The organism is Vibrio sp. PID23_8 (assembly GCF_003584965.1).
Lineage (GTDB): Bacteria > Pseudomonadota > Gammaproteobacteria > Enterobacterales > Vibrionaceae > Vibrio.
The window spans coordinates 1-55,171 of the sequence record NZ_LIXE01000015.1 but is presented as its reverse complement, the minus strand read 5'-3'; the positions used below and the strand labels follow the sequence as shown (position 1 = coordinate 55,171).

Sequence of the window (55,171 nt, the reverse complement as noted above, 5' to 3'; positions counted from 1 at the left end):
TGGAGTTATATCGATGAGGTGTACTTGAACCCTGAAAAGTGTGCCGCGTAATTATTCACGTTACTAAATTGTAAAAAAGACGACAACTTGCTTGAAAAACAGCGGAAATGGGTGATCGGATAATCCCGAAATGACTGATCGGAATGCTCCGAAATATGCAATGTGATTGAGCATATTCCACAAGTTCATTTTTATTAGGGTTAAACTGAATCGTTGTCATATCTGCTATTTCTTCATCTTCAAACTTATTTTCCGCAGAATCATATCCGTTATTCACCATTTCTGAATACCGCTCTAGAGTTTGTTTCACATAAAACGCCATTTCGATTAAGTCACTATCAGTGATCGGGGGATTTTCTGTTATTTCTTTAACGTTGATTTTGAATGTCATACGACCTCTAGCCTTGGGTTACATTGGTGATGTAATTAAAGGCTAGTTACATTAGCAATGTAATGCAAATTGGTTGGTATTTTTAATATGAAAAAATTTTTATATCATTGTTTCTTATTAATTTAAGTTAGTAACATAACACCACATAACCAAGTGTGATCATATCGTCACAGATAGAAGTTGCTTGAACGACGTCAAACCAATGTTCATTCACGTCACCAACATAAGAGCGCTGGAAAGGGGCTTTGTTGCGTAAATCGATGGAACTAAATCCAAAGCATACGATCTGATCAGCTACATTAATTCAAGTATGTAGTCTCATGGCAAAACCTCGTTACAAAACAAACAACTGGAAGCAATACAATCAAACTCTAATCAATCGTGGCTCTCTGACGTTCTGGATTGATGAAGAAGCGATAAGCGAGTGGAAGCAAAACAAGCGAGGGAGACCTCGTGTTTTCGGTGATTTAGCCATCACAACTGCTTTAATGGTAAAGCGTATTTTTTCAATGCCACTTCGTGCTTCTCAAGGGTTTATTGATTCTGTGTTTCGACTTGCTCAAGTTCCACTACGCAGCCCACACTATAGTTGTATCAGTCGTCGAGCAAAAGATATTGATGTGAGTTTTAAAACGAAAACAAAAGTTCCGATTCAACACCTTGCTATCGATGCAACGGGTCTCAAGGTTTATTGTGAGGGCGAGTGGAAAGTCAAAAAACATGGCACAGATGGCAAGCGCCGAGTGTGGCGTAAGCTGCATATTGCTGTGGATACGAGCACCCATGAAATTATTGCCGCCGAATTGAGTTTATCAACGGTCACTGATGCAGAAGTTCTGCCTAACTTACTCAAGCAAACAGGCCGAAGAATCATCGAGATATCAGGCGATGGTGCTTATGACACAAGGGATTGTCACGCGGCAATCCGTATTAAACGAGCCGTAGCTCTGATCCCTCCAAGAGAGGGGACTGCATTCTGGGAACGGGGCCATCCAAGAAACTTAGCGGCTGGCTGCCAAAAGCTATATGGTTCAAATACTCATTGGAAAGAGCGATATGGCTACCACAAGCGCTCGCTATCAGAAACGGCAATGTATCGTGTGAAGCAGTTACTTGACGGACGGTTAAGTCTAAGAAATTACAATGCACAAGTTGGTGAAACTTACGCGATGATCAAAGCGTTGAATAAGCTTACTGGGCTTGGTATGCCTAAAACTAGCCGTATTGGCTGACAATCAACCGAAATGGGCTGTTCTAGTTCGAAAATAAATTACGCAACAAAGCCGCATTAACAGTGAAACTATCGTTCGCTTTTTCTGTAATTTAAGAGAGAGTTATCCGTTAATCCATAAGCTTAATATCATCTTAGATGGTGCGAGATATCACCGCAGTGACTTAGTCAGAGATACGGCGTTTGTCCTTAATATTGAACTGCATTATCTTCCACATTACAGCCCAAACCTCAACCCAATAGAGCGGCTATGGAAAGTAATGAATGAGAAGTGCGAGGAACAACGTTTACTTCAAAAGGAAACGAGACTTCAAGGCGGCAATAGACCAATTTTTTGCTGTGACTCTTCCAGAGATCGCAGGCTCTTTGACATCTCGAATTAATGATAGTTTTCAGGTTCTCAAGCCTGCATCTTCAAATTGATTTGGTATATACCTGTGAATACAACATGCAAGGATGTTGTTATATTCTAAAGACTTTAAAACACAGAGCCTCATCTAACACTCAATAAACCATTAACATTCATACACTTAGCAGGATTATTGTAGCACTCCCAATAACTAGCATTTTCCTTAGTTACACGCGTGTAACTAAGGAAAATTAATTTCTTGAAGCACCATATTTGTCACTCTGCTCTTTTCTTGAATCAACATCTTCCAATTTCTGGCCTCCTTGCTTTACATCGAGCATTAACGCCTAAGCGTTTAAAAACGCGCTCCACAGCGCAAAAGGAGAAAACATGAAAAGACAAAAAGTATCGCCAATTTCATGATTCGAAGTTCCTAACTTTGTTGAAGCACCGCAGAGTGACCTGACAACGTTTCCAAATCGAGAGAAAAAAAGGGCGATTTAAAGATTTACTCACGTTCATCACCACTTCGTCTAATTTCATTATAGAAATTAGACGAAGTATCCGATCTCGCGTTAAGCCAGTTGTGGCAAGGGCTCAAAGAACTTGCTCTTAAAAAGTATCAAGAAGTTCGAGCGCTATGTGGTGATTGAGAGTGACAGTAGACTACTAAAGTACGGTGCTGCTGTTCCAATGCCAACTCAATGCTATAACGTTTAAAAGACATTAAGACAACACAGTTCATCAAAAAGTTTCACTACATGGTAAAAGCGATGGGCAATCCTGTTGCATCTACGTTCTCTTCTAAAATGTATTCCGATTTCCGCAGTAAAAGGATGTCTGGGGAGTTGGTGTTTGTTGATGAAGACCGTTGGAATCGTGGTAAACCAAGTATCTCGACACTCAACTCCGAATTAGCACGCTTTAAGGCAGTGCTTAACAAGCTCAAAGAACTCGGTGAGTGGAAACTGCCTAATACTTTGGAAGATGTGAAACCCTTTAAAGAATCCGAGCGGGAAATGGTTTTTCTTACCAAAGAACAAATCCAGGATTTACTAGCACTTGTTGGGCGACATGAACGAGCAGACATGCTCAAGATCGTGAAGCTATGTTTGTCCACCGGCGCACGTTGGAATGAGGCGGCACAATTAAAGGGGACGCAGCTATCCCAATACAAGGTGACATTCACCAATACAAAAGCAAAAAAAGAATCGTACTGTGCCAATCGCTAAGGAGCTCTACGAAGAGATCATTAAGCCAACCTCAGGTGCTTTGTTTGAAGAGTGCTACACGCCGTTTTGCTACATTCTAAAGACCAAGTTAGGCATTTCCCTACCCTCTGGACAGGCATCTCATGTTTTGCGCCACACCTTTGCCAGTCACTTTATGATGAATGGTGGAAACATTTTGGTTCTACGCGATGTATTAGGGCATGCCGATATCTCGATGACAATGCGTTACGCACACTTTGCACCCGACCCCTTGTCAGAAGCCATTACTCGCAACCCACTCAACAATTTATAGCCTGCCGCCACTTACCAAAATTTAGGCAAAAAAAGAGCCGCTAGTAGCGGCTCTCCATTATTCGATTTTGTTGAAAAAACCATAACGTGATATTTATGATCTCTTTTCTTTCAACATCTTATCCAAAAAACAACCATATGTTGATATCAACAAAAACAACCATAATTTGATATTTTTGTGAAAGTGCAGCTTTACTTTAACAGCAACTGAAAGAAAACTACTTTCAGTACAAGTAAAGCCTACACCACCTTTGGTTACTCTTTGCTTTCAACTTTTTGTAACATCGCCATTGCAGCTTGTTGTGACGCCCCTTTAAATGAAGTCCCTTCACCAAAAGTCAGCTGCCCATTAAAGGAGCATTTTACTTCAAAAATTTGATTATGCTCTTCTCCTTCAGCTTGGGTAGTTTCATAGATAGGTAATGGTACTTTTAAATCTTGAGCTACTTCTTGAAGCTGAGTTTTACTGTCTTTTCCTGATTTATTTATGTACTTATCCTTATTTAAGGATTCGCTGATCTGCTTAAAAGGTCTATACCTCATTACTTTATCAATATCAGGAGCACAAAAATTCTCTTCAAAAAGGCATAGGTAAGATAAACCATACAAAGCTCTAATAACACTATTTATATACAAGACCTGCTCTTTAGAAGGAATCCGACGAGAGAAAGGTTCTCTCCAAATCATAGTGTTAAGCCAATCAAGCTCATTGTAGAAGTCATCACTTACTAACTCCCTAGAAACTCCAGCATGACGTTGCGCTATAGACCAATCATCATTCTCTAAACATTTTCTAATCAATTCCCTTGATATTATCGCCTGCTGTAAGTTTATCCCCAATTGAGCCAACGTTTTGTTGCCACCATCTGATGTTGCATATTCTTTCCAAAGTCTTGCAGGAACAAATGCTACACCGCTCTTGATTTCCGGTGGAATTCCAAAAAGTTGGGCAACCTCCTTTTGAACCCTGAAATTATTACACTTCGTCCACTTATGTATATCTTTAGGGCGAATATATATTCGCTGCACACTAGAACTATGTGAGGTTGATTTGGCTTTGTTCAGGTTTTGAAAAAGCTTAATGGCAGCGTCTTCAGAAGCCTTCTTTTTTGAATTTCCACTGCCAACAGCCTTTTTATTTTCAATACTGCACTGGACAGAGAAAACTTGATTGTGTTGAGGGCCTGTGATCTCGACGACATCATATTGAGGTGCCTGAAGTTTTTTGGATTGCGCATATTCTTGTAAAACCATTTTCATAGGTTTTTCGTTTGATGAATCTAAACGGATATCTAAAGTCTGCGCCAATTTATAGAGCCAGCCGATCTGATTCATAACCCAAGATGTACCAAGGAGCTGCATAACTACTTGATGTTCTATCTTTTCAGATTCCGCATCTGTTATGCCACTTCCTTTTCGTATTTTATCAATTAGCCCTAACTCCAATAGCTTTTCTCGTACACCCGTTATCAAGGCTTTCTTTACTACACCCACATGTCCTGAACTTGCAAGACCTACAGTATTTTGAATTAAGTGAACGGCAATTAGCTCCAAACTCTGCTTGCCAGCATTAGAGAGTAAATCTAACTGCATCTTGGAAGCGTCTGGATGTGAGTAGTGATAAAATGCAATATCCCACAGTTTGGATGGTTTATTTGATCCTATTAACTTTTGCAGACTGCTTTCACCTATATCTCCATGCTCAGATAAAGTCATTTGACCGTTTTTGTCGGCAAACTCACTTGGTTTATAAGTATCTACAGCCTTGGCTCCTAAAGTGTGAGCTTTGCTAGTTCTCGATTGCTCATTTACGCCAAAACTCGAAGATTGATTCAACTCGACATCAACCTTATCATTAAATAAGTCGTTGACTTCGCGATTAAAGTTCTGCTGAAGGATCGGCATGAAGTGTTTGTTCCGAACTTTTTTCTCTTCCTCGACATCCCTCTTCTCAAAAAAGTCATAGTACTTAGGCTGCTGCGTAGTCCAATCCAAAAGTTTTTTGGAGACTTCAGAAATTAGCTTAGGTTCAAAACTCACATAACCTACTGGAAATGAAATATCACGTTGATCATCTAGTTGGGCGTGAAACAGACTTGCAACCATTAAACCTGGAATGATCATAAATTCAGCATTTTCACCACCGAATCTAGCTGGTAGATCCATTAGTAGAGCGTCCGACAGCTTCCAAAAGTTATTCCTTAAAGTCATCGACTCTTGATAGCTCTGGCAAGTCATACCTAAAATTACTTTTGAGGTTTTTTTCCTCTTATCGAAAAAGCCATAAACTTCATCTACTAACTTACTTAAATCCGTAGTCTTCCCCCAGGTTTTTGATTCAGCATTGGTAAGCCAGATCAATCCAGAGTTATCCGGTTTTTCCGCAAATATTCCCTTAAGCCGATTCGTCAAAATGTCTCGATTTCTTTCAGTATAAAAATTGCCAAGTAACATAAATGTATTGTCACTTAGCTTGGTTAGTCCATTTTCATAATGATTAGCCACAGCTTTGAGATTCAGTGTTCTAGCGTCGTCATCCCAATACTGAACTAAAAGTGGATCATTCGATGCTTCTAGATACTCGCTAAAACTTTCCTGTAAATCCTTAGCCATATCAACTTGAATAGTAGAGTCCATGAGCGAAAACATTGATTTATCTTCATCCCATTCATCGACTGTTTTAGAAACATATTCCATTTTTAATATGTTTGGTGACTCTGTATCTACAAAATACTCAATCTCAAGCGGTAGTGTTGAGTCAAACCTATCTGACACTTGATTGATTTTATACAAATCTTTTATTTCTGAAAAAACATCTTCTTTTAAGACAAGCTCTCTAAATAACGTAAAATTTGTATCGAAAGCATTTTGAGCTTTACTCAATAAGTTCCGGTAGCAATCGTCTGGCAAATTGAGAGATACACTAAAATCTTGAGAACCAGAGCGCCTCACGTCGGTAGATAGCATACGAAAGCTGTACAATTCGAACTCGACTGGAGACGCTTCATCAGTTACCTCAAAGAAGGTAGGTCTTAAGTTCCCATCCTCTTCTGTGAACTTACTCATCGCGTAGTAAGTCAACTTTACCTTTCCAGATTCCCACTCAATCAAATTCTCTTCTTGTAAGTCGTCTACAATGGCTAGCATCTCCTTGCTCGTAAAACCAAAGTAATCCTGTATCGTTTCCAGACTAGTCGAAGTCAATGAATAGATTAGTCTAATGACAAACTCTTTAACGACTGGCAACTCGCGCTTTTTACTAACAGTATAATCAATAAAAAAAGACTTCATCGGTAAGCCAAAGCAAACCTTACTTAATTGGATCTTCATTTTTTTGCCTCCAGAAACTGTGCGTTTACAACCGAGTACTCTTTTCCGCTATGCTCCGATATATAGTTGAATACCCGACCAAAAGCTGAGCCTTCGTTGTGATTGTTCCACATATCCGAATTACCAATTACAAACAAAGCCTCTTTAGCTCTAGAAAGAGCTACGTTTGCTCGATTCTCTGAAGATACATAACCTTGAATGCCACTTGCATTACTCCTCACTAGAGAAACAATAACGATATCGTTCTCTTTACCTTGGTAACTATCGATCGTATCTACCTTTATGATTCCTTTTTCTAGTAGTGTTCGAGCCCATGCAACGCCATTAATCTCTCGAATTAGATGCCTTACTTGTTCACCATACATACAAATGATACCAATCTTAGGCTCATCATCTTCCACAAGGAGGGATTCCGCATTGTCATGAGATACTAACTTGCTCAGAAGCCCCAATATAATTTCAGACTCATACCTATTGACATAGCTTTTCTGGTTTGCATTTTTTGCTGTCGGTTTAGACTCAAAAGATTTCCTTCTAGCTTTACTTGTGTCGATCCAAGTCACTGGCGTGCATATCTCTTCAAATAGCTCTAGATAAGCTTTTTTGGTTGCTCCCCTGCCGGTTTCTAAACCACCTTCTTCTGAGTAGAAACATTCCGATATAAGGTTTCCTACTGCTGGTATCATACGATATTGGATTTTAAGAAAACGTCCGACCGTCTTTCCATAGCTAGAAACAAATGCTCTTTCAAAGTCACTACGCTTAAACTCATTAGTACTAACTGTTGGTAAAATTCTCTTTGCTGCTTTTATATGTTCATCATCAAACAAAGGAGGTAGTTGCTTATGATCCCCAACCAGAAGAACTTTACGGCCTACCTGCATTGCAATTGCAAGTTCACTTGCTGGTGAACGAGCGGCTTCATCAATAACAACTAAATCATAAATATTCTCTTGAATCCCATAGTGGTTCCGTCCTATCCCAACACAAGTTCCACATACTAAAGTCCGTGTCTTTGACAAGAAATTTTGAAACTGCGACTGACTAGAAGCCATAACGCTCAGCCACTCATTTGAAATAGAGACAATATTTTTGAACTTTGACAGCAAATCACCAGAGAAAATTTCATAGCGTCTCGCAAGCGCTGAATAAATGAACTCTCTATAATAGGCAAGTTCGATATCACCTAAGTCCAGATCCATACCTGTTTTCCGGGAAAAAAATTCCGGTAATTTTTTGTTTAATACTTTTATCTGATTCTCTAAAGCACCTGCGATGTCACTATCCGTATCCTTCATGCGTGAAAGTATACGGTCTAATTGCTTGCCAAATGACCTCTCAAATTCAGTAGCTACTTTTGTAAACTCTTCATCAATCCCTAACTCTCGTGCGACCTTAGTAATACGCTCTTCGTATTCAGCTTTAAATCGATCTCTATAGTGCTCCTGGAGTGCCTTCTCTCCGACATCATCAAGCTGTTCGGAAAGTACATGCTGATCACCAAGACGAACAATATCTATTTCGGTGTCATTTCGCCCGAATAATGATCTAACTTTCTCAGTGGCATTATTGACAGCTTCGTGAGATTGACTGACCAATAATACTCTTCTGGCACCATTAGAAATACAGTAATGGATGAAAGAACCAATAAATGCCGTTTTACCGGTGCCCGGTGGACCTTGGAGCAAACTTACCGGTCCATATTTATACAAGCCTTTGAAAGCTTCTCGCTGCTGTTCATTTAGCCTAAAAATAACCTTTCCATTGCTGTCTAGTTCAGTGTAAGAATCTAACTCAGCGTCAGTTGGCTCTGATTGTACTGTCGGTTCAACAGCAACTCCTGGAGAGAAGTAATCTGCAATATTACGGATAACACTTCTGTTATTTACCAGGTTCTCCGTCGCTAACTTTCTTTTATTTAATGATGATGCAGTCAGTGCACCTTCAAGAACCAAAGTATCACCCTGCTCAGCTTTGGCTTTACCCCAAAGGCTTATTGCCATCGAATTTGGACCAATATCAACGAGAGTTCCTATTCTTCGTAACTCTCCATATCGCTCTGCATACACAAAAACACGTTCTGTATTTAAGTTAAAGTCTAAAGATACACCTTCGCTAGTATATTGAAATGTATACTTATCTCCTTGAATTCGAGGGTCTGTAGATATCTCAACTCTTGGGTTACTTTCGTGCTCGGTTTCAACAAGAGCTTTCCAAACATCTCTTGCATCCGTTACTTTAGAGCCTTTTATGTTAGCTGACGCTGTTGTTTCTTGATTTGAGTTGTTTCGCTCTGGTCTTTCACCATCTTTACAAAGCTCTAGGTATACCGGGCTTTGAAGTATTTCATCAAAAAAACCTTCTGAGCTTTCAGCCTCAGAGTCACAAAATTGAATATCCCCACTCAATTCTAAGATTGATCTTTTCTTGTTACTGATGAAATCATTATGTCTAATCTCATCAAGTTTTGCTGAAACGATAACTTTCTTCTCGGGATGAATGAGCATACTCAAACGATGTTTCACGCCCGTAATTCGAACAGAAACTAAATCTCCGTTATTTCCCTTGTTTATTTCTAAATATAGATAGTACTTACCATCATCAGACAGAAACCGGCTTTGCCTAGTCCGAAGGTTTTTATGATAAATCTTAAAAGTATTCACTAGTTTGAGTGGTGGAGGGCTAATAATACCTTCTAGGTCATCATGCAGTTTTATAATTTCCTGCGTCGATATCTCAGGAAGTTCAAGAAGTTGATTTACGTATTGACTCAAATGAGTCAACTGCTTAAAATCCGACAGTTCACTAACTATCTTCACAATGGCATAGCAATCTATGCTTTCCCTAGAAATATTTTCATGGTTATCAGGTGAATACGTCGGCGTATATCGACTTTCATCTAGCTCGATGATATCGATAAATACCAATTTACCATCACCAACGATAATGTTATTGGGGTGAATATCACCATGATGGATGTTTGCCGAATGTAACTCAATTATTGACGATAAGAGTTGCTTGATTTTTGGCGTTGGATCGTCAAATGATTGAGATTCAACACACTGCTCCCAAGTACTACCTTTTATCCACTCAAACTGGAAAAAGGCACAGGTCATTTGTGGATTCAAACCATAGTCAATAATTTTAGGAAGACACTTTATATCTGCATTCTTTCTGATATCCAGTCTATTAAAGAATGACAGTAGTTGACTATTAACTCCGCCGTCAATTGACACATCGGTGACGCCAAACCAAGCTTTCAGGCCAAATGAGTCATCAATAGCTTTGAAGAAATTAAAAGTTCCCTCTGTCTTTACTGGGCTGATACTGCCAAAGTCGACATAGATGTTTTTTGAAGAGTGATAGCGTGCTAACAGGCCTAGTTTATCTTCTCCATCTGACTCTCCTACATTCAACAGTATGTTAAGTTCAGTGAGAGCCTCTCGCAGATCCTTAAAACGAGCAGAAGCTTCAAGCTCTAAACCTCTCTCAAACCATTTTTCAAGCCGTTGGCATATTGGGTTGTCTTCGATTGGCTCCCAGAGATAAATTCCATCTTCTTTTACTGGGGGCTTACCAAATGCAATATAGTGACATGCAGCTGCAGCTAGATATACATCACGAGTAAAATGTGTACCATGTGAATCATCGTACAACTCTTCCGGTGTTGAAATTTGATTGTGTTGCAGAATTTCACGAATATTTGATACTGTTTTATTCTTCGGGTCTGGATAAGTTGCCGTTAGGAAATTAGACAATACAACCTTACTCGGTAAAGATACCCAGATGCTGTGATTACCGAGGTCGCGGTGTGCCACATCAATATCATGAAGGCTAGCTAAACGACTGACGAGAGCTTGGATTAGGTTGAGTCTATTTTCTTCAGTAAGCTTTGTACTGTTCTTTCTTACAAACGTATCTAGGCGTTCTTTTTTATTTGGCCATTCATACAATTCAACAAAGTCAGAAGATAACTCACTAGGTATATATTCTAATCGAAGGTATGTATCCTTAAGATCTTCATCTTGACTCGCGATATAACCAAGTACATCACTTTCTCTGTGAGCTATTAAAGATCTTTGTTCTGGAGTTCTAGCATGTTCAACGATGCAAGGGGAGGTGAAGTCCCATCTTCGCATAAGCGCTTTATAATTATGATTATCGGAACGTTGGCTATGGTATTCAGAATATAATCCATCCCTATGCTGGAATAAAGGATGGCCTTGCAATACATAATTATTAGCAGAGTAATTTTTTGCTTTGAAATCAGCACTATTACAAGAAAATATTTTGTCCCATTGCTTTATGTTTTTATTAGGAGCGTCCTCTTTACGCTTTATCATCCATGAGACATCATTTTTGAAATACTTCTTATAAACTTTGTCTTCGCCTATTTTAGAGAATTCTTCTAACGTGAATACATAGTCTTGTTCATCAGGGTGCAGATCCTCTTTACCAGCGGTTCCACATAATACCACACAATGATCAACCCAAGGTACAAACCTGTTACTTAAGCGCTCTTTTAATTTAGTCGATAATACCTGAGCCGACCTTCTTGCTTGGCGTACACCATTACTTCGATGTTCCTCTCGCCCATCTGGAAACTGTACTACCCACTTACCATTTTTAGAAAAAATTTTTCCTGACCACTTTTTAAATTCAACATTTATTATCCGGTCATGGGTTACGAGAATTAAATCACCTTCAAATTCTCCACTTTGTCTTCCCCTCATTTCTAGAGATGAGTAACCTTTCCAACTGTTAGGGAGGGCTTTCTCGAGCCTTTCGTTTGCTTCTCTTTCGTAGCCATTAATCCCTAAAGGGTCTAAGCATGTTATTTCCATTCTCTGTCCTCTGAAAAATATTACACTAGCTAACCGAGAACAAATTAGTCATTGACGTACATAAATTCTGGTTCATTGTTGCTGATTTCTTATAAACTAAGCCCAGCTAATTTTGAAAAACGATACCTACAAAACTACATCCCAACCATGCGCTGCATGCTTTGCGTCCAAGACGCTTTAAAAGCGGGGTCTTGTGCAAATAGCTTGTATAGTTCTAATTCGTCTTTACGACGTTGAAGCATGATCTCTTTCAGCATCTTCTCAAACGCTAGCTCTCGCGTATGAGGGTCTGCATTGTTTTGGTATTTAGCTTTGAAGTCTGGGTGATTCCGGATACTCTCAGCAATGTTCACAAACTTAACTCGTTGCTCTTCTGGTGTTGCGCTCCAGCCTTGGAACCAGCGTTCGTTAAAAACTTGGATGATCTCATCTAACGGGTCTTTTTCATTTTCAGGTCCATGAGCTCCGCGCGGGTTTGGGTTTTGAGGATCTAACTCAGTTTCAGAGTCATCTAGCTCGATGGAATGGTTAAGCTTAACCCTTTGTAATCCATAAGAGCTCAAATCGACTGAATCTAGTAACGAGTCTAATGCTTCTTTATCTGGGTCTTCGACCGAAAGCTTCGGAATCAAAAACTTCAAGAACCAGAACAGTTTTTCCCACTGAACGACCTCATAAGGCATGATAGATGCCATCTGGCCGTAGATTTTCACAAACTGTTTAGCCTTCACTTTGAAATCGACTTTAAATTCGTTCTCTAGTTCTAACTCGTGGTTAAAACGCGCAGCTGCGATGTCAATAATTGGGCTTAGGTCTTGAGCATCTCTTCCTTCAAAGAAGCGCTTGTTGAACTCCTCAACTTCAAACCACTCATAAACACCCGTGTCGTCCATATCATCTTTTAGCTCGTGTAGAACATTGACATCTGTCGCTTCAGAAAGCGTTGTTGATGTATAGAAAGGGTCGAATGCGGTTTTGATATCATCCACTGAGTTGAAGAAATCCAACACAAACAGATCTTCCGTTTTCTTACCGTATTTTGGTGCCGAGCGGTTCAAGCGTGACAGCGCTTGCACACACAAAACGCTAGCCAACTTTTTATCCACGTACATGGCACAAAGCTTCGGTTGATCAAAGCCCGTCAAATACTTATTCGCCACGACCAACAAACGGAAAGCATCTTGATCTACATGCTTAGGAATTGGGGAATCCGACTCCTTACGCTTGTAATTCACATCAAAGTAATCTTTGGTATCACCTTCTGGGAACCCATTAAGATCTGCTTCAGTGTATTCAATACCATCAACTTCTTTGGTGCCAGAGAAGGCAATCGCGACTTTAAATGGGTTACCCATCTTATCGAGTTGCCTTGTTAACGCTCGATAGTAGCGGATAGCTGACTCAATATTTTGGGTCACCACCATGCCTTTGCCTTTACCTTTGAGCTTCTTACCGTTAATCACATGTTTGATAAAATGCTCAAGCATGATCTCGGCTTTGGTATCTATCGTCTCTTGGCTTGCCTCTACATACGCTCGCAAACGCTTCTGCGCTTTTTTACTATCGAACTCAGGGTTATCTTGGATTGATTTTTCAATCTCGTAATAACTCTTATAAGTCGTATAGTTGGCAATAACATCGAGAATGAACCCTTCTTCGATCGCTTGTTTCATCGAATACAAATGGAAAGGAGCGTAAGTTCCGTCCGCTTGTCGCTGACCAAACTTTTCTAGAGTGGTATTTTTTGGCGTTGCAGTGAACGCAAAATAAGAGGCATTTCCACGCATCTTACGAGAGCGCATTGCCTGTAGGATTTTGTCCTGAGCATCTTCCAGCTCTTCCACTTCCTTCTTACCCATTGCACGGTTCATATTGTCATGAGCGGAGCCTGACTGAGAGCTGTGAGCCTCATCAATAATGACGGCAAAGCGCTTGTCACTTAAATCTGCAATACCATCAATAATGAACGGAAACTTCTGAATGGTGGTAATGATAATTTTCTTGCCATTCTCCAATGCAGACTTTAGCTCAGATGATTTGAACGCTGGCGCAACAATGTTCTTCACTTCGGAGAACTCTTTAATATTGTCGCGTAGCTGCTTATCGAGCAATCGGCGGTCAGTAACAACGATGACCGAATCAAATAGAGGCACTTCTTTCCCTCTACTTCCTGGTAGATCATCGCTGATAGGATAAGTTTCAATGAGCTGATATGCAGCCCATGTAATTGAGTTAGACTTACCTGAACCCGCTGAGTGCTGTATCAGATAGGTTTGCCCAACACCATTAACTGAGCAGTGATCAACCAAGCGACGTACGACATCCATTTGGTGGTATCGAGGGAAGAACAAAGTTCGTTTGTCCAACTGCTTTTTGCTGCTGCCATCAAGGCGAACAAAGTGCTGAATAATATTAGCGATGCTTTCTTTGCGAAACACCTCTTGCCACAAGTAAGCCGTCTTGTGGCCATATGGGTTAGTCGGGTTTCCTTTGCCTAGATTGAAGCCTTTATTGAACGGTAGGAAGAATGTCTTTTTACCTGCCAGTTTGGTCGTCATATAGACTTCATCGGTATCAACCGCCATATGAACCAAACAACGTGCGAAGTTCAACAGAGGTTGATTCGCGTCTCTATCATCTCGGTACTGTTTCTGACCATGATAAGCCGCATTTTGTCCCGTCCAATGGTTTTTAAGCTCAAGAGTAATCAGCGGAATACCATTGATGAAAAGCACCATGTCAATTTCTTCCAATGGATTTGCATTGGAATAACAAACTTGGCGAGTCACACTGAACAGGTTGGCAGAAAAATTTTTCTTTACCTTCTCAGAGCTACTGGCGAGAGGTGCTGGATACATTAACGTTAGGAACGCATCATCAACGTCTAGCCCCTTTTTCAACAAACGCAAAACACCATGACGCTTGATCATACGATCAAAACGCTCAAGGATTTTTCTCTGCCAGTCGTGGGGACTGGTGCGCTTGAGTTTTTCTAACTCACTCGCTTGAGTATCTTCAAGGAACTGCCAAAACAAACGGGTATCTAAAGCGTACTGTTTGTCAAAGTCACTTGGAGAGCCAATAAGATAAAGATCATTATTGTAACTAAGAGGCGCTTCACCCAGCGCTAGCTCTTCTTTACAAATACCTGCTAAACCTTTTTCTATTGCGGCCTCTAATGCTTGTTCATTTGTTTTACTAACCATAAATACCACGTTGTTTAGTTTAATGACTCGAAGTTTTTATTGATGTTTATAGTGCAGAGCAAAGACTGCCATCATGTCTTCTAGATGGTCATCTATCTGCTGTTTGCCCCATAGTCCCTGCCCTTTTACACCAAATATTTCTCTTAATTTGAGTGCATCGAAATGGGACTTCCTATCAAAATCGATACGCTTTTTGTCAACGTCTTGATTGCTATAAGAAGAGTTTTCACCGGGACTAAGTAATACTAAATTACCAAATGAGTTTAACGTTTCATATGCTAACTCACTCTTATACTCATCATTTTGAGGATGAACATGTTCTACTGAGTTTTTGGATGTGATTCGGTACTTTTTGAACTTATTCACTTCTTCAGAAGACAATGAAGATTCTGAAGCCTTCATTTGCTTCCAAATCAAATATTCAAGCTTCTGAAACCAGTAGTGCTCGAAACTCGTCCCTAACGACTTTGCAAAATACGTAGATTGTGATTGCCAACTCTGGCAGTTAGGCTCTAAGCCCTCAGCGAGTGCAAAGCTGGCCTCTTTCTGAGTATCAATTGATAGCGACATTTTGTTGTCGATGTTTTCAAGCAGCTCTAACGCCTCAGAGTCTTGCTTGATACTCAAACGGATCAAGCCTGAAATAAATGGTGTTAACCAGTACTGGGCGCTGCGCTCACCGGTAAAGTTGCGAACACTTTGCAGAAGCACACTATCCGTCAGCTCTTTCTGCGTTCGGTTGATGTAGTAAGTGTCATTCGACTTACTGCGAGATTGATACGTTAAACCAAGCTGCGCATCTGTGGCATCATCACGTTCAACCCATTTCACAACCCAACGGTCAAACTGGTAGCGAACCTGCCATAGCGTTTCGATAAACTGCTTTACCGATTGCTCATCGCCATTGATAAGTGGGGTAAATATTTCCAGCAATCGGTCGCTATGGAGGCGCGGCTCAATATCGTTGTGATCATTGAGTGCTAGGTAGATACGGTAAGCATGAATCAATAACAGCGGGAACTTGATGATTGGGCGACAGTAAACGGTTTCTACGTCCAGATCGTACGTTTCAAACTTCTCTTGCTTGGTGTTATCAGGAATTGAACTTACTTTAACCTGTGACGCTAGCTCAGCAATCGACAAGCCAGACAATGCCTCTGACGTTTCATCTTTTGCTGCGAAGCGTTCAGCATCAAAAGACGCCAAATGTTCGGGTTCAATATGGTACCAATCAGCATTAGGGAATACTTTGCGTACATTGCGTTCAAAATAGTTTTCCAGATGCTCACACGCCACCCACATTGCATCATACTGTGCTTTATCGGTAAGGATATTTTTGAACAGCTTCGCCTTTAAAATGTCCGCTTGCTCTAATTGAATGCCAGCGGTGTTCATGGTGGCGAACAATCGGTTTAAGTCCATTTGTGTTGGAACAACGTTGTTCACCCATTGAACTTGGCGGTAGAGGTATTCCCCCATGACTTCGGCACTCACCTCATTATCTGATTTGAGCTTCTCTACCTCTTTGGTCAATACATCTAACGCCACGCCCATCTGTTTCAAATAAGCATTGTCGGCGATCGTTTCCTTAGACGGCACTTCATAGTTCTTAAGCCCTGCAAGGCCACCCAAAAGCTGCTGAACTGGCTCACGAATTGAAAACTGGAGGCGTGGCTTATCTTCGCCGTTCTTCGATGTATAAACAGCAAGCCCAGCAAGATCGGATTTAATGCCTGCGTATTTAAAGGCAATGGTCATGAGCATCAGCGTCGTCGTTCGCTGCTGACCATCGATAAGCTCATAGATCCGCTCTCCATCTTGTTCAATGCGAGAGGACAGGATGGTGCCGATAAAATAGTTTGGCTCTTTTAATCGACACGCTTCTTTAATATCTCTGAACAGCAGCAAGACATCATCATCTGACCAGACATAAGGACGCTGATAGCTAGGAATAGAAAACTGGTAGTTATCGGTGTAGATTTTCTCAAGCGTCAGAAGCTCAGTTTGCACTGATAAGTGATCACCCATGTTTTGCTCCTAACGCGAAGATGTGTTGGCTAAATGCAGGGCCAAATTGATTAGCATAATCTTGCTTTTCTATATCAAGGCCAAAGTATTGAGACACTTTTTCGACGAAACGTTTTTTAACGCTGTTTTTATCGAAGCCACTCTTGTCCACCGACAACTTAAAACCGTCTAGCTGTGCGAAACACTGCTCTGGGGTATAGCTCATCGCAATCCAGTCCAACACTGGAGTTTCTTTCACAAAAGCAGGAACCGATTTCTCTTTTACTGCTTTCTGGTTCTCTACTCGTCGAGAGTAAACCACGCGGAATAGCTTTTTCGCTGCGATCTCTAGGCTTTGCTGCCCATGTTGGCTGATATAAAGCAGCAAACAAGCGTCATAAAGCTGTTTAAGATAACCGCAGCCATCAAGTTTACACACTAGCTTTTGATAGAACTCGTAAAAACCTGAAAGCTCACCTTGCGCTGTGTTATTCAATAAATAGGTTTGGCGCAGTTGCTCAAAATATTGCAAATAGTGAATGGTATTAGCGCCACTATTTAACGGCTGGCGCAACTCATAGCCAACTTGAGGCTGTGCCAAGCTCTCTCCACCGTTGGGCATATAAGTACGAGCAATTCTACCAAAGGCAATATCGTCGCCTTTGCCTGTGTGCTCTGCCAATTCGGCAACGATGCTATTACGCACTTGCTGAGTTTGGTTGTGCAGCGGGTAGTCTCGGAAGTTCAGATATTGCCAATGGCGACCACGCAGTAAGATATCGACCACAGGGTTTAAATCCCCTAGTGCTTCCCAACGAGTGGCAAAGGTGTTTACCGCAGGTTTGTCTTTTTCATCCACTGCACGCAGATGGTGCGCTTTGATAATATCTGGCCCTGCTAATCGCACCCCACCCGTGTTTTGGGTTTCAAAAAAGCGGTAAGCTTCATCTTCGCTGTCTGTCACTACCAAGGTGATGTTGATTTGCGCAAAATCGATATCAGCCAAAGACGCTTCATGCTTATACAGCCAACCAAGATTGTGTTTGATTTGCTGCTGACTCTCTGGCGACTCGTAAACGAGCTTAAGATCGGCATGTTTATTGGCCAAGTAAGACATCAAAGCCATAGTGGTCAGGCGTTGCTGACCATCAATGACATTCAGCTTGCCACCTTGTTGATGCAAAATCACACTGCCCAAATAGAATGGGCAATGCTCCGCTTCAGGCTTACCTGACAGCTCTTCCTGATGAAGCTTGAAGTCATTCAATAGACGGGTGATTTGCTCTTCATTCCAGCGATATGGGCGCTGATATTCAGGGATGGCAAGCATCCCATGAACGTCTTTTTCAACCTTACCGTCTGAAGCTAAAATCGGCACGCCAGAATACAGCTTTTCTAGTGTGCAACTGGCAACTACAACCGCCATTTATACCTGCTCCGTCACTTTGATTTTACCTGTTACGGCGCTGTTGATAAGGGTGGTTTTGTATTCTTTTAGCTTACTTACTTGCTCAGCCTGAACAGTTATAGTTTCATCAACTTTCGAACATTCTCTGCTTATGTAATCAACAATCTGTGTTTGTTCCTCATAAGGAGGAAAGCCCATAGCCATATCAAACAACATATGCCCATAAAAACGTAATCGAGAAGAATGTAGTCCTGTAGAGACCTTGTTGTAGTACTCAACATACTTAGTTGATTTAAGTAGCATCTCTAGATATTTAGGTACAAAAGTTCCCTCGCGCTGTTCACGGAATACCCCATATGATGGACTCACAATACCTGTTCTGTCAGATACACCTAACGCTCCCATCCATGCCCACATTATATTGATAACTAGATCACCAGAGTGGCAAAGCTTTGAACCTGTATAGTCTTCCGCCATAAACATGGTGACATTCTTCTCTGAGCGTGGGGTCACACCCGTCATGTGAGAGACTGACAATAGTTCTTCAAGCCCAGTTTCAGAACGCTCATTGATTTCATCTAAAAGGTATTTAGCTCTTTTGACGCTCCAATGCTCTGGAATTGTTCCTATCCAGTCCACACCAGAATCTTTCATCGGCACATTAGGATTCAAACCTTGTGTCACTGCTTGCTGAATGATGATTTGCTTACGCTCTTTTAGCAGCTCGATTTGCTTTTGTTTGATGGAAATCGCTTCATCGATTTGTGATGTTTTTTCATCAAGAAAATTGGCAATAGCGATTTGCTCATCAAGCCCCGGAAAAAAAACTAATGCCCTTTTTAGCTGTGGCCAGTATAGATTTCGCTGAATAGTTCCCACACCTTTTGAGTTAACAAGATAATTGGCCACCATAGATCCATCTCGGAACAAATAATTTCCGAAACGAGGATAAATTTTTGATGATAACTGTAATACCAAATATGCAGGGCTAACGATCCCTCTATGAGCAGAAACACCAACAGAGCCGCGCCATGCCTGTTGATTATTTAAGACAAAGTTACCCGGTTCAACTAACTGATACTTACTAAGGTCTAAACTTGTTACATTCGTGCGCTTCGCTTCAACCTCATCAAATCGAATTACACCTTTATCCAAGTAAACAGAGAGTAATGGCTCATCCACATGGTTCGTTATCGACTTCAGCTTTGATACCGAACAAAGAGGAACGCCCTCCCAATGAGAAGGTATAGAACCTAACCAGCTTATACCAGAATCCTTATATTCATTATGTTTGAGCATTGGTGTTAGTGAGTTCATTTAGTGTCCCCTTTAACTACATCCCCCCCCAAAATGTCAGCAATCAAACCTTCCGCTTTTTGCTCAAGCGCAATAATGTCTTTAGCGACTTTATCCATTGAGCGCAATGGCTTATGGCGGTAGAAATATTTGTTAAAGCTGATCTCATAACCAATCTTAACTGACTCTAGGTTCACCCAAGCTTCATCAACATGCGGCTTTACTTCATCAAGGAAATATTGGTAGATGCTTTGCTCAAGTGGCACGGATTCACTATCACGCAGATCTGAGCTTGACTCATAAGTGACGAACTCGTTGTTGTTACCCGTTGGGTAGTAACCGAAATCAGGCAAGTCTTGCAGTTCGCATTCGTAGTTTTCTAGCAAATCGTCTAACTTGTCTTGCTTAAGCTTGACGACTTTCTTGATGACTTTTTCTGCATTTTCGTCATACCAGCTGATAGCATCCAAAATGGCTTTCTTTTCAGGTGCGGAAAACTTAAGACCGAGTGATTTAAGCTCTGCATCTACCAATTTTTTGAACTGGTTAAAGTCGTTGTAAACTTCGTCACCAATCTTGCCGTGCAACAGGCTTGCTGCACTAACCAGTGTGCGCTGTTTAATCCAGTTTTTCGTATCCAGCAACTTGGTTTTTGCTGCTTTGTTTAGGCTGATATTGTTTTCTTCACACCACTTGGTGATCTCTTTGTCAATGCCTTTAACAAAACCTGCTTCATAGACATTTTCGCCATGTTCGGCGTACAAGTACTCCATCACTTCACGCAGTGATTTTTCAAAACGTAGTGGCTCAATCAGGTCAGCACGGAATTGGGCACTGCGGCGATCTGGGCGTTCAATATTAACTTTGTAGTAACCAAAATCTTGGTTCTTGAATACTTGTGCGGCAATACCCACCGAATCGCCTTTCTCATCGATAGCACGTTCAATGGTTTGGTTATCTAGATAGGTCGAGACAATTTCCGCAATGTGCTCTGGTGAAAATTCACAGTTTTTATTTCCCAAGTTCTTACGCAGTTTGCGGAACAGTAGGCTAGCATCAATCAACTGCACCTTGCCTTGGCGGCTTTCAGGCTTGTTGTTATTTAGAAGCCAGATATACGTGGTAATACCCGTGTTGTAGAACAGGTTGTTTGGCAACTGCACAATCGCATCCAGCATGTCATTTTCAATAATGTAACGACGAATGTTGCTTTCACCACTGCCTGCGTCACCGGTAAACAAACTTGAACCATTGTGAACCGACGCAATACGTGCCCCTAATGGGCTGACTTGCGGCGACTTCATTTTGGTGACCATTTCCATAAGGAACAGTAACTGACCATCACTTGAACGGGGAATAGCATCTTGTTCTGACTCAACGCCCCAGTAGTCTTTTAACTTCACTTTAAAGCGACCATCAACGACTTCTTTGCCTTCTTTGATGTGCTTTTGTTCACTCGCCCAGCTCTTGCCGTAAGGCGGGTTAGAAAGCATGAAGTCAAAACGCTCTGATGAAAATTCATCGGTAGAAAGCGTTGAACCAACACGGATGTTTTCTGGGTTGTTACCTTTGATCATCATGTCTGACTTACAGATAGCGTAAGTCTCATCGTTGATCTCTTTACCGTAAAGGTAGATATCACGGTTCGATGCTGGGTATTTTTCTTCAACAAAGTTCTGTGTTTCTGTCAGCATACCGCCACTACCACATGCAGGGTCATACACTGTGATTGAAAGTGGCAAGTTATCTTTGATTGGATCAAAGACAAGGTGCGTCATCAGCTCGATAACTTCACGTGGGGTAAAGTGCTCACCCGCCTCTTCGTTGTTCTCTTCGTTGAATTTACGGATCAATTCTTCAAATACATAACCCATACCAAGGTTGCTGAGCGCTGGTAGTTTGTTGCCCTCAGGATCTTCTTTCACCTCTGGCGTTAGGTTGATGTATGGCGATACGAATTTCTCAACCACATCTAACAGAACGTCTTTCCCCGCCATGTGGCGGATTTGAGCTTTCAGGTTAAAACACTCAACAATCTCTTTTACGTTGTCGCTAAAACCGTTGAGGTAATCTTCGAAGTTAGCCAGCAGAATCTGTTGGTTGTTAGTCGCTGTACTAAATAGTGTTTGGAGGGTCCACTTAGACGTGTTGTAGAACACATAACCTGATGCAGCGCACAATGGTGCGTCATCAAGCTCAGTTTCATTCATTTCTTCTACTTGGAATTTAACTTCTTCCAATACTGCTTCTTTTGATGGCTCTAAAAGCGTGTCGAGACGGCGTAGCACCACCATAGGCAAAATAACGTCGCGGTATTTACCACGAACATAGACATCACGAAGGCAATCGTCGGCAATCGACCAAATAAATGAAACGAGTTTGTTATGTACTGAGTGGTCCATATGGGATCCTATTTTTTTGTTATCCACACCTAACCGTGTGGACGGCATTAATCTTATTGGTTGAAACCAGGTAAAAGCTGTGTGCTTTCTAAGCCTGATAACACATCTGTATTCTTTAAGTGCAGCTGATATTGCGAAGCGTTCAGGGAGCCCTCTTTCGAGCAGTCTACATTCCACTGCGTGAGTAGATATCCCACCAACGCAGAGCGAACTTCAATACCTAGGTGTCCTTGGGTCATTTCATAATCAAGTTCAATAGCCTTTGGATGCTTTATTTGAGGGTGAACACCAATCTCAAGGTGCAGAACTGTATTCCAAGCATTGTCGTAACTTGCAGATTCACCGTTTTTGGGTGGCGTTGCTGAGCTCTCTACTTTTGTAAATCGGCTACAAACAAAATCACGAAAGCTGTTCGTCTTTCGATCATATGCTCGGACATGCCAACGATGACCATTGTTTATGATGGCGTGAGGGACAATGGTTCTATTGCCAGCGCCAGAGGAAAGTGAATGGTAGCTGCATTGGATAGCCTGATTACTATGAATTGCTCGCATCAACGCTGCGACAATGCTTTGCTTCGGTTGCGTCAACCGAACAGCATCAAAGCACACTTGAGACTTGTCACCTTGAAGAGAGGTTCCATGCCCTTGCATCAGTTGATTCAATGCCTGTTCAGCATCATGAGCAAACAAAGGTGTGAAACTATCAGTGCGCACGTACTGCTTGGTTTGGTGTACTAGCTCAGCATTATCAGGTGCCAATTCTCTGTACAGGGTGAGATCTCTAGAACAAGAAGCCAAACCCGTTTGGAATTGTTGAACTAGGTCCGCCCTAGCAACAGCCCCATAGTATTCGAGGCAGAAATCGATGAACGCTAAACGTTCCCGCTGCGCGTGATTTAATTTGTCTGTTGATTCGTGCGTCATAATAATAAAGATGGCATGTTGATAGAAAGATTCTATACCATAGACTTGCACAAGTAATCATTTTGATACTATCTTTTTGATATAGAGCAATAGAGATTACTCAACAAGGATAGATAGCCTCTGTGTTTTTGCAAAGACCTAAACCGTACAACGATGAAAGCCTCGAGAGCTTCTTTATTCGTGTGGCGAATAAAAATGGATATGATGATGTTCATCGTTTCCTTGAGGCTACAAAACGCTACCTGCAAGACATCGACCACAATGGCTATAAGAGCTTTCCTACTGATATAAATCGGATAAACCCATACTCAGCCCAAAATAGTTCCAGCGTGCGAACCGCCTCATTCCTGAAACTCGCTCAATTGACGTTTAATGAGCCGCCCAAGCTGCTTGGATTGGCAATAAACAGAACAAACTTAACATACTCACCTTCAACCAGTGCTGTTATACGTGGTGCTGAGGTTTTTCCTCGTAGCTTACTCCGAACTAAGTCCATACCTTGCTGCCCATTGTGCTTACAGGGAAATGGCTACGCTTCTTACCTTTGGCATTTTGAGGGTTATGATCATTGCCACATTCACGATGTACCGTTAGTCAGCACTTGTGACTGTGGTGCTGAATATGACTATAGGACATCGGGGGTAAATGGAATTTGTGGCAGTTGCAAAGAACCAATAACTACACATAGTCGTGGGAGCAGTAGTGACGCTGTCTCTGCTGTAGCAAATTGGCTTTCTGGTAATGAATCTAAAGATCTACCTGACCTCACTCAAAGCTATCGCTGGGGCTTGGTACATTGGTGGTTTCATATCAGCAATGGTCCGTTCGAGCACCTTTCGTTCGTCCAATTTTTCTCGAACTGGCCAAGTTCGTTTCATTCTATGATCGATGGTGAGATCAAATTCAACCTAGAGCACGCCATTGTTGGAAGAAAAGAATTACGGGTTAAGGATCTTTTGGGACGCATTTTTTTTAGCGCTATTCGATTACCAGAGCGTAACCTCCAGTACAACATCATCCTAGGAGAGCTCCTACGGCACGTAGAGACTAATTTATGGGATAACGGTGGTTTGATCGCTAACCTTCGTATGAACGCTCTAGAGGCTACTGTGTTCCTTAATTGCAGTTTGGACGAGATAGCCTCAATGGTTGAACAACGCATCTTAAAGCCAAATCATAAAACTAAGCCAAACGCGCCTATAGAGGTTAATGATTACCTGTTTTATTTTGGTGACATTTTCTGTCTTTGGTTAGCTGAATTTCAGACTGATGAGTTTAATCGTTCGTTTTATGTATCGAGGTGGTGAATGGAGAGCCTGAAAGAGTTGCTCCAATCAGAGCCAGAAGATTTGAACAAGGAATTAAAGCAAGCATTCCGCCCTCTCACTCCACATATCAAAATCGATGGAAAGGAGTTAGACGCTCTCACCATTTTGGTTAACTTAACCGATAAAACCGCCAACCAAAAGAACCTACTTGATCGAGCGAAATGTAAAGAAAAACTGCGGGATGAAAAGTGGTGGGATCTTTGCATGAACACTGTTGAGTACATTAAAAGCCATAACCTAAAGTTTCCTGACATTCGAGCAGACGGTGTTATTCGAGCATCTACTTTGGGCTCTCTTCCAGAACATTTGTTGTCATCATCTAAGCTGCCACAACACTATTGGGCTTACAGCCATGATTCAAAGTACGTCAATAAAAGCGCTTTCCTTACAAGTGAGTTCTGCTGGAACGATTCAATTTCATGCCTTGCTATCTTTCTACAAGATGATTCACATATTTTATGGACTAAGTTGCTGACACTAGGCTGTTACAAGAAAACAAAAAAGGCAGTAATTAAGCAGTTGCAGAGCTTTGATAAAGAAAAAATTGACGTCACATTAACTGGCAACTACCTAACACAACTTTCATTGCCAGATGACGAAGATTCATATATTTCAATATCTCCTGTTTCCTCTCAAGCGATGCAAAGTCACTGTTATCAAGCGCTAGAAACTGAGTATCGCTATACAGCATTAACCCGTTACAGCCGCGGCACTAACATGGGAGTATTACCTATGACATGTGGTGGTGCTTTAAGGATGCTTACATCTGTTCCTAACTTTTCAAATACACATCACCACAAACTCAACAGCAATGAGCACTGGCTATCAAGAGAAAGCATTCAATCTTTAAAAGGCTATCTACAGCTGAACAGGCTAGTGATATCTGAGAATCGAAAACAGGCACAACGTAAATTGGTAACCGACAATATTCTAATTATGATTCGAGCATGGCTTTCTCGACAAGATGCTGGGATAGATGCACAAACACTAACAGAACACTTTAATTACGACCTTTCTCAGGCAAAAGAAACGAAACGTTTTGCGTATGTCCCCAAACTCACTAGGTTGTTTCACAGCCTCCTAAAACAAGAATTAAAATGCCCATTGCCCCAACCTCGTGTCAATGAACCTAACTCAAACTCTGGTTTATTTTTGCTCTTACCCAATATCACTGTCTCTGGAGCAACAGCTTTGAGCTCTTCTGTAACAATCGGCATTCCCTCACTAACAGCATTCTATGGATATATGCATGCATTTGAGCGCAATTTGAGAGAGCTACACGCAGCAACGAAAATTGAGTCGTTTGCTATCTGTATTCATCAGTTCCATTTAGACAAACGAGGCCTAACCAAAGAATTTGTTGAGAAAGCAAACAGCACTATTTCTCCCCCATCAACACATGATGACTGGCAGTGTGATTTCACATTTAGCTTTATCCTAAAATTCTCGCATAAGCCAAACATACCCAATGACTCTATTATTAAAGCCCTACCAAAACGGCTTGCCCGAGGGGCCACAAAGATTTCTATTGCAGACTTTCATAGCATTCAGCCATTCGACAGCTTAACTTCCGCCATTAAATATGTGCCAATACAAACAGGAAAATGGCTCTCACTCTATAAGGGCCACCTGAATAGCTTTGATGACTTGATAAAAAGCGTTAGGGAGAAGCGGTGGCTAACCCTCTCTTGCGTTGGATTTCATCTGCTAGAGCGACCAGTAGAGAAAAAGGACGCGTTACGAGGCTATAAGCACGCATTTTCCGAGCCTATTATTGGGCTCATAAACCCTATCATTTTTGGGAACACGACAGACCCCAATAAAATTTTATGGCGTTATAAGTACCATCAAAACCATATCGCATTACAAACTGAGGCATAACTATCATGGAACTACCAACCAACTTAGCTTATGAACGCTCCATTAACCCCTCCGACGTTTGCTTTTTTGTTGTTTGGCCTGATGGTACAAAAGAGCCTCTAACATACACTTCTCGCACCGTGCTTGGGCAGATGGAAACTGCTTCATTGGCTTATGATTCAACCGGGAGTATCAAAGATAATGCGACAGCAGAAACGCTAGCGCATGGAAATCCGCATACCGTCGATTTTTGTAACTTACCTTTTGCCGCAAGCCACATCGAGTGCTTCTTCTCCGTATCATTCTCCTCTGAGTTGCGCAAACCATACAAATGCAATTCAAACGCTGTTAAAGATACTCTCATTAAGCTAATTAAGCTTTATGAGAAGCGAATCGGTTGGCAGGAATTAGTAACTAGGTATCTAGCCAACATTTGTAATGGTTCTTGGCTGTGGAAAAATACAAAAAAAGCATACCGCTATGACGTTGAGCTAACCCCTTGGCCGTGGTCTAAAGAGGCTGTTCTATTTGAAGATATACGTGCAAACTATGCAGAAAAATCAGCATTTGAAGCTCATCAACAGTGGAGTGCAATCCGTCAGTTAGTTGTTGATGCATTCAGCCAATCGAATGGCCTCGCAATATTTGAAGTTAAAGCCACTCTGGTACTCCCAACAAATAGTGAGATTTACCCAAGCCAAGCATTTACTGAAAAAGAAAATAAGATCACAAAAAAAGTAGGCAACAAGGACAAGGCTCGAACATTCCAGAATACTCAGATTGAAAACGCACACTCTCCAATCATTGGTCTTTATAAAGTAGGAGCGGCCATTGCAACAATTGATGATTGGTACCCGAACGCCCTTGAACCATTGCGAGTTAGTCGATTTGGCGCTCACAAAGGCGATGTGACTTGTTATCGTCATCCATCAACAGAGAAAGATTTGTTTACCATTCTTCAAAATGCGGAGCAATATATTGAGCGCTTGTCTGCACCAGGAAAGTTGAGCCAAGAACTTACCAGTGACCTACATTACTTGGTTGCAAACCTCATCAAAGGCGGAATGTTTCAGCATAAGGGTGATTAACTATGAATTGGTACTACAAGACCGTCACGTTCATTCCTGAGCGTTGTGACAATGAAGTGCTCGCCGCAAAGTGTTTGAGCACGCTTCACGGGTTCAATTACAAGTATGATACGAGAAGTATTGGAGTTTCTTTCCCTGATTGGTGTAAAGATACTGTCGGCAAGAAGCTAACTTTTATCAGTACGAGTAAAGTTGAGCTCGATTTGTTGTTGAAGCACCATTACTTTATTCAAATGAGACGGCTTGGTTATTTCGATATTTCAGCAACGGCTAAAATCCCCGAAGATTGCGAATACGTTTTGTTCGTGCGTAATCAATCAATCGACAAATCCACTGCCGCCGGTCAAGTCAGAAAGTTGAAGCGCCTTCAAAAGCGCGCAATGGCTAGAGGAGAATCTTTTTATCCAGCTCTGATGAGACAAGAAGAGTCTATTATTGTCCCTCACTATCACTCTCTCGAGGTTAGCAGTCAAAGTAAAAACAGCCCCTTTCGGTTGAACATACAAATGAAACCAGAACAAAGTTTTGAGGGGAGTTTGGTTTTCAGTAGCTACGGGCTGTCAAATGCAAGCAATTCGTATCAACCAGTTCCCTTTATTTAACCCTATTTTTATCGATAAATTTAAAGCATTGAACTATATAGCTTTTTACATCTGTGAGAAAAGTAAGGTTAATTGGCAGTAAATTTACTAACTGATTGATAAATTCATACTATTCTTAAGTTAGTAACTGTGTACTGCCGAATAGGTAGCTGATCATAAGCCTCTACAGCAAGCAATACCAAGCCGATCGTGTACTGCCGAATAGGTAGCTGATCATGAGTAATAACGTACCGCAGCCACCTTCAACCAGTGTACTGCCGAATAGGTAGCTGATCATAACCATTATTTGTCATCGTTCGATGAAGAACTGTGTACTGCCGAATAGGTAGCTGACTCTTTAATATCAATACTGTTGCTTCCAACCTCAAACCACTATTCTGTGGTTTGCTTTAGAACAAAATGAGGACTATAATCCTTGCAACTGCTGTGAAGTAGCTGATAATAAACGAACCACTTTCATTCGTGTTCAAGAACAATTTACTGCTGAATAAGTAGATACTTTAGGCCTTTTGCCGTTTGACTTTCAAGGCAACAATTCTCTCACATCACACTCAAGAACTTCTGCTAACTGATACGCTTTCTCGAGTGTGATGTTTACTTCTCCACGCTCAATCCGTCCAATATAACTTCGGTCAATATCAGCTGTTAAAGCTAATTGATCTTGTGAAACACCTCTATCACGTCTTATGCCACGCAATTTTGCGCCAAACTTTTTTGCTAAGTCTTTCATTTTAATCAGCCCATAAAATGAAAGACTATCGCCTCTTGATGCACACATAACCACGGACTATAATCCTCATTTTAATCACAACAAAAGATCATGACCAAAGAAGTTCGAGTCAATCGTGATATCTACGAGATCATCTCGCTACCATCAATGAGCGAGTTTCGTGTAACTCAAATAAGAAACCTGATTGCGAAAAATTCTGAGCATTACAGCAACAAAGACACCGCAAGACTGTATGTGGCGCGTCAACTAGAACGCTTAGAAAAACAAGGCTTACTCGAGAGCCAAGGTGTACGCCACAATAAAATCTACAAAAAAACAAGTATGTTTGCCGTGGCAAATTTCATTCTAAGAGAAAAGCGTGTTAAGACAAAGCGGACTAAAAATGTTAAGTCCAGTGATGCCACTTCAGAAAAATTTAAGCTGATAGATGAGAAAAAAGACATTGAATCTAGCCTCACAATCACACTAGCTGAGATTGACGAATATAAATTACTAATGAATCGTTCAAAGAGCCTCCACAATCTGTTGCACACCTCCCATGCTGACGCTGTTAAGAAGGCTGCAACTTTGGTAGCGAAACTGAATGTTTGGACAAACACAATAAAACTCGTAACGGAACAAGAGGCTACGTTGTGTTAAGAAAGTGGCAGGTAGAGTGCATCACTCTAGCTAAATCGAAGTACCGAAAAGGCCACGTACACTTTCTTACTCAGGCCACACCTGGTGCAGGCAAAACTATTATGGCAGCGACGTTGGCGAAACAAATGCTCGACACAGGGGAAATAGACTTCGTACTGTGCTTTTCTCCCTCAAAGACCGTTGCAGAGGAAATAAAATCGACATTTTCGAGGTTACTAGACTGCTCATTCAATGGTGCGATTGGTGAAACAGGCTGCTCTATGACCTACCAATCACTACGGTTCGTGACCAAACGTTTTTGGGACACCCTAGCAAAATACAAAGTACTGTGTATATTTGATGAGATTCATCATTGCAGTGGTGATAACGAGCAGAACTGCAATTCATGGGGTTACCAGTTATTAAGAGACGTTCAACATGCTGCAACTTTCACTCTTGCCCTGACTGGAACGCCGTGGCGCTCTGATAGTACACCGATTACGTTAGCATCTTACACCGATCCCGAAGGAAAAATCATTTGTGATTATCGATACTCACTCGCTCAAGCAGTTCAAGACGGCGTTTGTCGTAAGCCGAAAATTGCCCTTATCGATTGCGAAGACGTAAAGGTGACCGAGACCGAGGGTTCACGTTCATATAACACCATCAATCAGCTAATAAATGAAGGTGATGTAACATACAGCCTAATACTCAAAGACCAACAAGCACTTCTTCACCTAATCGGGGAAGCAGTTAGCCGGCTCATTAGTATTCAAGCAGAAAACCCAAACGCCGGTGGACTCATTGTGGCGTCTTCAATCCAAGAAGCTAATAAAATAGCCAGTATCTTAACTCATAGTTACTCGCAACCTTCGGTAGTCGTTAGCTACAGAGATACAAGTTCTCACGAAAAGATCAAGGAGTTCAAAGAGGCCCATTCCAAGAACTGGATTGTTAGTGTTGGCATGGTCAGCGAAGGGACCGACATTCCTAGGCTGCAGGTCTGTTGTTACCTAACCAAGATTAAAACAGAGCTCTATTTTCGCCAAGTACTCGGTCGTATCCTCCGTGTCACAGAGTCACCTAATCAGGAAGCTTGGTTATACACCTTCGCCGAGTCGAACATGATTAGATGTGCAGAAGAAATTGAGACTGACATTCCGGATACCTGTTTATACCTAAACTACGAATATCCAGACTCACAACCGTCTCGCGTGGATGAATCAAGCCAAACGAAGGCTTTAGATCCTCAGCTTTTTCCAGCATCGGTAGCAGAGATTTCATTTAACTGGAGTGATGACTTGTCTGCCTCTAAGCCACCTAATTGCAAAAACAACGATTCATTTGAGTCAAGTATTCAACTGGCACGATTCAACCAAAGAGTTATTGAAGCTTTTCGGGGGGTGTAGCCGTGCTGGAAGTGCACAGGACTAATGCTACCAATTTGAGCCTGGTAAGAAGGAGTAGTTTTAGGCAAGCTCTCAGGTACTATAACAAAATGTACCTCAATCAGGACAACTCAAACATATTACCACCACTGCCCTTTTTGTTTGACTTCGGTATTTTGCTTTTAAGATAGTCCTCCCACCCAATATCCTTTGGTGGAGGACGTAGCATTTGGTCTGTAATTTTGACATTCTCTCCAAAAGGATTGGTCCATGTACTTAACTTGTCACCACTCGTTAATTCTGCTGCGAAAACAAAGTCCTCTATTGTAATAGTGTCATGGTTGTTATCAATTGCTTCTACTGATGCATGATAAATAAGATTTCTCAATGACCGCATATTTCCTTGGGAGAAAGCATATAGCTTTTTTTGCAGGTCATCATTGGCAAGACCAACCTCTTTCTCAAAAGGTAGCGCTCTGTCAAGATGGCTCAGAAATGTCTTGAATACACCCTCACCTCCTTGATAGCTGAACGGTCGAAGTTCAAATTGGATTGAGAACCTTCCATGCAGTTGTGAATTTGCTCTTAATACGACCTTTGAGTACGGCATACCAAAAAGAACGATCGGGCACTTCGCTCTATTGAGTATCATCTTGAGCCAGTTCCCCACTTGTGTGAGGACCCGATTTGACCTCTCTTCAACCAAGTGCTGAAATTCATCAATAATGATCAACTTAACACCAACCAAAGGTATCAAGTCAGTCAGCTTTTGCGTCAATCTCGCCAGATCGGTATCATAAAGCGCTAAGGGGTCACCCATTTCAAGCAACAACTCTCTTGCTGCATCAACAGGCTTCGCATTGTCTGGTAACTCGATATGCAGAACAGGAACTACATCTCCTCGCACTTTAGAGTCCCGATTATTTTGACTTAAATATTTGTTGATAACCGTCGTCTTGCCTACTCCTGATGCACCAAAGACCATCATACAAGTTGGCTCGGATTCAAAATCTGACAAATCCCTACATCTATCCATGTAGCTCAAAATTTTCGTAACACTCGGCGTTGATACAAATGCTCTTTTGGCTTTTGAGATGCGCGCCTCTCGAGTTTCATTCATCTATTGATTTCTCAAACATAATCAATATCCCAATCTTCATTATCTACAATTACAATTTCTTCTTCGTCTTTCTGGGGTGGGACCAGCTTAGTATTGCTGATGCTCTTTGCTCTTGCGCTATTTTCTTGATGCCTAGCTCCACGCCTACGAGATCTAATTTTCTTTGTTTCAAGAATTGAACGGTCAGCAATTTCTTCAATTTTGATCTCTGCATCGATTTCCTTATCTTCGTCATATTCTGCTGAATTTAATTCTGCTAGATATTTCATATTGTATTTATGCTGCCACAGAGAGACTCTACTAGCATATTCATAATCTATAGCATTAACCGTAAAGTATTCGTTCACATCTTCATCTAACACCCAAATGACTGCCATACACTCTGGATTATATTTGAACTGCACTTTATGATTCCCTTTTTTACCCCTATACCCAGCTAAACGTTCACTGCTGTATGTCAGCCCTTTATAAACGGTTACACCTGCTTTGGTTAGTTGTTTGCTATCAACAATAGCGAATTTAAAGTCCAACTCATCTTTAGATCCAAAAAACTCTTCAGGCTCCCATTCTTGACACCCATTTCGCCAAGCGATATTCGGACAATTAGTGCCTCTCTGGTTAGAGCCTTTATGATAAATATCTACTAACCAAATCAAGTAAATTTCTTGAATTTCATCTAGTGTAAGAGTAGCTTCACCCACTGAATCATAACCCTCTCTCTGAAGGTATTGACTAAAAGCTTTCCCTGGTAAATCGTCTAATAGAGAAGTATTGATCGTCCCGTATTTACGTTCAACATCAGGCTTATTGTCAGGCACTTCGACTCTGTTTTGATGAACATTGATCAACAGTGACTCACATGCTTTATCAAAGGCTTTAGACAAGAATTCTTTACCATTATCAGTTACGAGCAAGTCAGGGATACCGTAACATAGCCATTCATTTTCAATTGATTCATATGAGGACAATAAGTCATCTTTGCGTTGTATTGCATTTTTTAGGGCTAACGATACCGATACGTAACTGGGTGGCTCAAAACCTAAATAAAAACCAATTACGGCTTTACTATAACAATCTACTAACTGCGTGAGCCAAGGTCTTCCTAAAGTAACTCGATGTACTGGGTGTACCGTAAATATATCAACCATTGTATGGTCTATTTCCACCCGCTCTAATACGGCCGAGGTTGTTATCTTCTTTCCCATCCGGCGGAATTCTCTTTTAGCTACTCGTTCGCCTTTCTTTGCTACTAACACTTCGAAGGGCGTTTTCTTTTTAACCCGTATTCTTACAGACTCGTATTTAGGATAAGAATAATTTGTGCCGTGCGTTAAGTTATATTGTCGAACTTTACGTTTAACTCGCCTGTGTGCCGAGCTGATATTGATCTTTCGACCAGAAATAACTCTTTCAACTGCTTGTTCTATTATCGAATCAACAATAGGTGGAACTTTAGCCCCCCTATTTCCTCTACTTTTAAAGTCAGGAGCTAAACTAACCGGTTTGTAGTCTGATTTCCGTAAATCTAACCACCATCGATATATTGATATCGCACTTGGAATATTCCTGTCATGTAAACGTTGTAATGCGACACGATGTGGCTCGATGGTCTTGGGAACGATTTTTTCACACTTACTGGCTAGATAACGAAGAATGCTTAGACGAAAAGTAATCTGATTGGCTATATTTTCAGGAAATGCGGATATATCTTGATATGTTGCTTCATCGACATCGCTAGAATCAACGACCCTATCACTCTGCTCAAGCCTTTCTTGCTGAAGTGCTGACTTCCTATGAAAACTCGAAAATGATTTCTTAGGCATAACAACCCAATTCAAATTCAGACTCGAGTGATAGTGGGGTTTCTAAGCTAGTTTTAAGGAGGTTTCGAGAGAGTAAATCACACAGTAATGGTAATATTTTTCTTCCACTTAGACCGAGTTGGTGCCCTAAACTTTTTGCTGTTTGCGTACCATTCATTTTCAAAATAGTAAGGAGAGTTTGATGAGAGTCGTTCAAGTTATCTCTTGAAGCATATCGATGCAAAAGCTTAAGGTTGCGAAAGATAACCTTGTCCAGTATATCTTCCTCTGTAACCAGTTCTAGCTCCAAACCCAACTCTAGTGCAGCTTGAACTTTTGCTTCCCATTCACATTCAAATTCGGCTTTTGAGCTTTCCATATCGGACTTTACCTCGTACAACTTGAATTCACCCGTATCAAATTGAACTAGAAAATCTGGAACATAAGTATGAGACTTGCCGTTTAGGCAGTATGAAAATCTTATCGGCTGAGAACAAAAGCGAACGATACTCGGTTCGAAATCAAAATGATAACAAGCAGCACATTCTAAAAAAGACTCTACCGTGACTCTTTTACCCATCTTAGCACTGACGTAACGGTGTATATTTTTTCCACGTGATTTAGTTAAGTTTCGAGCAGGCGTTTCAAACGCAGTTTCAAGCTCAAGCAGGGTGGTAGTAGAAGGGAAAGGTAGAGCAGACATAATATTGCCTCTTCACGATTTTGTCGTAAACTTACCTAAGTCTAGACCATGAACAGGCAATATCAATTTATGGTTGTGCTAAATATCAACTTATGATTGTAAATATCATTTTATGGTTGTATCGACAGATTTTTCCGAAAAGTAATCGACTTACTCTTTACCGAATACGTTGTTTTCTTGCTCTTGAACGCGGATAAATGTCGTTCTCTTCGTTAGCTCTTTAAGCTTTGCTGCACCTACGTATGTACACGTTGAACGTACGCCGCCAAGGATGTCTTGGATAGTACCGTGAACGCTGCCACGGTATGGCAATAGTACGGTTTTACCTTCAGCTGCGCGGTACTTAGCAACACCGCCAGAGTGCTTATCCATCGCTGACTGAGAAGACATGCCGTAAAATTTCATGAACTGTTCGCCGTCTTTCTCGATGATTTCGCCGCCTGACTCTTCGTGGCCAGCAAGCATACCACCAAGCATAACGAAGTCAGCGCCGCCACCGAACGCTTTAGAAACGTCACCAGCACAAGAACAGCCACCGTCACCGATGATCATGCCACCTAGGCCGTGCGCTGCATCGCCACACTCAATGATTGCAGAAAGTTGCGGGTAACCAACACCTGTCTTAACTCGTGTGGTACATACCGAGCCTGGGCCAATGCCTACTTTAACGATGTCCGCACCTGCTAGGATTAGCTCTTCACACATATCACCCGTTACAACGTTACCTGCAGAAATCACTTTATCTGGGAATGCAGCACGCACGCGTTGTACGTACTCTACTAGGTGCTCAGAGTAACCGTTTGCGATATCGATACAGATGAAAATAAGCTCATCAGAAAGCGCCATGATGTCTTTCGTTTTTTGGAAGTCCGCATCAGACGTACCAGTAGACACCATTACGTTGTTGAGTGTTGTTTTATCCGCAGATTTCGCAAACTCAGCCCAGTCATCGACTGTGTAGTGTTTGTGAACCGCAGTCATTACACCATGCTCTGCTAATGCTTTCGCCATTGCAAAGCTACCAACCGAATCCATGTTCGCCGCAATTACTGGAACGCCGGACCATTGACGACCACTGTGCTTGAATGTAAAATCGCGGGTTAAATTTACTTGAGAACGACTTTTTAAGGTAGAACGTTTCGGGCGAAACAGTACATCTTTGAAGCCTAACTTAAGTTCTTGTTCGATACGCATTGTGTAATTCCTTGATTCATAAAATTATGTGTCATATCAGAGTGCGTAGTGGAATCGTTGGCAGACGAGTTCACTGTTCTTCGGACACAAAAAAACCGGAGCGTTGGCAGACGCTCCGGTTTTCAGCATTATAGGTCGTGATTTCTTTCCTACAAGTCTGATATTTGCATTTTTTTTGTGATACCATCTTGTAAAGTTCATATTAAAAACTGCAACTTACCTGATAACTATCATCTTCATTCTATAATTCAATAAGTTATCTATCAGAAGCTCACAATCGATTGCGCAAACCTTTGCGTCAAAGTTTCCACATGATCTTCCCTAACCTCAGAATAACGAGCAAAAAACACGCAGTCGAGCGCAAATCAGTAAAAATGCCTGCTATTTTCAGTGCGATAAATTTGCGACAAGAGTCACATTCCAGCAACTAAAATTCAAAGAAAGCACAAGCGGGAGTCTCTGCCGCACAGTGAATATGCTCACCTTTTAGCATTCCGAGTGAATCGCTTGCCTCAGCGTGGCGACAACATCACTGGCAATTAAACCTTGCTCTCCAAATTGTTGTGCATTGATATCCGCAGCATAACTGTGTATGACCACACCTAAACGAGCGGCAAGCACGCTCGATAGCCCTTTCGCCAATAAAGCGCCAATCACCCCCGACAATACATCCCCCATGCCGCCACTGGCCATTCCTGGATTTCCAGCCAGACAGACATACATTCGCACTCCATCATAAATCAACGTACCAGCACCTTTAAGCACGACAACGCCGCCATAACGCTCCTGTAATTGCTTTGTTGCTTTAAAACGATCGCGTTCTACATCCGTCGTGGTTACCCCTAAAAGGCGAGCTGCCTCGCCCGGGTGAGGGGTAATAATACGAAATTCATCTATCGCGACGTCAGTTGCTCCTCCGTCCGTCAACATCGCAAGAAGGTTAAGTGCGTCAGCGTCTACGACCTTCGGCTTATATTGTTGTGAGAGCATTTGATAAGAATTTATCGCCCATTCATCCATACCGAAACCGGGCCCAAACACCAGCACATCCGCCCAACGAATACGCTGGGTAAGTTCGTTTTCCATTTCTTGTAACGCTTCCAAGGTAATACTCTGACTCATTACTTCGGGGCAACTTACTTGCAGCGGAATAAGGGAATCAGGATGAGAAATCGCGGCCGCTAAACCAGCGCCGCAACGAAGAGCAGCAGAAGCACAGAGCCGAATAGAACCGGACATCCCTTGATTCCCTCCAACACAAAGTACTTTTCCGTTATCCCCTTTATGCTCGGCGGCTTTTCTCCGGGGGAGCAGTCGACTGATAATCTGGTGATCAATACCTAAAGCACTTTCCTCTTGCACCGACTCAAATGCAACGTTGACGCCTAAGCCAGAAAAATGCAACTCACCGACATGTTCTCTTGCCTGTGCGGTACACAAACCTTGCTTAACACCAATAAAAGTGACCGTGTGATCAGCGCGAATCGCACCACCAAGCACAACACCTGTGTCTGCACTTAAACCTGAAGGAATATCGACAGCGATTACAGGGCAGTGTATTTGATTGATTTGCTCTATATAGCGCTGAATGTCTTGCCTTACCTCGCCACTTAAGCCTGTGCCGAGCATCGCATCTACAATAACATCCGCTTCAAGCAAAGCCGTATGCCAATCGTCCCAACTGCTGTTTTTACCATCCACGGATTGCCAATCTTCAAACGCTCTTAACGCATCTCCGGTCAAGGCTGTGGGATCACCCAGTTGAAATACGTTTACATTTAGCTGAGCTTGTTTTGCTATTGTGGCAAATACGTACCCATCCCCACCATTATTACCTTTACCGCAAACCACCAGCACATTTCTCGCGCGGGGATATAAATGAAGAAATCGCTCGTAAACCGCCATGCCTGCACGTAGCATGAGGCTGTACATAGAAACGCCGGCAATTTGAGCCGCAACGACTTCCCCATTCTTAACTTGTTCTGCGGTATAGAGCTTTAGAGCGTGATTAAAGTCCATTTAGACATTCTGTATTTGAAGGCACACAGAATAAGTATAGAAAAAAGCCAAGACAGTGCTTGGCTATACATCCCAGATGTTCGAGCGATTATGATTGAGAGATGATCGCTTCCGCTGTCGCGTCTTGGATAGATAGAAACAAGGAGTTTATTTTACCTGTTGGAGAGCGCATCGGGTTCAACGTAACATTCTGATACATAAACTCAGCTTGCTGGGTGACAGGACGTACATTACGGCAACAAAACAGATAAGGACGCTGACGCCAAGTAATAAAACTCCGACAACCTAAGTCATAAACAGGTTTGGTTTTTAGCTTGAACCATTCTTGTGGGATCTCCGGAAAAATATCGAAGATCGAACGCCCTATCGCTTCATGAGATTGTAAACCACTATGGTGGGTCATAAAGCCGTTCCACACTTGTACGTTGTAATCTTTATCAATCACTACAAGTCCCATATCGACATTCTGCACCATGTCGACCATCCAATGGAACTGTTCGAATTCTGCAGGCAAATTCAGCATTAGAAATCCTCCATCAAGTACGACAATTTATTGTCGAGCAACGGCAATGATTCATCGACAAACATAAACAGAAGATCACAACGGATCGAGGTGCCTTCAATGTTGTAGCTCACTTCAAATGTCATGGTACGGCTAAATGCCCCCGTCGTGGACTCTATAATGGAATCAATCGAAATATGCTGACCGAGTAATACTGGCGGGCTCTGGAAGAAACGCACTTCAGATTGCTCCCCTAGCCCATTTAGGAACGAGCCAACTAGGATGTTGGAAATATCCATCAACAGCTCAAGCTCTTCTAACTCTTCACTGTCTGCTGGTACCTTCATCAGCTTTTTTAAATCCGCAACGCTAGAGTCACTCAAAATGACAAGCGCTTCGCCTGCAATGCCCTCCCCACAAAAGCCTTGGCACACACCTGAGACGTTATCGTAAGAGGCCAAATCGCGCAACGCCATATGGAGTTCACTCACTTCAAAAATGTTCACGTTTGGCAGCGGCAATTGCACGAACACATCGAAGTGACGCGCCAAGGCATCCGCCGCACGACCGATCGAGACGTTGGCGACTTCCATATAAATATCGCGACGACGCAATATTGGCAATTCAATGATAGTCGGCGTAATCACTTGAGGACGGGATTCAGGTTGAACCAGTTCTTTTAACGCTGACTTAAGCTCATCTTGTGCGATGGGCTTTTGAATAAACGCTTTTGCACCAAGTGCGAACACTCTCTCTTTTGCTTTCGGCTGTATATCACCAGAAACGACGACAACAGGGGTCTGTATTCCTAGTCGCTGCATGTTTTCTAACGTTTCGAAACCGTCCATCTCTGGCATGGTGAGGTCAAGAAACATGAGCTTAAATTCTTTCTGCGCGAGTTCTTCAAGCGCATTTTTGCCATGACTTTCTGCGCGAGTTCTTCAAGCGCATTTTTGCCATGAATAGCAAATGTCACATCTGCATTCAATGTTGCAGGCAGGGCTCTCGCCATTTGCTTACGAGCTAAGGCTGAATCATCACAGATAAGTACAGGGAAAGACATTCAACCACCTTCAATTATTCAACACTCTGAGCAGAAGCTCACCAGATAGTTACCATATATAATACGAAAAAAGCAACGAGGAATTCATATTTATTAGTCGCTTATCGAGCGATACGCAATATGGTTGACTGAGTGAATATAGTAAACTGTTATTTATTTAATCCGCCGTATATTTATTTGCCCGAATAGCCAGACTGATCAAATAAAATCAACTTACTTTAGGCAGTGCGTAAGTCGTGTAGTAAGGGGAATTAATAAAAATGAAAAAGCACCCTGTAAAGGGTGCCTTATTATCTTAAAAAGAAGCAGTGACCTCTATGGCACACCATGGCCTTTAGAAGCAACCCAAACTCGGTACCATTGCTCGCGTGTCAACTCAAACTCCAATGCATTCACCGCTGCATGAACGCGCTCTATTTTACCCGAACCAATGATTGGAATTGGCTTCGATGGTAAACGACGCACCCAAGCGTAAATGACTTGATCAATACTGTCAGCACCCATTTCTTGACGAATCGCTTCTAATTCATTACGAACGCGAACTGCTTGTTCCGTTTCACCGGTAAAGATGCCCCCTCCGCCAAGACATGACCACGCCATTGGACGAGTTCGCTGCATCTGCATTTGGTCGAGTGTTCCATCGTGCGCCACGGCGAAGTTCAGTGGGCTGATTTCCACTTGGTTGGTGACTAATGGTTTGTTCAAACGAGATTGCAGCAATTCAAATTGGCGTGGCGTAAAGTTAGACACACCAAAATGTTTTACTTTGCCGACTTTATGCAACTCAGCAAACGCTTCTGCAACCTCATCTGCCTCCATCAAAGCATCAGGACGATGGATCAGCAGCACATCTATTTCATCCACGTTCAGACGCTCTAACGAATTATTCACCGATTGGTAAATGTGCGCTGCACTGGTGTCATAGTGATTGATTTTACGCTCTGGGGTTTTGTCACCACACAAGTTGATATCGCACTTAGTGACAATCTGAATTTGCGAACGAACACTCTTGTCTAATGCTAATGCTTCGCCAAATAACGTTTCACATTCGTAGTTTCCGTAAATGTCCGCGTGATCAACCGTTGTAATACCTAACTCAATATGTTGCTTGAGGAAAGATAAACGCTCTTGCGCACTCATCCCCCAATCAACTGCACGCCAATATCCTTGAACCAGTTCAGAAAATTCTGGGCCGTTCGGTGCAGTCACGATTTTTGCAACCATGGGTTTTCTCCTTTTCTTAATCTGCAACCATCCTAGTCTTGTTTTGAGGCTGTCTCAACAGGTAAACTTTCGCAATTCGAACTGGAGTACGAAATATGTCATTTGCGGAACGTTTAGCCACGTTAATTGGACAAGAAAGTATCAGCGGATTTGCACGTCGTGTCGACGTTTCTGAAGCATTGATCCGAAAATACTTAAGAGGCAGTGAACCGAGCTTAACAAAAGCCAACCAAATCGCGATGCGTGCCAATTGCTCATTAGAATGGTTAGCCACAGGTTGTGGCTATTTGTATCGCCAAGCAGAAGTCGTCGATATCGAGGCGTATAAAATCGCTTACCAACACGTAATGAATAATTCGATTTCACAGAGTGAAGAGGCGAAACATCGTAAGCTCATTGCAGGCTATCAATACCTAAGAACTCATAAAAAATCAGATGGATTCTTGGACGAATCGGCGATGGTGACCTTCCTTGCACTACACAACGAAACTAAAAGCGAATAATCTTTAGTTCAATCATTTCACCATCACTGAGCAACCTAACTTTGACTCTCGGTAAGGGAGAGTCAAACTCGTCTGCCAATCGCCAATCAAGGTGTCGCTCTGCATCTTGTGGATAGCGATTGATAAATAAGATCAGATCTTTATCAACCTGTGTCGGAGATTCCTCTTTTAACGCATTTACTACATCGAACTGTTCTTTTTCTATCACCATATTGCTCAGTACGAGCCCATCCTTTCTTAGATTTAAGATCAACTCACTGAGGGTTTGCGCTTGGTAATCGGTCAAAAAAGACAAATGTATTTCATCTTGTCGCAACGTAAGCTCACCATATAAGTGCTGCTGATAATACTTAAAGTCATCCAAGCAGTAAGCATTAACACCCGCTTGGGAATCACATTGATACCAATCTACACTCTGCTGTAACTTTTGTTGAAACTGAACAAGTGGCATATTAGACAACATTGCCAGCCACCAAACATTTTGCCCGTGGGCCTCCGATGAAAACAGTCCAGCGATGAATGTCGAACCGAGCAATAGAGAAACTGAAAATCCGTGCATGACGCTTTTTATTAACGTGAGTGAAGTGAGTATCTTTACGTCTATACTGTGACAGCGCAAGCACAAACATCAGATTTGACGCATTTAAAAGGCGCACATTTGCGTGCGCCTCAGCCTCGTAACTCAATCGTGAGTATGCGAATTGGGAAGTCTATAGATGCATCCCAAACAAACAACGAGGAATTTCTGTAGGGTTTGAATCCATCCAAATTGTGTGTGAAACCTCACATCCCTCCTATAAACAGTTATGTTGCGTTACATCTAAAGCATGGTTCATTTTGCTCAAAAAACAAGTTTTACCTATAAAAAAATATTGCATAAAATTAAACCAGCGGCCTAAGAGAGTTACGACTCAGTTGATGGATAAAAAATCAATAGTGGAAAGCTACATTGCACCTTTATTGATTAGGTCTAACCTCTGCGAGGCGTATAATTTCTTTCGTTCCTTCCACTGGCGTTTAGGAGAATCTATTAATGACCAAGCACGAGAGAATAGTGAAATCTGTATTAGCCCGCGTACCAAAAGATGTAATTAATCAGTTTGTCTCTCGAGGGGCAACGCCATTTTCCGTCCTGTTTATGGCCACTATCATCGGTACTTTGGCAGGTTTGGTCGGTACATACTTTCAAATCGCAGTGAACTTCGTCTCTGAAACTCGCACTGATTGGTTAAAGAGCGAAATTGGCAACGTGCTACCTCTTTGGCTGGCTGCCATTATAATCAGTGCAGTCCTTGCTTTTGTCGGCTACTACCTAGTACACCGCTTTGCCCCTGAAGCAGCCGGGTCAGGCATCCCAGAAATTGAAGGCGCGATGGATAACATTCGCCCAGTTCGTTGGTGGCGTGTCATTCCCGTAAAATTTTTCGGCGGTGTGGGAGCATTAGGCTCAGGCATGGTGCTTGGCCGTGAAGGCCCTACCGTTCAAATGGGTGGTGCTGTCTCTCGCATGGTCACCGATATCTTCCGAGTAAAGGATGACGATACGCGTCACTCACTACTGGCTTCTGGTGCCGCTGGGGGCTTAGCCGCTGCGTTTAACGCACCGCTCTCGGGCATTATGTTTGTGATTGAGGAGATGCGTCCTCAGTTCCGTTACTCATTAATATCAATTCACGCGGTGATCATTTCTTCCATCATGGCGACTATCGTTTTCCGTGCAATCAATGGCCAAAGTGCGGAAATCACCATGCCGCAATACCAATCACCAGAGCTTCAATCACTATGGCTATTCCTGCTGCTTGGCTCTCTATTTGGTGTATTTGGCGTTCTATTTAACAAACTGATCACCGTTGCTCAAGACAGCTTTGTCGCACTACACAAAAATGATCGTAAGCGTTATTTACTCACTGGTGCAACCCTCGGGGGCGTGTTTGGCTTGCTACTGCTTTACCTTCCTCAACTAACCGGGGGCGGTATCGCTCTCATCCCTGATATCACCAATGGCAATTACTCCATTTCTCTATTGGTGCTACTGTTTGTTGGGCGTGTGGTCACTACCCTACTTTGCTTTGGCTCTGGTGCACCTGGTGGCATTTTCGCGCCAATGTTGGCATTAGGTACTCTATTTGGTTACGCATTTGGTGCAAGTGCTGATGTTTTGCTACCCTCCCTTGCCATCGATCCCGGTGTGTTTGCGATTGCAGGTATGGGGGCGTTATTTGCCGCAACCGTACGTGCCCCAATCACTGGTATTCTGCTCGTGATTGAGATGACCAATAACTACTACCTAATTTTGCCACTCATTATTACCTGCTTGGGCGCGGTCATTGTGGCACAGTTACTTGGTGGACAACCGATTTACAGTCAACTACTGCAACGTACGCTTAAAAATGAAAAATTACGCCAGCAAGATCTCCCTGATAATAAGGCTTAAGTTAATAGTGGCACCAAATTATCTTTGATAAATAAAGCCAGTTTGGTGCTAGTTAGCGTAATTTTTTGCATCACCCTACAAATATTCGCCATCAACCTCACAAAATTCCCATTCCCTGATATTTACCGATATAGAATAAGGGTAACCATTCATTAATCTTGCTAGTATTCTGCCCATTATAGAGTAATCCACCCAAATACTGTAGATTGGCATTGAGCAACGACTTTGGGTCAGCATCGAGCAGTAGAAATTCGGAGTAGGTTTGAACTGGAGAAGACTTGTGCAATTTTATAGTGTCCCGCCATCTCAAGCGGCGTTGGCACTCGGCATGATAGGACTTGGCCAAGCATGGGCACTTTATATTCCTGAAGTTGGTGAGCCAATAAGACCGTTTCTCGCAGCCATTGGAGCGATTCTTCTTGCCCCAGTTCTGATCAAATACGCGACCAATCCTCGCCTATTTTTAGCTGATATCCGCCATCCTTTAAGTGGTAGTTTAATGGCTCCAATGAGTATGGCCTTGCTGGTTTTGTGTGACTACCTTGCCGCCGTTGCCCCTATTATTGCGTACCCATTGTGGTTTGTAGCGATACTGCTCCATTTTACGATGATGATGCTGTTCTTCGGCTTCCAGATCGTGAACTTTAAGATGTCGAACATTGTGCCAAGTTGGTTTTTATATCCGGTAGGATTAATCAGCAGCTCGCTGGCGGGTTCTCAGTTCGGCCATAATGTGTTTTCTGAAACCCTAGCGATGATGTGTATTGGCATCTACTTCTTTATGCTGCCACTCGTTTTGTATCGTTTGGTTTTCTTTGGCTCTTTACCTCGCAAAGCACGCCCGACTCTGGCGATCATGGCGGCTCCAGTGAACTTATCTCTCGCCGCCTATTTGGTTAACTTTGGCGAACCAGACCCAATTTTGACGGGCGCACTAGCTGGCATTGCGATTACGATGACGCTGCTGATTTACTTGTGTTATTTCCGATTACTACGTCTCAACTTCCAGCCTTCTATCGCGGCGGTTACCTTTCCATCCGTGATCAGTGCGATTGCCATGCATCGTTTAACCTCGTTCTTTTCGGAGTCTCACCCACATTGGCATTGGCTGCATGACTTTGGCTTTTTGGAGCTAAGTATTGCAACGATTTTGGTGGTGTGGGTATCGGTTGGTTACGTGAAAATGTATTGGCCAGAAATCGTTCGTACACCCTCAAAACAAACCTAAAAAAAGGGGCCGTAAATGAGGCCCCTTTGGTATCCAAATAAAGTTGATTTCCCGGTAAATCTGGCTCTATTCGAAGAACTTGGTTTTATCCGATAAATTTAGCCATGAAGTTACTAATGTTGGTCATGCTTGATGCTGCCATCACCATTACAATCGCAATACCTGTCAGCATCAGATAGGCTGGATGCTTGTAGTCACCAACAATGTCTTTTCTGCGCGTTGCCACCAACACCATGCCCAATACGATGGGTAGAATAATGCTATTAACAAGACCTGCTAGCATCAGAAGAAGAATTGGCATATCCATTATTACTGTGCCAAGCGACGTAATGATAATAAAGCCGACACACCATGCTTTTTCATTACGAGCGACGATTGGGAATAGTGTTTTAATTAGAGAAATTGCCATGTACGAGTTACCCACTACTGAGGTAATCGATGCGACGAACAACACTAAGCCAAAGATAAAATAGCCCACATCACCAGCCCCTTGACGGAAGGCATCTGCTGCTGGGTTCGATGAATCTAGCGTTGCACCTGTTGCGATGACGCCAAACACCGCCAAGAAAAGTAAGATTCGAATCACAATCGCAATGGAGATACCAGCCCATGCTGCGGTTTTAATGGCTGGGATATTCTCTTTACCTTGCAAGCCAATATCGACCAAACGCTGCGCACCTGTGTAGTAGCCACCGACAGCACCACCAACAATCGTCAGTGTTGGAAGCAGCAGGCTACCAATGTCCGTTGGCATCACAGCAGCACTTAGGGTTTCACCCATTGGTGGTAAGCTTGTCATCGCAACGTAAGCGATCAAGATGATCATAAACAAACCAAGGTAACGAGCCATTTGGTCCATGCGCTTTGACGCGTTGTGCACCACAAACAATAAACAGCCAACAACGCCCGTGAACATTGCGCCCCATGTGGTGTCGACACCAGTTAGCACGTTAATACCAAGAGCTGAGCCACTTACGTTACCAAAGTTAAACGCGACCGCACCAAGCGCGAGTAGAATACCAACAGCATAACCCATACCCGGTGCGACTTTATTGGCGATATCTTGAATACGCATACCTGATACACCAACGATACGCCATAAGTTCATCACAATGCCAAACGTGATAAACATCGATGCGAACACTGGGAATGCCATGTCAATTTTGTAGATATTGGTGAAAACCGCCGTTTGGGTCAAAAAGCCCGGACCTACTGAGGTCGTCGCCATCAAGAATGCAACGCTTAGGATAGCTTTCTTTTGCCAGCTATTTTCAGATGCTTGAGTAGAAGCGGGAGTTACCGAATTGATGGTAGTTTGTGTGGTCATGCCAAGTCTCAATTTTGTTGTCTTTCTATAATTAAAAAAAGAAAGACAACTGACCGAGATCAGCTGAATTTGAGGGGTTACATGGTGAAAACAGATAGGTTTAACACCTCGCAACCGTTTTCTGGGCGCAGATATTAAAGAGATATTATGTAAGTGTCAATACAGAGTTCGATAAATGATTTTTGTCGTATCCAGTTTAATTTGTCATTTAATTTCAAATAGATAAAAAGAGGATGACAATTGTCATCCTCTTAGAAATTTACTTTTCAGCTCCACACAAGCCGCAATGATTAACGCAAGCCGTGTAAAAACTCGGCACGAGTGGCAGGGTTACTCTTAAAGATGCCACCTAACGCCGTCGTAGTCGTTTCACTGGTTGCATCCATCACGCCACGTGATTTCACGCAATAATGAGTGGCATCAATCGTTACCGCTACATCATCCGATTCTAATAACGTTTGAAGTGCGACTAAGATTTGCTGAGTCATGCGTTCTTGTACTTGAGGGCGCTGTGCGAAGAAACGTACGATACGGTTGATTTTTGATAGACCAATGATTTTACCACGCGGAATGTAAGCGACTGCCGCTTTACCATCAATGGTCACAAGGTGGTGTTCACAAGTACTGGTTACGGTGATGTCTTTCACACGAACCATCTCACTGACATTCATCTTGTTCTCGATCACGGTGATTTTAGGAAAGTTCGCGTAATCCAGACCAGAGAAGATCTCATCAACGTACATTTTCGCGATGCGGTGCGGCGTTTCTTCTAAGCTATCGTCGGTAAGGTCAAGTTGAAGGAGGCCTAAGATCTCACGCATGTGGTATTCGATCTTTTCCTTCTTTTCTTCACGGCTTACGCTATTAGGACGCATTGGCGTTTCCAAACCACGTTGCTCTAGCGCTTCTTTTACTAACTTTGCTGACTCGCTAAGACCCGACATTCCACTTCCTCTTTTGTTACTGCTGCTAAACGCCCTAAAATTTAATTCAAATTTCATTCACGCGACTAGCTTTACGCTGCCCAGTTTCGTGTCTGACAATAAGGTGCATAACAGGAGGTTACTGAGCTGATTATGTTGAGTTCCGCAGGTGATTTACCCCTTTCGGATGGCTGACAAGGATACTTGGATTTTTGAATAATTACACCCATATTTTATCGGTGGACATTCTTACTCGATCGGCTTTTTATGGTAGAGTTGCCACAAAACAAAAGAACACAGGATTTTCTCAATGGGCTGCTGCGACGCACCTGGCTTGATGCCAATTGAAGACGCGATGGATAAGATGCTATCGCGAATCAAACCTATCCAAACCACGCTTGCTCTACCCCTTGCTGACGCACTCGGTTTTGTACTGGCTGAAGACATTCTTTCTCCAATCCATGTACCGCCTTTCGATAACTCAGCAATGGACGGTTATGCTATCCGCATTCAAGATCTTGAGTTATCTTCGGTGTTGCCACTGGCGGGTAAATCTTTTGCAGGTCAACCGTTTGATAGTGAATGGCCGCAAGGCACTTGTGTTCGCATCATGACTGGCGCAAAAATCCCACAAGGGTGCGACGCGGTTATCATGCAAGAAAACACGGAAGTGACGGATGCTGGCATCCAGTTCAATCAGACTGACGTGAAGCCACAAAACAACATTCGCCCAACAGGTGATGACATCAAGCAAGGCGATATCGTCTTGGTCAAAGGCACACGTTTAACGCCTCGTGATATTCCCATGATCGCCTCTCTTGGCGTAAGCCATGTGATTGTGGTTCGTAAACCAAAGGTGGCGTTCTTCTCTACGGGTGATGAACTGAAATCATTGGGAGAGCCTCTGGAAGAAGGACAAATCTACGACAGCAACCGCTACGGCATTAAGCCACTTATCGAAAACTTCGGTTGTGAAGCGATTGATCTTGGTATCATCCCTGACTGCCCTGAAACACTCAAAGCGACATTCGAACAGGCTCAAACACTGGCAGACGTTGTGGTCACTTCTGGCGGCGTGAGTGTCGGTGAAGCGGATTACACCAAAGACATCTTAGAAGAGCTTGGTGAAATCGGTTTCTGGAAACTGGCGATCAAACCAGGTAAACCCTTTGCTTTCGGTAAGTTGAGTACAGCTTGGTTCTGCGGCCTTCCAGGTAACCCAGTTTCTGCCGTGCTGACCATGTATGTTCTCGTTCAACCTATGCTGGCAAAATTAGCAGGCCATACTGAGTGGAAAGCCCCGGAATCGATTCCTGCTATCACCAAAACTGCATTTAAGAAATCACCAGGTCGTACCGATTATCAACGTGGTGTCTACACACTTGAAGACGGTAAATTTGTGGTAGAAACCACTGGTAACCAAAGCTCGGGCGCATTCCGCTCAATGAGCTTGGCAAACTGTTTTGTTGTGTTGGAGCGAGAGCGCGGCAGCGTTGACGTTGGCGAAACGGTTCAAATTCAGCTGTTCAACTCAACCCTACACTAGGAAGCTGCTGTGGATATTCTTTCCGATCAGGAAATGCTACGTTACAACCGTCAGATCATTTTGCGCCAGTTCGATTTTGACGGCCAAGAAGCGCTAAAACAGAGTTCGGTTTTGATCCTTGGTGCTGGTGGTTTGGGATGTGCTTCTAGCCAATACTTAGCCACCGCTGGTGTGGGCCAAATCACGCTGATTGATGATGATATTGTTGAGCTGTCGAACTTGCAGCGCCAGGTACTCCATCACGATGCCGATATTGGTCGCAAGAAAGTCGAATCAGCCGCAGATGCGCTACGAGAGCTTAACCCTCACATTACGATAAAGACCATTGCTAAGCGTCTTGATGATGCCGAACTGCAATCATTGATTGAGCAACACACGATCGTCGTTGATGCTTCTGATAACGTCGATACTCGCAATCAACTTAACCGCTTATGCTTTGCGACGAAAACGCCACTAATTTCCGGCGCTGCCATTCGTATGGAGGGGCAAGTGTGTGTATTCACTTACGATGACCCTACCCAACCATGCTACCAATGCTTAAGTGCTCTGTTTGGTAGTGGTGCCTTAAGCTGTGTGGAGGCAGGCGTGATGGCACCAGTGGTTGGTATTGTGGGCGCGGTACAAGCGATGGAAACCATCAAGGTTATCGCCAACTATGGCCAACCGAAAAAAGGCAAGATCTTGATTCTGGATGCGTTAAGTATGTCTTGGCGTGAAATGAATTTGATGAAGATGCCGAATTGTCCAGTGTGTCATTCCTAATTAACGCTCGAACTTAAGGCTTCACACAAGTGAACACTTAACGTTATTAAATAAAAATCCCAACCTCAATTGGTTGGGATTTTTTCTTGCGACTTAATCGTAAGCGTATTGACCATGACGGCTAGAGATACCCATTATCTAACGTTAAACTAGGAAACGTCTGGCTCTTAAACATATAGTCCATCGTATCGCTAAACAGCATTGTCACTCTCAGCGCTTGATGTTGAATAAACAGCACTAAAAAAGATGTTTAGATAGCCTAAGCCCTGTATTAACCTAAAATAATATCGTTCTTTTTGAACATACTAATTTTTTGTTGTAAAACATATATATTGCCAATGTATGGAACTCGACCTTGGACAACCCAAAAACCTATATTTTAGTTTTTTTAGGTACAGTAATTGTGCTTGCTTTTATCCTTTTGCTTACCTCCTCGAACGATCAAACTCATACCGTATCTGCGAGGGTAATAAGTAATACCCTTACACAATCGCTCGATGGGCAAAGACGCTATCTAACCATTGAGTCCGAAAATATCGGTCAACAACGAGTGTCGGTTCCAACTTCTATCACGTGTCCTGAGGGCTCAATGGCGACCTTTAGTCAAACGACAGATTCTCGCTTCAAGCAGCCGCTCACGTTTTTAAAATGCGAATGACCCACCCAATTTATCCGTTAACCATTTTATACCTTATTAAGGAAGGAGTTAGCTATGCCAGCGTTAATTAACGTCCATGAACTGAAAGGCCTGCTCGGTCAGCCTAATGTAAAACTCCTTGATGCTAGTATTACCTTCCAGATCCCTTCTGAAAGCGAAAAAATCAAAGATAAATGGATCCCAGGCACCCTACGTTTTGATTACGACAACGACTTTTGCCTACCTAACTCCAATCTGCCCCACATGATGCCGACGGAACAAGGCTTTAATAGCAGTGCTCAACAACTTGGATTGAATAACGAAGATTTGATCGTGGTATACGACAATTCCGGTACTCTGGCTGCACCTCGTGCATGGTGGATGTTCAAAGCGATGGGACATAACAATGTGAGAGTGCTCAACGGAGGGTTACCAGCATGGATAGCCGCTGGATTTCCTATTGTCGATAAGTTGGAACAACCGCACCAGGTAGGTGGCTTCTCGGGACGCTTATCTGATACCGCATTTCTCGATGCTCAATCCGTATTGGCTCACTCTAAAAACCGAAGTGCCAATATTGTTGATGCTAGATCGAAAGCCCGCTTTTTCGGTGAGGTGCCTGAGCCTAGAGAAGGTCTACGCAGTGGGCATATTCCTCATGCGGTGTGCTTGCCATTTCAAGAGTTGTTAACCAACAACCACATTAAGCCAACATCAGAGTTACAGCCGATCGTGAGTGCATTACCCATTGATAAAGGGCAGCCGACTATTTTCAGCTGTGGCTCTGGTGTCACGGCTTGTATCGTTTTGCTTGCGGCTTATGTGTGCGGCTACCACAACCTGTCTGTCTACGATGGCTCATGGACAGAATGGGGGGCGGATACTTTATTACCCCTTGAATGCTAGCAGCAAAAATAAAGCCGTCGTGGTATGCGACGGCTTAACTTAGTGAATGTTACTCGCTACTTCTGCATTTCTTGGTACATCACTTCAACCAACTCCCCTTTCGGATCGCCTGAAAGTTCCCAAGTAAATATTCCGCCTAGGTTCGCTTGCTTTGCCCAATCGGCTTTCGCTTTGATGAAAACGTCTGCGCCCATGCCCCACTAGCTGCGATCCGTCACATGCAAGTCGGTGGTGTGTCCGGTTTCTTGGCCCCAGCCTCCTAGGAAGTCATAAGTCATAACAAACATATTGGTTAAGTAGGGCTGAGCCGCTTTCCAATCGATGCCTGCGGCTTTTGGACCAACACCCACCGCAGTCGATAACTCGTACTCTCGCTTGATTTACTTAGCCAGCACATCTAAGTCACCACGTAAGGTTTTTACTAGGTAAGTAAACGCATCACGTTCTAGCACCTTTTGCTCATCAGAAAGCTTGGTATCCGGGTTCCAAGGCGACGTAGTTAAACCGCCACCACCCGGGTATTCCCAATCCAAATCTATGCCATCAAAGAAATCTTACTTTGCAATCAACTCGACAGCCGTTTTAGACAACTGATCCATTGCTTGCTGGTTTTTAGCCATCGCGTGGAAAGGTTCGGACATCGTCCAACCACCAAACGACGGGAGAATTTTCAGATCAGGGTGTTGCTTCTTCAGTTTGGCTAATTGTGCGAAATGTCCCTTGTATGGCACGTCCACAGAAACCGGCCCAAAGTTTTTTTCAAGTGCCGCCTCGGCATCGACCAAAATCGCCGTATACGGTTCTTTACCTTCACAGTGCTTTGCAACGAGCTTTTGAATATTTTCCGAGGCACCAGTGTGAGGACCACACATACTTAAAAATGCGTAGATAATGTGAGTCAGGCTATCAGCCGAAATGTCTTTGACCGTGTAGGGGTTGTCTGCATTTACGTACTGCCAATCGGCAAAATAGCCTGCCACGACTTTTTGCTCAGCTTCTGCAATAGCGGCAGCCCCGTAAATAATGCAGCTGCGAGAAGTGTCTTTTTCATCATTTCCTCCAGAGTAATCAACTACAAATTACCCCTGAGGATTATTTTTAACTTGGAAAAGAAATTAGGCTGTGGGTCATTTATAAATCCTCACAGCCAAATTACACTAGTTGTATATTATTTGTGCTACACCTCTGATGTACTGTTGCCGTGCATCTGCTCATCCAAGTTAAGAACCGTCAGTGCGTTACTCACACTGGTTGCAATCACATCGATGGCTCCGGTTCTTAAAGCACCAAGTAGCGCCAATGGTTTACTGTTTTCTGCCGCAATCGCAATAACTTCTGCAATTGGTCGAAATTCTTCAATGCCTAAGCCGATGACTCGGTCACTCATCACTGTGTTTGCAACGTTACCGTGAATATCAAAGAAGTCGTAGCCTGCGAAGTCTCCTACCACCCCTTGCATCAAACGTGATTGCACGACTTCATCTGGTGTAAACCAACCCAAGTCGACCATGTAACTGTTTTCGCTCATGTCACCGATACCAACGAGTGCCACGTCAGCTTTACGTGCTAAGTCGAGCGTTTGTTTTACCGTCGCGTTTTGCATAAATGCAATTTTCTGCTCTCGATTCTCTGCATAAGCGGGGGCGTATAAGGTTTCAGAGGTACCGCCGTATTTCTTCGCGAACTGTCGGCAAATGTGGTCAGCATTAAACATACCGCCACGAGGATGAATACCACCAATGCCACAGACAAACTTACAGTCACGCGGGGTAATTACACCAATATGGTGAGCGACAGAAGAGACATTACGCCCTTGCCCAACCGTGACTACCATGCCGTTTTTCAGCGTGCTAGTTAGGTAATTAGAAACCAAACCCGAAACCTGTAAACGCTGCGCTTCTTCATTGGGTTGATCTAAAGCGACCAAAGCGCGTTTAACACCAAAGCGTTCAATCAAACGCTGCTCAATCTTGGCGCTGAATACTGGGTGGTATTTTACTGTAATTTCTACAATGCCTTCATCTCGTGCTTGCTTCAGCATTCGGCCTACTTTGGCTCGTGAAATTGCAAATTTTTTCGATATCTCTTCCTGAGTCGCACCATCTTGGTAGTAGGCAACGGAGATCTCCGTTAACAAATCCGTATTTTCAACGGAGATATCTTGATTAGAACTGCTCATGTTTACTCTCACCGTTTAGTGGATTGGCATTATATGCAATAAGTGAGCATCTGCTCATTGACTTAGCATATGTTAGCCGACAATGCATGCGCTACATTTGCTCACCGCAATAACTTTTTCTCAGTTGCATTTTTTCATTTAAGAAAGCGTGTTCAAGCCTTGAGCAATAAGGGCAAACGTTTATACCGATCTCCTTCTGAACGCGCAGTAAAAAAACGTTGATGAACGTCACTATACTTCGCTTTCACCGATTGACTTTCGACATGGATAGGATAAATATGAACACATCATTTACTCAACTGTCGAGCAAATGCTCATAACAATTGTTCGATAACGAAATTTTCCGTAGTTGGCTGAGCAGATGCCTCGTCCATTATGATGAGACGATTCGCCGACACGCTTGCAAATGCACAAGCTGTGGTGCTGAACCCACACTTAAGCCCATTTATATAGGATGACCGATTATGAGCAACAAGTTAGCGCAACTTCGTAAACTAACGACTGTAGTAGCGGACACTGGTGAGATTGACGCAATCAAAAAATACCAACCAGAAGATGCAACAACGAACCCATCTCTTATCCTGAAAGCAGCTCAAATCGAAGAGTACGCACCTCTAATCGATGCTTCAATTGAATACGCAAAATCGCAAAGCAATGATAAAAGTCAACAAGTACAAGACACTTGTGACATGCTTGCGGTAAACATCGGTAAAGAAATCCTAAAAACGATTCCAGGTCGTATCTCTACAGAAGTAGATGCTCGTTTGTCTTACGACATGGAAGGCAGCGTAGCGAAAGCACGCCAGTTAGTGAAAATGTACAACGATGCGGGCATCACTAACGATCGTATCCTTATCAAGCTGGCTTCTACATGGGAAGGCATCCGCGCTGCTGAGATCCTAGAAAAAGAAGGCATCAACTGTAACCTAACCCTTCTATTCTCTTTCGCTCAGGCTCGTGCTTGTGCAGAAGCTGGTGTATTCCTAATCTCGCCATTCGTAGGCCGCATTATGGACTGGTACAAAGCGAAAGAAGGTCGTGATTTCGAAGCTCAAGAAGATCCTGGTGTTCTATCTGTGACAAGCATCTACAACTACTACAAAGAATACGGCTACAAAACCGTAGTAATGGGTGCAAGCTTCCGTAACATCGGCGAGATCCTTGAACTTGCAGGCTGTGACCGTCTAACTATCGCTCCAGCTCTACTTGCTGAACTAGAAGCCGCTGAAGGTGAAGTCGTTGAGAAACTCGTTGACTCTAACGGTGCGAAAGAGCGTCCTGCAGCGATGACTCATGCTGAGTTCCTATGGGATCACAACCAAGACCCAATGGCGGTTGAGAAGCTGGCTGAAGGTATCCGTAACTTCGCAGTAGACCAAGGCAAACTTGAAGCAATGATCGAAGCTAAGCTTTAATTGCTTACCAAAAGCGAGTAGCCAGTCTACTCGCTTTTAGCATCAGCGTTTTATTCAAAAAATTCTATTTGAACTTGTTCCGACGAGTTCCCTCTATTTAAATCAAATATCGAGAAGTAACTACTATGGATCGCTCTCTTCTTACACGAAAGTACCTTGCAAATGCAATCCGTGCACTAAGCATGGACGGTGTTCAACAAGCTAACTCTGGCCACCCAGGCGCACCTATGGGTATGGCTGATATCGCTGAAGTTCTTTGGCGTTCTCACCTAAACCACAACCCTGCTAACCCAGAGTGGGCAGACCGAGACCGTTTCGTACTGTCTAACGGCCACGGCTCTATGCTGATTTACTCTCTACTGCACCTGAGCGGTTACGAGCTGTCTATCGATGATCTTAAGAACTTCCGTCAGCTTCACTCTAAGACTCCTGGTCACCCAGAGTATGGCTACGCACCAGGTATCGAGACCACGACTGGTCCTCTAGGTCAAGGCATCACTAACGCTGTTGGTATGGCAATAGCGGAAAAAGCACTTGCGGCGCAATTCAATAAGGAAGGTCACGATATTGTTGACCACTTTACTTACGCGTTCATGGGCGACGGCTGCCTGATGGAAGGTATCTCGCACGAGGCATGTTCTCTTGCAGGTACACTAGGTCTAGGCAAACTGATTGCATTTTGGGATGACAATGGCATCTCTATCGACGGTCACGTTGAAGGCTGGTTCTCCGACGATACACCTAAGCGTTTTGAAGCGTACGGCTGGCACGTAATTCCAGCAGTAGACGGTCACGATTCAGAAGCAATCAACGCGGCTATCATCGCAGCTAAAGCCGACCCTCGCCCTACGCTTATCTGTACTAAAACTATCATTGGTTTTGGTTCACCAAACAAATCAGGTTCACACGATTGTCACGGTGCTCCACTAGGTGCTGAAGAAATTGTAGCAACACGTAAAGAATTAGGTTGGGAGCACGGTCCTTTTGAAATTCCGCAGGAAATCTACGCCGAATGGTCAGCGATCAAGACAGGCGCAACTAAGGAAGCTGCGTGGAACGAGAAATTTGCAGCTTATGAAGCAGCGTACCCTGAGCTGGCAGCTGAATTCAAACGCCGCGTAAACGGTGACCTACCTGCACAGTGGGAGGAGAAAGCA

At 42.9% G+C, this 55,171-nt stretch carries 36 protein-coding genes and 5 pseudogenes; 18 read left to right on the top strand and 23 right to left on the bottom strand.

Going from position 1 to position 55,171, the window contains the following annotated elements; translation table 11 throughout:
* Nucleotides 1–55 precede the first annotated feature (55 nt).
* On the bottom strand, nucleotides 56–391 hold the full coding sequence (locus tag AK966_RS17785) for a hypothetical protein (protein ID WP_119464634.1): 336 nt from the start codon (nucleotides 389–391) through the stop codon (nucleotides 56–58).
* 320 nt (nucleotides 392–711) lie between these two features.
* On the opposite strand from AK966_RS17785, the gene AK966_RS17780 reads away from it, so the two are divergent.
* The 3 genes and pseudogenes from AK966_RS17780 to AK966_RS17770 all read left to right on the top strand — a co-directional run.
* Nucleotides 712–1,623, top strand: a complete 912-nt coding sequence (locus AK966_RS17780) for an IS5 family transposase (RefSeq protein WP_099081162.1) — start codon at nucleotides 712–714, stop codon at nucleotides 1,621–1,623.
* A 55-nt stretch (nucleotides 1,624–1,678) separates the two neighbouring features.
* A pseudogene (locus AK966_RS17775) lies at nucleotides 1,679–2,045 on the top strand (transposase); the annotation flags it as partial.
* Between the two features lie 675 nt (nucleotides 2,046–2,720).
* Nucleotides 2,721–3,495 (top strand): annotated as a pseudogene (locus AK966_RS17770) (tyrosine-type recombinase/integrase); the annotation flags it as partial.
* Nucleotides 3,496–3,749: 254 nt separating this feature from the next.
* Here AK966_RS17770 and AK966_RS17765 read toward each other — a convergent pair.
* The 8 genes from AK966_RS17765 to AK966_RS17730 all read right to left on the bottom strand — a co-directional run bounded on the left by AK966_RS17765 (nucleotide 3,750) and on the right by AK966_RS17730 (nucleotide 22,964).
* Entirely contained in the window at nucleotides 3,750–6,824 is a 3,075-nt protein-coding gene (locus AK966_RS17765) for a putative dsRNA-binding protein (protein ID WP_119464633.1), read from the bottom strand.
* Nucleotides 6,821–11,668 carry an AAA domain-containing protein gene (locus tag AK966_RS17760; protein ID WP_119464632.1) on the bottom strand — a complete coding sequence of 1,616 codons (4,848 nt, stop codon included), beginning with the start codon at nucleotides 11,666–11,668 and terminating at the stop codon, nucleotides 6,821–6,823. Before AK966_RS17760 ends, AK966_RS17765 begins: the two co-directional genes overlap by 4 nt.
* A 134-nt stretch (nucleotides 11,669–11,802) precedes the next feature.
* Nucleotides 11,803–14,874 carry a type I restriction endonuclease subunit R gene (locus AK966_RS17755; protein WP_182852747.1) on the bottom strand — a complete coding sequence of 1,024 codons (3,072 nt, stop codon included), beginning with the start codon at nucleotides 14,872–14,874 and terminating at the stop codon, nucleotides 11,803–11,805.
* A 36-nt stretch (nucleotides 14,875–14,910) separates the two neighbouring features.
* On the bottom strand, nucleotides 14,911–16,902 hold the full coding sequence (locus AK966_RS17750) for a DUF262 domain-containing protein (protein ID WP_119464630.1): 1,992 nt from the start codon (nucleotides 16,900–16,902) through the stop codon (nucleotides 14,911–14,913).
* On the bottom strand, nucleotides 16,895–18,307 hold the full coding sequence (locus tag AK966_RS17745; RefSeq protein ID WP_119464629.1) for a DUF262 domain-containing protein: 1,413 nt from the start codon (nucleotides 18,305–18,307) through the stop codon (nucleotides 16,895–16,897). The genes AK966_RS17750 and AK966_RS17745 overlap by 8 nt, the downstream gene beginning before the upstream one ends.
* On the bottom strand, nucleotides 18,308–19,606 hold the full coding sequence (locus AK966_RS17740; RefSeq protein ID WP_119464628.1) for a restriction endonuclease subunit S: 1,299 nt from the start codon (nucleotides 19,604–19,606) through the stop codon (nucleotides 18,308–18,310).
* Complete coding sequence (locus tag AK966_RS17735; protein WP_119464627.1) at nucleotides 19,603–21,987, bottom strand: class I SAM-dependent DNA methyltransferase; 2,385 nt, start codon at nucleotides 21,985–21,987, stop codon at nucleotides 19,603–19,605. The genes AK966_RS17740 and AK966_RS17735 overlap by 4 nt, the downstream gene beginning before the upstream one ends.
* A gap of 53 nt (nucleotides 21,988–22,040) precedes the next feature.
* Entirely contained in the window at nucleotides 22,041–22,964 is a 924-nt protein-coding gene (locus tag AK966_RS17730; RefSeq protein WP_259343782.1) for a WYL domain-containing protein, read from the bottom strand.
* A gap of 71 nt (nucleotides 22,965–23,035) precedes the next feature.
* Between AK966_RS17730 and AK966_RS17725 the strand changes: the two genes are divergently transcribed.
* The 4 genes from AK966_RS17725 to cas6f are packed head-to-tail and all read left to right on the top strand — an operon-like array spanning nucleotide 23,036 to nucleotide 27,791.
* The gene (locus AK966_RS17725; protein ID WP_119464626.1) at nucleotides 23,036–24,220 is read left to right on the top strand and encodes a TniQ family protein; all 1,185 of its coding nucleotides are present in this window, start codon (nucleotides 23,036–23,038) and stop codon (nucleotides 24,218–24,220) included.
* Nucleotides 24,221–26,122: a type I-F CRISPR-associated protein Csy2 gene (locus tag AK966_RS17720; RefSeq protein ID WP_119464625.1), complete on the top strand. Its 1,902-nt coding sequence runs from the start codon at nucleotides 24,221–24,223 to the stop codon at nucleotides 26,120–26,122. It begins immediately after the preceding gene.
* A gap of 5 nt (nucleotides 26,123–26,127) precedes the next feature.
* Entirely contained in the window at nucleotides 26,128–27,189 is a 1,062-nt protein-coding gene (gene csy3, locus AK966_RS17715; protein WP_119464624.1) for a type I-F CRISPR-associated protein Csy3, read from the top strand.
* Between the two features lie 2 nt (nucleotides 27,190–27,191).
* On the top strand, nucleotides 27,192–27,791 hold the full coding sequence (gene cas6f, locus AK966_RS17710; RefSeq protein WP_119464623.1) for a type I-F CRISPR-associated endoribonuclease Cas6/Csy4: 600 nt from the start codon (nucleotides 27,192–27,194) through the stop codon (nucleotides 27,789–27,791).
* Between the two features lie 523 nt (nucleotides 27,792–28,314).
* Here the strand turns inward: cas6f and AK966_RS17705 are convergent.
* A complete protein-coding gene (locus AK966_RS17705) occupies nucleotides 28,315–28,521 on the bottom strand; it encodes a helix-turn-helix domain-containing protein (protein WP_119464635.1) in 207 nt (68 codons plus the stop codon).
* Between the two features lie 90 nt (nucleotides 28,522–28,611).
* Between AK966_RS17705 and AK966_RS17700 the strand changes: the two genes are divergently transcribed.
* Both AK966_RS17700 and AK966_RS17695 read left to right on the top strand, forming a co-directional pair.
* Nucleotides 28,612–29,160, top strand: a complete 549-nt coding sequence (locus AK966_RS17700; RefSeq protein WP_119464622.1) for a hypothetical protein — start codon at nucleotides 28,612–28,614, stop codon at nucleotides 29,158–29,160.
* Nucleotides 29,154–30,548 (top strand): DEAD/DEAH box helicase, encoded by a 1,395-nt coding sequence (locus AK966_RS17695; protein ID WP_119464621.1) that lies wholly within the window; start codon nucleotides 29,154–29,156, stop codon nucleotides 30,546–30,548. Before AK966_RS17700 ends, AK966_RS17695 begins: the two co-directional genes overlap by 7 nt.
* A 100-nt stretch (nucleotides 30,549–30,648) precedes the next feature.
* Here AK966_RS17695 and AK966_RS17690 read toward each other — a convergent pair whose 3' ends face one another.
* From AK966_RS17690 to AK966_RS17655, 8 genes and pseudogenes are all read right to left on the bottom strand, one after another.
* Nucleotides 30,649–31,647, bottom strand: coding sequence for a TniB family NTP-binding protein (locus AK966_RS17690; protein ID WP_119464620.1), 999 nt, complete (start codon nucleotides 31,645–31,647; stop codon nucleotides 30,649–30,651).
* An 11-nt stretch (nucleotides 31,648–31,658) separates the two neighbouring features.
* Nucleotides 31,659–33,470 carry a Mu transposase C-terminal domain-containing protein gene (locus AK966_RS17685; protein ID WP_119464619.1) on the bottom strand — a complete coding sequence of 604 codons (1,812 nt, stop codon included), beginning with the start codon at nucleotides 33,468–33,470 and terminating at the stop codon, nucleotides 31,659–31,661.
* Nucleotides 33,463–34,152 carry a TnsA endonuclease N-terminal domain-containing protein gene (locus AK966_RS17680; protein WP_119464618.1) on the bottom strand — a complete coding sequence of 230 codons (690 nt, stop codon included), beginning with the start codon at nucleotides 34,150–34,152 and terminating at the stop codon, nucleotides 33,463–33,465. Before AK966_RS17680 ends, AK966_RS17685 begins: the two co-directional genes overlap by 8 nt.
* 150 nt (nucleotides 34,153–34,302) lie before the next feature.
* Nucleotides 34,303–35,346 carry a GMP reductase gene (locus AK966_RS17675; protein ID WP_099081161.1) on the bottom strand — a complete coding sequence of 348 codons (1,044 nt, stop codon included), beginning with the start codon at nucleotides 35,344–35,346 and terminating at the stop codon, nucleotides 34,303–34,305.
* Between the two features lie 486 nt (nucleotides 35,347–35,832).
* Nucleotides 35,833–37,365: an NAD(P)H-hydrate dehydratase gene (locus tag AK966_RS17670; protein WP_119464617.1), complete on the bottom strand. Its 1,533-nt coding sequence runs from the start codon at nucleotides 37,363–37,365 to the stop codon at nucleotides 35,833–35,835.
* An 88-nt stretch (nucleotides 37,366–37,453) separates the two neighbouring features.
* The gene (locus tag AK966_RS17665; protein WP_099081159.1) at nucleotides 37,454–37,888 is read right to left on the bottom strand and encodes a PAS domain-containing protein; all 435 of its coding nucleotides are present in this window, start codon (nucleotides 37,886–37,888) and stop codon (nucleotides 37,454–37,456) included.
* Nucleotides 37,888–38,930: pseudogene (locus AK966_RS17660) on the bottom strand (response regulator). Before AK966_RS17660 ends, AK966_RS17665 begins: the two are co-directional and overlap by 1 nt.
* A 315-nt stretch (nucleotides 38,931–39,245) precedes the next feature.
* Entirely contained in the window at nucleotides 39,246–40,154 is a 909-nt protein-coding gene (locus AK966_RS17655) for an aldo/keto reductase family oxidoreductase (protein WP_119464616.1), read from the bottom strand.
* 95 nt (nucleotides 40,155–40,249) lie between these two features.
* Between AK966_RS17655 and AK966_RS17650 the strand changes: the two genes are divergently transcribed.
* Entirely contained in the window at nucleotides 40,250–40,657 is a 408-nt protein-coding gene (locus AK966_RS17650; RefSeq protein ID WP_099081156.1) for a helix-turn-helix transcriptional regulator, read from the top strand.
* On the opposite strand, the gene AK966_RS17645 is transcribed toward AK966_RS17650, so the two are convergent.
* Nucleotides 40,644–41,120: a hypothetical protein gene (locus tag AK966_RS17645; RefSeq protein ID WP_310648473.1), complete on the bottom strand. Its 477-nt coding sequence runs from the start codon at nucleotides 41,118–41,120 to the stop codon at nucleotides 40,644–40,646. The two genes, AK966_RS17650 and AK966_RS17645, sit on opposite strands and share 14 nt — an antisense overlap.
* Before the next feature lie 570 nt (nucleotides 41,121–41,690).
* Here AK966_RS17645 and clcA point away from each other — a divergent pair.
* Entirely contained in the window at nucleotides 41,691–43,091 is a 1,401-nt protein-coding gene (clcA, locus tag AK966_RS17640) for a H(+)/Cl(-) exchange transporter ClcA (RefSeq protein ID WP_099081154.1), read from the top strand.
* Between the two features lie 280 nt (nucleotides 43,092–43,371).
* On the top strand, nucleotides 43,372–44,319 hold the full coding sequence (locus AK966_RS17635; protein ID WP_182852745.1) for a TDT family transporter: 948 nt from the start codon (nucleotides 43,372–43,374) through the stop codon (nucleotides 44,317–44,319).
* Nucleotides 44,320–44,404: 85 nt separating this feature from the next.
* Here the strand turns inward: AK966_RS17635 and AK966_RS17630 are convergent, their stop codons facing one another.
* A complete protein-coding gene (locus AK966_RS17630) occupies nucleotides 44,405–45,646 on the bottom strand; it encodes an NRAMP family divalent metal transporter (RefSeq protein WP_119464614.1) in 1,242 nt (413 codons plus the stop codon).
* Nucleotides 45,647–45,936: 290 nt separating this feature from the next.
* Entirely contained in the window at nucleotides 45,937–46,590 is a 654-nt protein-coding gene (gene folE, locus AK966_RS17625; protein WP_099081151.1) for a GTP cyclohydrolase I FolE, read from the bottom strand.
* 289 nt (nucleotides 46,591–46,879) lie between these two features.
* Here folE and moeA point away from each other — a divergent pair, with 289 nt between their 5' ends.
* The 4 genes from moeA to AK966_RS17605 all read left to right on the top strand — a co-directional run bounded on the left by moeA (nucleotide 46,880) and on the right by AK966_RS17605 (nucleotide 50,420).
* Nucleotides 46,880–48,115, top strand: coding sequence for a molybdopterin molybdotransferase MoeA (gene moeA / locus AK966_RS17620; protein WP_119464613.1), 1,236 nt, complete (start codon nucleotides 46,880–46,882; stop codon nucleotides 48,113–48,115).
* Between the two features lie 9 nt (nucleotides 48,116–48,124).
* On the top strand, nucleotides 48,125–48,877 hold the full coding sequence (gene moeB, locus AK966_RS17615) for a molybdopterin-synthase adenylyltransferase MoeB (RefSeq protein ID WP_099081149.1): 753 nt from the start codon (nucleotides 48,125–48,127) through the stop codon (nucleotides 48,875–48,877).
* A gap of 355 nt (nucleotides 48,878–49,232) precedes the next feature.
* Nucleotides 49,233–49,535, top strand: coding sequence for a hypothetical protein (locus tag AK966_RS20355; RefSeq protein WP_119464612.1), 303 nt, complete (start codon nucleotides 49,233–49,235; stop codon nucleotides 49,533–49,535).
* Between the two features lie 54 nt (nucleotides 49,536–49,589).
* The gene (locus AK966_RS17605) at nucleotides 49,590–50,420 is read left to right on the top strand and encodes a sulfurtransferase (RefSeq protein ID WP_119464611.1); all 831 of its coding nucleotides are present in this window, start codon (nucleotides 49,590–49,592) and stop codon (nucleotides 50,418–50,420) included.
* Nucleotides 50,421–50,476: 56 nt separating this feature from the next.
* Here AK966_RS17605 and AK966_RS17600 read toward each other — a convergent pair.
* Together AK966_RS17600 and AK966_RS17595 are read right to left on the bottom strand one after the other, a co-directional pair.
* Nucleotides 50,477–51,471, bottom strand: a pseudogene (locus tag AK966_RS17600) (glycosyl hydrolase family 18 protein).
* A 126-nt stretch (nucleotides 51,472–51,597) separates the two neighbouring features.
* The gene (locus tag AK966_RS17595) at nucleotides 51,598–52,599 is read right to left on the bottom strand and encodes a sugar-binding transcriptional regulator (protein ID WP_099081146.1); all 1,002 of its coding nucleotides are present in this window, start codon (nucleotides 52,597–52,599) and stop codon (nucleotides 51,598–51,600) included.
* 464 nt (nucleotides 52,600–53,063) lie between these two features.
* Between AK966_RS17595 and tal the strand changes: the two genes are divergently transcribed.
* Complete coding sequence (tal, locus tag AK966_RS17585; protein WP_099081143.1) at nucleotides 53,064–54,014, top strand: transaldolase; 951 nt, start codon at nucleotides 53,064–53,066, stop codon at nucleotides 54,012–54,014.
* Between the two features lie 125 nt (nucleotides 54,015–54,139).
* Nucleotides 54,140–55,171, top strand: a pseudogene (locus AK966_RS17580) (transketolase); the annotation flags it as partial.

Coding starts and splice junctions, on each gene's coding strand:
- AK966_RS17780 (WP_099081162.1), top strand. CDS start 712: ATGGCAAAACCTCGTTACAAAACAAACAACTGGAAGCAATACAATCAA.
- AK966_RS17745 (WP_119464629.1), bottom strand. CDS start 18,307: ATGGCGGTTGTAGTTGCCAGTTGCACACTAGAAAAGCTGTATTCTGGC.
- AK966_RS17720 (WP_119464625.1), top strand. CDS start 24,221: ATGGAGAGCCTGAAAGAGTTGCTCCAATCAGAGCCAGAAGATTTGAAC.
- AK966_RS17655 (WP_119464616.1), bottom strand. CDS start 40,154: ATGGTTGCAAAAATCGTGACTGCACCGAACGGCCCAGAATTTTCTGAA.
- csy3 (WP_119464624.1), top strand. CDS start 26,128: ATGGAACTACCAACCAACTTAGCTTATGAACGCTCCATTAACCCCTCC.
- AK966_RS17630 (WP_119464614.1), bottom strand. CDS start 45,646: ATGACCACACAAACTACCATCAATTCGGTAACTCCCGCTTCTACTCAA.
- AK966_RS17650 (WP_099081156.1), top strand. CDS start 40,250: ATGTCATTTGCGGAACGTTTAGCCACGTTAATTGGACAAGAAAGTATC.
- folE (WP_099081151.1), bottom strand. CDS start 46,590: ATGTCGGGTCTTAGCGAGTCAGCAAAGTTAGTAAAAGAAGCGCTAGAG.
- AK966_RS17645 (WP_310648473.1), bottom strand. CDS start 41,120: ATGTTGTCTAATATGCCACTTGTTCAGTTTCAACAAAAGTTACAGCAG.
- AK966_RS17760 (WP_119464632.1), bottom strand. CDS start 11,668: ATGGAAATAACATGCTTAGACCCTTTAGGGATTAATGGCTACGAAAGA.
- AK966_RS17705 (WP_119464635.1), bottom strand. CDS start 28,521: ATGAAAGACTTAGCAAAAAAGTTTGGCGCAAAATTGCGTGGCATAAGA.
- AK966_RS17670 (WP_119464617.1), bottom strand. CDS start 37,365: ATGGACTTTAATCACGCTCTAAAGCTCTATACCGCAGAACAAGTTAAG.
- AK966_RS17685 (WP_119464619.1), bottom strand. CDS start 33,470: ATGCCTAAGAAATCATTTTCGAGTTTTCATAGGAAGTCAGCACTTCAG.
- moeA (WP_119464613.1), top strand. CDS start 46,880: ATGGGCTGCTGCGACGCACCTGGCTTGATGCCAATTGAAGACGCGATG.
- cas6f (WP_119464623.1), top strand. CDS start 27,192: ATGAATTGGTACTACAAGACCGTCACGTTCATTCCTGAGCGTTGTGAC.
- AK966_RS17735 (WP_119464627.1), bottom strand. CDS start 21,987: ATGGACCACTCAGTACATAACAAACTCGTTTCATTTATTTGGTCGATT.
- AK966_RS17680 (WP_119464618.1), bottom strand. CDS start 34,152: ATGTCTGCTCTACCTTTCCCTTCTACTACCACCCTGCTTGAGCTTGAA.
- AK966_RS17740 (WP_119464628.1), bottom strand. CDS start 19,606: ATGAACTCACTAACACCAATGCTCAAACATAATGAATATAAGGATTCT.
- clcA (WP_099081154.1), top strand. CDS start 41,691: ATGACCAAGCACGAGAGAATAGTGAAATCTGTATTAGCCCGCGTACCA.
- AK966_RS17750 (WP_119464630.1), bottom strand. CDS start 16,902: ATGGGTGATCACTTATCAGTGCAAACTGAGCTTCTGACGCTTGAGAAA.
- AK966_RS17700 (WP_119464622.1), top strand. CDS start 28,612: ATGACCAAAGAAGTTCGAGTCAATCGTGATATCTACGAGATCATCTCG.
- AK966_RS17765 (WP_119464633.1), bottom strand. CDS start 6,824: ATGAAGATCCAATTAAGTAAGGTTTGCTTTGGCTTACCGATGAAGTCT.
- AK966_RS17605 (WP_119464611.1), top strand. CDS start 49,590: ATGCCAGCGTTAATTAACGTCCATGAACTGAAAGGCCTGCTCGGTCAG.
- tal (WP_099081143.1), top strand. CDS start 53,064: ATGAGCAACAAGTTAGCGCAACTTCGTAAACTAACGACTGTAGTAGCG.
- AK966_RS17665 (WP_099081159.1), bottom strand. CDS start 37,888: ATGCTGAATTTGCCTGCAGAATTCGAACAGTTCCATTGGATGGTCGAC.
- AK966_RS17690 (WP_119464620.1), bottom strand. CDS start 31,647: ATGAATGAAACTCGAGAGGCGCGCATCTCAAAAGCCAAAAGAGCATTT.
- AK966_RS17755 (WP_182852747.1), bottom strand. CDS start 14,874: ATGGTTAGTAAAACAAATGAACAAGCATTAGAGGCCGCAATAGAAAAA.
- AK966_RS17595 (WP_099081146.1), bottom strand. CDS start 52,599: ATGAGCAGTTCTAATCAAGATATCTCCGTTGAAAATACGGATTTGTTA.
- AK966_RS17785 (WP_119464634.1), bottom strand. CDS start 391: ATGACATTCAAAATCAACGTTAAAGAAATAACAGAAAATCCCCCGATC.
- AK966_RS17675 (WP_099081161.1), bottom strand. CDS start 35,346: ATGCGTATCGAACAAGAACTTAAGTTAGGCTTCAAAGATGTACTGTTT.